Annotated in this window: 42 protein-coding genes (2 of these 42 running past the window's edge); 11 read left to right on the forward strand and 31 right to left on the reverse strand. The window is 73.0% G+C overall.

The features are described 5' to 3' along the window. The 4 genes from infB to rimP form a co-directional block, all read right to left on the reverse strand. Window positions 1-2,725 carry the 5' portion of a translation initiation factor IF-2 gene (gene infB, locus FHX78_RS09115; protein ID WP_145866948.1) on the reverse strand. It extends 362 nt beyond the left edge of the window, so the window shows 2,725 of its 3,087 coding nt (coding positions 1-2,725); the start codon lies at window positions 2,723-2,725; its stop codon lies beyond the left edge, outside the window. Between the two features lie 183 nt (window positions 2,726-2,908). Then, complete coding sequence (locus tag FHX78_RS09120) at window positions 2,909-3,190, reverse strand: YlxR family protein (protein ID WP_145866949.1); 282 nt, start codon at window positions 3,188-3,190, stop codon at window positions 2,909-2,911. A 101-nt stretch (window positions 3,191-3,291) separates the two neighbouring features. After that, entirely contained in the window at window positions 3,292-4,302 is a 1,011-nt protein-coding gene (gene nusA, locus FHX78_RS09125) for a transcription termination factor NusA (protein WP_145866950.1), read from the reverse strand. Window positions 4,303-4,304: 2 nt separating this feature from the next. Beyond that, a complete protein-coding gene (gene rimP / locus FHX78_RS09130; protein ID WP_145866951.1) occupies window positions 4,305-4,826 on the reverse strand; it encodes a ribosome maturation factor RimP in 522 nt (173 codons plus the stop codon). Window positions 4,827-5,033: 207 nt separating this feature from the next. Between rimP and FHX78_RS09135 the strand changes: the two genes are divergently transcribed. The 3 genes from FHX78_RS09135 to FHX78_RS09145 are packed head-to-tail and all read left to right on the forward strand — an operon-like array spanning window position 5,034 to window position 6,985. Next, complete coding sequence (locus FHX78_RS09135) at window positions 5,034-5,561, forward strand: hypothetical protein (RefSeq protein WP_145866952.1); 528 nt, start codon at window positions 5,034-5,036, stop codon at window positions 5,559-5,561. Then, entirely contained in the window at window positions 5,558-6,031 is a 474-nt protein-coding gene (locus FHX78_RS09140) for a ferritin-like domain-containing protein (protein ID WP_145866953.1), read from the forward strand. The genes FHX78_RS09135 and FHX78_RS09140 overlap by 4 nt, the downstream gene beginning before the upstream one ends. 48 nt (window positions 6,032-6,079) lie before the next feature. Next, on the forward strand, window positions 6,080-6,985 hold the full coding sequence (locus tag FHX78_RS09145) for an aminoglycoside phosphotransferase family protein (RefSeq protein WP_145866954.1): 906 nt from the start codon (window positions 6,080-6,082) through the stop codon (window positions 6,983-6,985). Window positions 6,986-7,802: 817 nt separating this feature from the next. Here the strand turns inward: FHX78_RS09145 and FHX78_RS09150 are convergent. From FHX78_RS09150 to FHX78_RS09180, 7 genes are all read right to left on the reverse strand, one after another. After that, window positions 7,803-9,503 carry a proline--tRNA ligase gene (locus FHX78_RS09150; protein WP_145866955.1) on the reverse strand — a complete coding sequence of 567 codons (1,701 nt, stop codon included), beginning with the start codon at window positions 9,501-9,503 and terminating at the stop codon, window positions 7,803-7,805. A gap of 72 nt (window positions 9,504-9,575) precedes the next feature. After that, the gene (locus FHX78_RS09155; RefSeq protein ID WP_145866956.1) at window positions 9,576-10,142 is read right to left on the reverse strand and encodes a GNAT family N-acetyltransferase; all 567 of its coding nucleotides are present in this window, start codon (window positions 10,140-10,142) and stop codon (window positions 9,576-9,578) included. Window positions 10,143-10,169: 27 nt separating this feature from the next. Continuing rightward, window positions 10,170-11,018: a GNAT family N-acetyltransferase gene (locus tag FHX78_RS09160; RefSeq protein WP_145866957.1), complete on the reverse strand. Its 849-nt coding sequence runs from the start codon at window positions 11,016-11,018 to the stop codon at window positions 10,170-10,172. A 145-nt stretch (window positions 11,019-11,163) separates the two neighbouring features. Beyond that, window positions 11,164-12,321, reverse strand: a complete 1,158-nt coding sequence (ispG, locus tag FHX78_RS09165; RefSeq protein ID WP_145866958.1) for a flavodoxin-dependent (E)-4-hydroxy-3-methylbut-2-enyl-diphosphate synthase — start codon at window positions 12,319-12,321, stop codon at window positions 11,164-11,166. A gap of 184 nt (window positions 12,322-12,505) precedes the next feature. Continuing rightward, on the reverse strand, window positions 12,506-13,798 hold the full coding sequence (locus FHX78_RS09170) for a M50 family metallopeptidase (protein ID WP_189908742.1): 1,293 nt from the start codon (window positions 13,796-13,798) through the stop codon (window positions 12,506-12,508). A gap of 8 nt (window positions 13,799-13,806) precedes the next feature. Further along, window positions 13,807-15,069, reverse strand: coding sequence for a 1-deoxy-D-xylulose-5-phosphate reductoisomerase (gene dxr / locus FHX78_RS09175; RefSeq protein WP_145866960.1), 1,263 nt, complete (start codon window positions 15,067-15,069; stop codon window positions 13,807-13,809). A gap of 113 nt (window positions 15,070-15,182) precedes the next feature. Next, entirely contained in the window at window positions 15,183-17,123 is a 1,941-nt protein-coding gene (locus tag FHX78_RS09180) for an acyl-CoA dehydrogenase family protein (protein WP_145866961.1), read from the reverse strand. Between the two features lie 375 nt (window positions 17,124-17,498). Here FHX78_RS09180 and FHX78_RS09185 point away from each other — a divergent pair, with 375 nt between their 5' ends. Then, window positions 17,499-18,512, forward strand: coding sequence for a LacI family DNA-binding transcriptional regulator (locus FHX78_RS09185; protein WP_145866962.1), 1,014 nt, complete (start codon window positions 17,499-17,501; stop codon window positions 18,510-18,512). A gap of 83 nt (window positions 18,513-18,595) precedes the next feature. Here the strand turns inward: FHX78_RS09185 and FHX78_RS09190 are convergent, their stop codons facing one another. From FHX78_RS09190 to FHX78_RS09220, 7 genes are all read right to left on the reverse strand, one after another. Further along, window positions 18,596-19,309: a glycoside hydrolase family 12 protein gene (locus tag FHX78_RS09190; protein ID WP_145866963.1), complete on the reverse strand. Its 714-nt coding sequence runs from the start codon at window positions 19,307-19,309 to the stop codon at window positions 18,596-18,598. Between the two features lie 35 nt (window positions 19,310-19,344). Beyond that, complete coding sequence (locus FHX78_RS09195; RefSeq protein WP_145866964.1) at window positions 19,345-21,576, reverse strand: glycosyl hydrolase family 95 catalytic domain-containing protein; 2,232 nt, start codon at window positions 21,574-21,576, stop codon at window positions 19,345-19,347. Beyond that, window positions 21,573-23,543, reverse strand: coding sequence for a beta-galactosidase (locus FHX78_RS09200; protein WP_145866965.1), 1,971 nt, complete (start codon window positions 23,541-23,543; stop codon window positions 21,573-21,575). The genes FHX78_RS09195 and FHX78_RS09200 overlap by 4 nt, the downstream gene beginning before the upstream one ends. Further along, window positions 23,543-25,723 (reverse strand): sialidase family protein, encoded by a 2,181-nt coding sequence (locus FHX78_RS09205; protein ID WP_145866966.1) that lies wholly within the window; start codon window positions 25,721-25,723, stop codon window positions 23,543-23,545. Before FHX78_RS09205 ends, FHX78_RS09200 begins: the two co-directional genes overlap by 1 nt. 110 nt (window positions 25,724-25,833) lie before the next feature. After that, the gene (locus FHX78_RS09210; protein WP_145866967.1) at window positions 25,834-26,769 is read right to left on the reverse strand and encodes a carbohydrate ABC transporter permease; all 936 of its coding nucleotides are present in this window, start codon (window positions 26,767-26,769) and stop codon (window positions 25,834-25,836) included. Continuing rightward, a complete protein-coding gene (locus FHX78_RS09215; protein WP_145866968.1) occupies window positions 26,766-27,797 on the reverse strand; it encodes an ABC transporter permease in 1,032 nt (343 codons plus the stop codon). Before FHX78_RS09215 ends, FHX78_RS09210 begins: the two co-directional genes overlap by 4 nt. A gap of 27 nt (window positions 27,798-27,824) precedes the next feature. Next, window positions 27,825-29,519: an extracellular solute-binding protein gene (locus FHX78_RS09220; RefSeq protein ID WP_145866969.1), complete on the reverse strand. Its 1,695-nt coding sequence runs from the start codon at window positions 29,517-29,519 to the stop codon at window positions 27,825-27,827. Window positions 29,520-29,875: 356 nt separating this feature from the next. Here FHX78_RS09220 and FHX78_RS09225 point away from each other — a divergent pair, with 356 nt between their 5' ends. Beyond that, complete coding sequence (locus tag FHX78_RS09225) at window positions 29,876-32,719, forward strand: glycoside hydrolase family 3 C-terminal domain-containing protein (protein ID WP_167531723.1); 2,844 nt, start codon at window positions 29,876-29,878, stop codon at window positions 32,717-32,719. Window positions 32,720-32,816: 97 nt separating this feature from the next. On the opposite strand, the gene FHX78_RS09230 is transcribed toward FHX78_RS09225, so the two are convergent. The 3 genes from FHX78_RS09230 to FHX78_RS09240 all read right to left on the reverse strand — a co-directional run bounded on the left by FHX78_RS09230 (window position 32,817) and on the right by FHX78_RS09240 (window position 38,645). Next, the gene (locus tag FHX78_RS09230; protein WP_145866971.1) at window positions 32,817-34,262 is read right to left on the reverse strand and encodes an aldehyde dehydrogenase family protein; all 1,446 of its coding nucleotides are present in this window, start codon (window positions 34,260-34,262) and stop codon (window positions 32,817-32,819) included. Window positions 34,263-34,459: 197 nt separating this feature from the next. Continuing rightward, window positions 34,460-36,019, reverse strand: a complete 1,560-nt coding sequence (locus FHX78_RS09235; RefSeq protein WP_145866972.1) for a PucR family transcriptional regulator — start codon at window positions 36,017-36,019, stop codon at window positions 34,460-34,462. Window positions 36,020-36,230: 211 nt separating this feature from the next. Further along, a complete protein-coding gene (locus FHX78_RS09240) occupies window positions 36,231-38,645 on the reverse strand; it encodes an ATP/GTP-binding protein (protein WP_145866973.1) in 2,415 nt (804 codons plus the stop codon). Between the two features lie 263 nt (window positions 38,646-38,908). Between FHX78_RS09240 and gabT the strand changes: the two genes are divergently transcribed. Both gabT and FHX78_RS09250 read left to right on the forward strand, forming a co-directional pair. Next, window positions 38,909-40,243, forward strand: coding sequence for a 4-aminobutyrate--2-oxoglutarate transaminase (gabT, locus tag FHX78_RS09245; protein WP_145866974.1), 1,335 nt, complete (start codon window positions 38,909-38,911; stop codon window positions 40,241-40,243). A gap of 427 nt (window positions 40,244-40,670) precedes the next feature. Then, window positions 40,671-41,309: a phosphatase PAP2 family protein gene (locus tag FHX78_RS09250; RefSeq protein ID WP_145866975.1), complete on the forward strand. Its 639-nt coding sequence runs from the start codon at window positions 40,671-40,673 to the stop codon at window positions 41,307-41,309. Here the strand turns inward: FHX78_RS09250 and FHX78_RS09255 are convergent. The 7 genes from FHX78_RS09255 to FHX78_RS09285 form a co-directional block, all read right to left on the reverse strand. After that, window positions 41,248-43,062 (reverse strand): chitinase, encoded by a 1,815-nt coding sequence (locus tag FHX78_RS09255; RefSeq protein ID WP_167531724.1) that lies wholly within the window; start codon window positions 43,060-43,062, stop codon window positions 41,248-41,250. The two genes, FHX78_RS09250 and FHX78_RS09255, sit on opposite strands and share 62 nt — an antisense overlap. An 86-nt stretch (window positions 43,063-43,148) precedes the next feature. Next, window positions 43,149-44,567, reverse strand: coding sequence for an NAD(P)/FAD-dependent oxidoreductase (locus FHX78_RS09260; RefSeq protein ID WP_145866977.1), 1,419 nt, complete (start codon window positions 44,565-44,567; stop codon window positions 43,149-43,151). Between the two features lie 39 nt (window positions 44,568-44,606). Then, complete coding sequence (locus tag FHX78_RS09265; protein ID WP_145866978.1) at window positions 44,607-45,407, reverse strand: ABC transporter permease; 801 nt, start codon at window positions 45,405-45,407, stop codon at window positions 44,607-44,609. After that, complete coding sequence (locus tag FHX78_RS09270; protein WP_145866979.1) at window positions 45,408-46,334, reverse strand: ABC transporter permease; 927 nt, start codon at window positions 46,332-46,334, stop codon at window positions 45,408-45,410. Next, complete coding sequence (locus tag FHX78_RS09275; protein WP_145866980.1) at window positions 46,331-47,524, reverse strand: ABC transporter ATP-binding protein; 1,194 nt, start codon at window positions 47,522-47,524, stop codon at window positions 46,331-46,333. Before FHX78_RS09275 ends, FHX78_RS09270 begins: the two co-directional genes overlap by 4 nt. Window positions 47,525-47,528: 4 nt before the next feature. Beyond that, window positions 47,529-48,776, reverse strand: coding sequence for a polyamine ABC transporter substrate-binding protein (locus FHX78_RS09280; RefSeq protein WP_145866981.1), 1,248 nt, complete (start codon window positions 48,774-48,776; stop codon window positions 47,529-47,531). Between the two features lie 50 nt (window positions 48,777-48,826). Continuing rightward, window positions 48,827-50,362 carry a gamma-aminobutyraldehyde dehydrogenase gene (locus tag FHX78_RS09285; protein ID WP_145866982.1) on the reverse strand — a complete coding sequence of 512 codons (1,536 nt, stop codon included), beginning with the start codon at window positions 50,360-50,362 and terminating at the stop codon, window positions 48,827-48,829. 195 nt (window positions 50,363-50,557) lie between these two features. Here FHX78_RS09285 and FHX78_RS09290 point away from each other — a divergent pair, with 195 nt between their 5' ends. Continuing rightward, window positions 50,558-51,187, forward strand: a complete 630-nt coding sequence (locus FHX78_RS09290) for an NADAR family protein (protein ID WP_145866983.1) — start codon at window positions 50,558-50,560, stop codon at window positions 51,185-51,187. 350 nt (window positions 51,188-51,537) lie between these two features. Here the strand turns inward: FHX78_RS09290 and FHX78_RS37380 are convergent, their stop codons facing one another. Further along, on the reverse strand, window positions 51,538-52,401 hold the full coding sequence (locus FHX78_RS37380; RefSeq protein WP_229924181.1) for a DUF4190 domain-containing protein: 864 nt from the start codon (window positions 52,399-52,401) through the stop codon (window positions 51,538-51,540). A gap of 98 nt (window positions 52,402-52,499) precedes the next feature. On the opposite strand from FHX78_RS37380, the gene FHX78_RS09300 reads away from it, so the two are divergent. Both FHX78_RS09300 and FHX78_RS09305 read left to right on the forward strand, forming a co-directional pair. Further along, a complete protein-coding gene (locus FHX78_RS09300; RefSeq protein ID WP_145871804.1) occupies window positions 52,500-53,621 on the forward strand; it encodes an adenosine deaminase in 1,122 nt (373 codons plus the stop codon). A gap of 19 nt (window positions 53,622-53,640) precedes the next feature. Next, complete coding sequence (locus tag FHX78_RS09305; RefSeq protein ID WP_145866984.1) at window positions 53,641-54,345, forward strand: glycerophosphodiester phosphodiesterase; 705 nt, start codon at window positions 53,641-53,643, stop codon at window positions 54,343-54,345. Between the two features lie 43 nt (window positions 54,346-54,388). Here FHX78_RS09305 and FHX78_RS09310 read toward each other — a convergent pair whose 3' ends face one another. Next, window positions 54,389-55,279, reverse strand: a complete 891-nt coding sequence (locus FHX78_RS09310; protein WP_145866985.1) for an alpha/beta fold hydrolase — start codon at window positions 55,277-55,279, stop codon at window positions 54,389-54,391. Window positions 55,280-55,417: 138 nt separating this feature from the next. Between FHX78_RS09310 and FHX78_RS09315 the strand changes: the two genes are divergently transcribed. Then, window positions 55,418-57,421, forward strand: coding sequence for an AfsR/SARP family transcriptional regulator (locus FHX78_RS09315; protein ID WP_145866986.1), 2,004 nt, complete (start codon window positions 55,418-55,420; stop codon window positions 57,419-57,421). Here FHX78_RS09315 and FHX78_RS09320 read toward each other — a convergent pair. Continuing rightward, window positions 57,378-57,671, reverse strand: the 3' portion of a protein-coding gene (locus FHX78_RS09320) for a hypothetical protein (protein WP_145866987.1). It continues 237 nt past the right edge of the window; 294 of the gene's 531 nt are visible here — the last part of the coding sequence; the start codon falls outside the window, past its right edge; it ends in the stop codon at window positions 57,378-57,380. The genes FHX78_RS09315 and FHX78_RS09320 overlap by 44 nt on opposite strands.

A 57,671-nucleotide genomic window follows, 5' to 3' on the forward strand; every position in this document is an offset into this window, starting at 1 on the left:
CCGAGTAGTACCGGACGTCCACGCCCTCGCGCTCGGCCATCTGCTGTGCCCGCCCGGCGGCGCGCACGTTGAAGCCGATCACGATGGCGTCGGAGCCCATCGCCAGGTCGATGTCGGACTCCGTGACCGCACCGACGCCGCGGTGCAGGACGCGGATGTCGACCTCTTCGCCGACGTCCAGCTGGAGCAGCGAGGACTCCAGGGCCTCGACGGATCCGGAAGCGTCACCCTTGATGATCAGGTTCAGCTGCTGGACCTCGCCGGCCTTGAGCACCTTGTCCAGGTCCTCCAGCGACACGCGGCGCGTGCGCTTGGCGAACGCGGCGTTGCGCTCACGGGCGGCGCGCTTCTCGGCGATCTGACGGGCCGTACGGTCCTCGTCCACGACGATGAAGTTGTCGCCCGCACCCGGGACGTTGGTCAGGCCCAGGACCTGGACCGGCGTCGACGGGCCGGCCTCGGCGACGTTGTTGCCGTTGTCGTCGAGCATGGCGCGCACGCGGCCGTAGGCGTCGCCCACCACCATCGTGTCGCCGACCCGCAGCGTGCCTCGCTGGACGAGGACGGTCGCCACGGCACCGCGGCCGCGGTCGAGCCGGGACTCGATCGAGATGCCCTGCGCGTCCTGCGTGGGGTTGGCCCGCAGGTCGAGCGAGGCGTCCGCGGTGAGGATGACGGCCTCGAGGAGGCTGTCGATGTGCAGACCCTGCTTGGCGGAGATGTCGACGAACATGGTGTCGCCGCCGTACTCCTCGGCCACCAGGCCGTACTCGGTCAGCTGACCGCGCACCTTGGTCGGGTCCGCGCCCTCGACGTCGATCTTGTTGACCGCGACGACGATCGGGACGTCGGCCGCCTTGGCGTGGTTGAGCGCCTCGACCGTCTGCGGCATGACGCCGTCGTTGGCCGCGACGACCAGGATCGCGATGTCGGTCGACTTGGCACCACGGGCACGCATGGCGGTGAACGCCTCGTGGCCCGGGGTGTCGATGAAGGTGATCTTGCGATCCTCTTCGTTGACCTCGGTCGTGACCTGGTAGGCACCGATGTGCTGGGTGATGCCGCCGGCCTCGCCCGCGATGACGTTCGTCTTGCGGATGGCGTCGAGGAGGCGGGTCTTTCCGTGGTCGACGTGACCCATGACGGTGACGACCGGCGGACGGACCACCAGGTCCTCCTCGTCGCCCTCGTCCTCGCCGAACTCCAGGTCGAAGGACTCGAGCAGCTCGCGGTCCTCCTCCTCCGGGCTGACGATCTGAACGGTGTAGTTCATCTCGTCCGCGAGGAGCTGGAGCGTCTCGTCGGAGACGGACTGGGTCGCGGTGACCATCTCGCCGAGGTTCATCATGACCGCGACGAGCGACGCCGGGTTGGCGTTGATCTTCTCCGCGAAGTCGGTGAGCGAGGCACCGCGCGACAGGCGAATGGTCTCGCCGTTGCCGCGGGGCAGCATCACACCGCCGACCGACGGGGCCTGCATGGCCTCGTACTCCTGGCGCCTCTGCCGCTTCGACTTGCGACCGCGACGCGCGGGACCGCCGGGACGGCCGAAGGCGCCCTGCGTGCCACCACGGCCACCGGGACCGCCGGGACGGCCACCGAAGCCGGGACGGCCACCGCCGCCGCCGAAGCCGCCACCGCCGCCGCCGGGACGGCCGGCGAAGCCGCCGCCGCCACCGGGACGACCGGCACCGCCACCGCCGCCGCCGGGACGGCCGGCGAAGCCGCCGCCACCGCCGGGACGACCGGCACCGCCGCCGGGACGGCCCGGACCGCCCGGACCGCGGCCGCCGGGGCCGCCGGGGCCGGGACGCGGGCCGGCAGCGGGACGCTGCGGCATCATGCCGGGGTTCGGACGCGGACCGCCGGGGCCACCGCCACCGGGACGGGGACCGCCCTGCGGACGCGGCATCGAGCCCGGGGTCGGGCGCTGCCCGCCCGGAGCCTGCGGACGCGGACCGCCGCCCTGGCCACCGGGGGCCTGGGGACGGGGACCGCCGCCGGGGGCACCGGGACCGCCGGGACGCGCGCCCTGCGGACGCGGCGCCTGCGGGCGGGCCATACCGGTGGAGCCACCGGAGGTGAAGGGGTTGTTACCCGGACGCGGACCGGCCGGGCGGGCACCCGGACGCGGGGCTCCGCCGCCGGGACGCTGACCCTGGCCGGCCGGACGACCCTGACCGCCGCCCTGACCCTGGCCCTGACCGGCGGGACGACCGCCGGGCTTGGGGGCGCCGGGACGCGCGGCGGGCTTGGCACCGGAGGGAGCCGGGGCCGCCGCCGCGGGCGGGGCCTGGAACTCCGGGGCCGCCGGAGCCGGACGCGGCGCGGGGCGCGGGCCCGGCGTCGGACGCTGACCGGAGGCCGCCGGCGCGGGAGCCGACGGAGCCGCCGGCGGCTGGGCCGCGGCGGGCTTGGGCGCGGCCGGCGGCTTGGGGGCAGCCGGACGCTCACCCGCGGCCGGAACGGCGCGGGAGGGACCCCCACCCTGCGCCGGGGACGGCGCGGCGGGCCTCGGGGCGGCCTTCCGGGGCGCACCGGGCTTGGCAGCGGACTTGCCGTTGCCCCCGCCCTGGAACGCGTCGGTCAGCTTGCGTACTACGGGCGCTTCGATGGTCGAAGACGCCGAACGGACGAATTCACCGAGTTCCTGGAGCTTGGCCATGACGACCTTGCTCTCCACACCGAACTCCTTGGCGAGTTCGTAGACCCGGACCTTAGCCACTTCGCTCCTTTGAGGTCCGGGTTGCGTCCGGACCGTCGCTAGTTCATGGGCGTACTCATCGCGTACTCATCGAGTGCTCATCGCAATCTCGACCTGCTTTCGACTCGCGAGGTACCAGACCGCACGGCGGGTTCCGTACGGCATGTTCTTACGTGTTGCCTGCCCAGCGGGCGGAGCCGCTGCTCAGCAACCTTGTGCCTGCTCGACGTAGCGGCGCAACGCCTTTACGTCGAGCGGTCCCGGGACGCGGAGCGCCCGCGGAAACGCCCTGCGGCGCACTGCCTGGTCGAGACAGACCGGGACGGGGTGCACGTAAGCACCCCGGCCGGGCAGCGTACCGCGAGGATCCGGGACGCACGCGTCCTCGATCACCACGATCCGCAGCAGCTCGTTCTTGACCGCTCGCTCCCGGCACCCCACGCAGGTGCGCTCAGGGCATACGCCAGCTCGTGTCCGGCCAGACACTCCTTAGTCTACCTCCCCGGACCGACCTCACCCTTTCGGGGCAAGAATCGAACACTGCCGCGAGCAAACCTGTCGTGATCTCAGCGGCCCACGGCCTGGATCTATTCCCCGGCCCGTTCCCGGTTCTGGTCCCCGGTCGGCTCCGTGTCCGGCCGGATGTCGATCCGCCAGCCGGTCAGACGGGCGGCGAGACGGGCGTTCTGCCCTTCCTTGCCGATCGCCAGGGACAGCTGGTAGTCGGGCACGGTGACCCGGGCGGAGCGGGCCGCCATGTCGACGACCTCCACCTTGGAGACCCGGGCCGGCGACAGGGCGTTGGCCACCATCTCGGCCGGGTCGTCGGACCAGTCGACGATGTCGATCTTCTCGCCGTTCAGCTCGCCCATCACGTTGCGCACCCGGCCGCCCATGGGGCCGATGCAGGCACCCTTGGCGTTCAGGCCGGAGCGGGTGGAACGGACGGCGATCTTCGTGCGGTGACCGGCCTCACGGGCGATCGCGGCGATCTCCACGGAACCGTCGGCGATCTCCGGCACCTCCAGGGCGAACAGCTTCTTCACCAGGTTGGGGTGGGTGCGCGACAGGGTCACGGAGGGGCCGCGCACGCCCTTGGCCACCCGGACGACGTAGCTGCGCAGCCGCAGGCCGTGCGGGTAGGTCTCGCCGGGCACCTGCTCCTGCACCGGCAGGATGGCCTCCAGCTTGCCGATGTCGACCAGGACGTTCTTCGGGTCGCGGCCCTGCTGGACCACGCCGGTGACGATGTCGCCCTCGCGGCCGGCGTACTCGCCGAGCGTCGCGTCGTCCTCGGCGTCGCGCAGGCGCTGCAGGATGACCTGCTTGGCCGTGGTGGCGGCGATACGGCCGAAGCCGGACGGGGTGTCGTCGAACTCGCGGGGGGCCTGGCCCTCCTCGAGGTCCTCGGGGTCCTCCTTCGCCCACACGGTCACATGTCCGGTCTCCCGGTTGAGCTCCACGCGCGCGTGCCGGCGGCTTCCCTCGGTGCGGTGGTAGGCGATGAGGAGGGCCGACTCGATCGCCTCGACCAGCAGGTCGAAGGAGATCTCCTTCTCCCGTACCAAGCCCCGCAGGGCGCTCATGTCGATGTCCACGGCTACGCCTCCTCTTCCTTCTTGTCGTTCTTCTTGTCGGACGCGTCGTCCTTGCGGTTGAACTCGACCTGGACGCGCGCCCTGGTGATGTCGTCGAAGGCGAGTCTGCGCGTGGTGGCCTTGCGGCCCTTCACTCCCGGTACCTCGAGGTCCAGGCCGTCGTCGCCGGCCTCGATGATCCTGGCGACCAGTTCGCCGCCCTCGGCCAGCTGGAACCGCACCAGGCGGCCGGTGGCGCGTACGTAGTGCCGGTGCTCGGTGAGGAGGCGTTCCGCGCCGGGGGTGCCCACCTCCAGGGTGTACTCCCCGCCGCCCATCGCGTCCGTCTCGTCGAGCTTCGCCGAGAGCACGCGGCTCACATCGGCGATCCGGTCCAGGTCGGCACCGGTGTCGGAGTCGACGACGACGCGCAGCACACGCTTGCGGCCGACCGCGTCCACGGCGATCTCCTCGAGATCGAGGCCCTGGGAGCTGACGAGCGGTTCCAGAAGTGTTCGAAGCCTCTCGCTCTGGGTGGTGCTCATCCGGGTGACTCCTCGGCCGCGTGTGCTGTTGTGGATCGGTGCGCGTGTCTGCACAAAGGGTATCCGGTCGCGGAGGGTGTTGCCGTCCACCGGTCACGGAGGGTGCCGCTGACCGCTGCCGGGCGGGCTCCCGGGTACCGTGATCACGGGCCAGCGGGCCCGTTCGCTTCGTCGCCCCGTTCGTTCGAGCCCCCGAGGACGTCTGCCGTGTCGTTCCCCTCGTCTCCGCGCGCCCGTTCGGGGCCGCGCAGAAGGAGTCTGCTCGCCGTCGCTCCGGCGGCCCTGCTGGTGGCGGGCTGTTCCGCCGGCTCCGGCACCTCCGGCGCCTCCGGCGGCAGCCGCCCCTCGGCCGCCGACCGGGAACGGGCGCGCGCGGCCCGGGACAGCAGGGCGCTGGCCGAGCGGTACGACGCGGTCGTCGCCGCGCACCCGAAGCTGGCGGAGCGGCTGCGTCCACTGCGCGCGGAGGTCGTACGGCACGCGCAGGCGTTCGAGGACGAGGGGAAGGAGTCGCCCTCCCCCTCGGCGTCGGTCTCCCCCTCGGCCTCCCCCGCGGCCGTCGTGCCCGCGAAGGAGAAGGACGCCCTCGCCGAACTCGCCGCCGCCGAGCGGGAGATCGCCGACCGGCGGGCGAAGGCGCTGCTGGCCGCGCCGGGCGAGCTGGCCCGGCTGCTGGCCTCGGTGGCCGCGGCCGGTGCCGCACACGTGTATCTGCTGACGGAGGCGGGCCGATGAGCGAGGCGCGGGACAAGCAGGACAAGGAGTTGCGGGCCCTCCAGGCGGCCCTGGCGGCGGAGCACGCGGCGGTGTACGGCTACGGGGTCGTCGGCGGGCGGATCGGCAAAGAGCGGCGCACCGAGGCACGTACGGCGTACGACGCGCACCGGGCGCGCAGGGACGCGCTGGCGCGCGCGGTCGAGGACGCGGGCGGTGAGCCCGTCGCCGCCGCGGCCGGCTACGCGCTGCCGTTCCCGGTGCCGGACGCGGCCGCGGCGGTCCGGCTGGCCGCGGAGCTGGAGGACAGGGTGGCCGGGGTGTACGCCGACCTGGTGCGCGACGGTACGGGTGAGCGGCGCCGGGGCGCCGCCGAGGCGATGCGGGAGGCGGCGGTGCGGTCGGTGCGCTGGACGGGCGGGAGCGTAGCCTTCCCTGGGCTCGCCGAGCGGGGCGGTACGGCTTCGGGGTCCCCGGCGCCGACGGCGTGACGGAGGGCGGCTGGCGCCGCGTACAGCAGGAAGGGAACGGACTCGCGCATGGTTTTCGAACCGCCGCAGCGTCTGGTGAGGGCGCTCGGTGAGACGGCGCCCGAGGGCGACGACTGGCTGGAGAAGCTGCCGGAGGTGGCGCGCGGGGCCGTCGCACAGCGCGAGTTGACCGTGGAGCGGGTGCAGGTGCCGGGCGGGCGCAGCAGCCTGGTCGTGCTGGTGCGCACGGCCGACGGCACGCCCGCCGTGCTGAAGCTGGCGCCGCGCCGGGCCCGCCCGGAGAGCGAGCGGGCCGCGCTGGCGCACTGGGGTGGCCGGGGAACGGTCCAGTCGCTGGAGCCGGCCTCTTCCGGCACCGAGGGCGTCCTGCTGCTGGAGCGGCTGCATCCGGATGTGTCGGTGCGGTCGCTGCCGGAGGCGAAGGCGTTGTTGGAGGCTGCGGGGACGCTGCGCCGGCTCTGGGTGGATCCGCCGGAGGGGCACGCCTTCGAGACGGTGGCCGAGCGGACCGGGCGGCAGGCGCGGGCGATGCGGGCGGGCGCGGCGGCCGACCCGGAGGTCGCGCCGCTGGTGGAGGCGGCGCTGGCCGCGCGCGAGGAGCTGCTGGCCGCGCCGCCGGAGCGGAAGCTGCTGCACGGCACGTTCCGGCAGAGCAAGGTGCTCGCCGGGGAGCGGATGCCGTGGCTGGCGGTGGGGCCGGATCCGGTGGTCGGCGAGTGCGCCTTCGACCTGGCCCGGCTGGTCCGGGACCGGGTGGAGGACCTCATCGCCCAGCCGTCCGGTGCGGCGACGACCCGCCGCCGGGTGAAGCGCCTCGCGGAGTCCCTGGAGGTCGACCGGGAGCGCCTGGCCGGCTGGACCCTGTTCCGCGCGGTGGAATCGGGCGTACGGGCCCGCCGCGTCGGCCGCGCACAGGACGCGGAGTTGTTGCTGGAGTTCGCGGGCTGGCTCTAGGACGGGCCCGCACCTCCGCCGGCCATCGCGGTGGGGCACCAGCCATCCCGGTCGGGTGCCGGCCGTCCCGGTAGGGCGTCGGCTGTCCCGATCCGGCACCAACCGTCCCGGCAGGGAGCCGGTCGCCTGGGTCGGTCACCAGCCATCCCGGTCGCACGCCGGCTGTCCCGGTAGGGAGCCGGTCGCCCCGGTCGGGCACCGCCCGGAACGCTTCCCGACCGGAACAAGCGGCCGCGACGCCGGAGACCGCGTCGGCCCCACCTGTCCGGAAGCCGCGCGGACGCACGTTGCGCCCTACGCAGGAGCGCCGCTGCGGGGCGGGCGCGGGTGCCGAGTGAGCACCGGGTGTCGGCGCGCGGGCCGGCGTGCACGCGGCCCTGAGTGATGGGCGGGTGGTGGGCCCGGGGCGGGTGGTGAGCCCGGAGGGCCACATCCCGGGGCGGGTTGCTGGGTCCGGGGGGGTGCCTCCCGGGGCAGGTGGTGAGCCCGGAGGGCCACATCCCGGGGGCGCGTACTGGGCCCTCAGGGGGCCGCGTCACGGGACAGGTGCTGGGCCCGGGGGGCCACATCCCGAGGCGGGGGCTAACCCCGGGAGCCGCGTCACGGGACAGGTGCTGGGCCCGGGGGGCCACATCCCGAGGCGGGGGCTAACCCCGGGAGCCGCGTCACGGGACAGGTGCTGGCTCCGAGGGCCACATCCCGGGGCTCGGGGGTAGCCCGCGCGTGCGGGGTGCGCCCCAAGGGCGTGCGTGCGGGGTGGGGGCGGAGGGCCGGGCCCGTGCGGTGGCGGGGTGCCGCGCGGGCCCGGTGGGCCCAGTTACGCCGTCAGGCGGGCGATCGCTTCCTCGACCGACAGTTCCTCGCGCTCGCCGGTGCGGCGGTCCTTGAGTTCCACCACGCCCTCGGCCGCGCGGCGCCCGGCGACCAGGATGCGCGGGACGCCGATCAGCTCCGAGTCGGTGAACTTGACGCCCGGGGAGACACCCGGCCGGTCGTCGACCAGGACGCGGACGCCGGCGGCGGACAGCTTTTCGGAGACGTCGAGGGCGAGCTCGGTCTGCAGGGCCTTGCCCGCGGCGACCACGTGGACGTCGGCCGGGGCGACCTCCTGGGGCCAGCACAGGCCCTTGTCGTCGGCGGTCTGCTCGGCGAGGGCCGCCACCGCGCGGGAGACGCCGATGCCGTAGGAGCCCATGGTGACGCGGCCCGGCTTGCCGTTCTGGCCGAGGACGTCGAGCTTGAGGGCGTCGGCGTACTTGCGGCCCAGCTGGAAGATGTGGCCGATCTCGATGGCGCGGTCCAGCTTGAGGCCGGTGCCGCACTTGGGGCAGGGGTCGCCCTCCTGCACCACCACGACGTCCACGTACGCGTCGACCTCGAAGTCGCGCCCGGCGACGACGTTCTTCGCGTGCGTGTCGGCCTTGTTGGCGCCGGTGATCCAGGCGGTGCCCGGCGCGACGCGCGGGTCGGCGATGTAGGTCACCTTGCCCAGGCCCTGCGGGCCGACGTAGCCGCGCACCAGGTCGGGGCGGGCGGCGAAGTCGGCCTCGGTGACCATCTCCACCGTGGCGGGCGCGAAGTGCGCCTCCACCTTGTCCATGTCGACCTCGCGGTCACCGGGCACGCCCACGGCGACGATCTCGCCGTCGACCTTGACCAGCAGGTTCTTCAGCGTGGCCGAGGCGGGGACGCCGAGCTGGGCGGCGAGGGTCTCGATGGTCGGGGTGTCCGGGGTGGGGATGTCCTCGGCAGCCGGGACGCCCGCGGCGTCGACCGGCTTCAGCTCGTAGGCGACCGCCTCGGTGTTCGCGGCGAAGTCGCAGTTCGGGCAGTCCGCGAAGGTGTCCTCGCCGGCCTCGGCGGGCGCGAGGAACTCCTCGGACTTGGAGCCGCCCATCGCGCCGGCGGTCGCGGCGCAGATCCGGTAGTCGAGGCCGAGGCGCTCGAAGATCCGCTGGTAGGCCGCCCGGTGCAGGGCATAGGAGCGGGCGAGGCCCTCGTCCTCCAGGTCGAAGGAGTAGGAGTCCTTCATCAGGAACTCGCGGCCGCGCAGGATGCCGGCCCGGGGGCGGGCCTCGTCGCGGTACTTGCTCTGGATCTGGTAGAGGATGACCGGCAGGTCCTTGTAGGAGGACACCTGGTCCTTCACCATCAGGGTGAAGATCTCCTCGTGGGTGGGGCCGAGGAGGTAGTCGCCGCCCTTGCGGTCCTGGAGGCGGAACAGCTCGGGACCGTACTCCTCCCAGCGGCCGGTGGCCTCGTAGGGCTCACGCGGCAGCAGCGCGGGGAGCAGCACCTCCTGGGCGCCGATGGCGTCCATCTCCTCGCGGACGATGCGCTCCACGTTGGCGAGGACCTTCTTGCCGAGGGGCAGCCAGGTCCAGATGCCGGCGGCGGTGCGCCGTACGTAGCCGGCGCGGACGAGCAGCTTGTGACTGAGGACCTCGGCGTCTGCCGGGTCGTCGCGCAGCGTCTTCGCCATCAACTGGGACATGCGCTGGACCGGTGCGTTCGCCATGGTTCTCGTACTCCTGCTGCGTCTCGGTGATGACAGGAGGTTAGCCGGGCGGCCCGGGGCGGTGGAAATCGGTTATGGGCGCAGGAGCGGCAGGGGGGCGCCCATGACGGCGTAGGGCCTGGAGGCGCTGGGGAAATGGACCTGGCGGGCGAGGTCCTGGTAGCCGAGCGAGCGGTACAGGCGGCGGGCGGGGCTCTCGATGTCGATCGCGGAGAGGATCGAGCGGGGCTGGTCGGCGCCGTCGGTGATGGTGGTGATCAGGGCGCGGCCGATGCCGTGCTTCTGGTGCCGGGGGTGGACGTGCAGCTCGGTGATGACGAAGGAGTCGTCGAGCCAGTCCTCGTGGCCCCCGGCGCGCAGATAGGGCTCCACGACGGTGGACCACCAGTGGGTGCGGTCGTTGGGCATGCCGTAGACGAAGCCGACGAGCCGGCCCCGGGTGGTGGCGCCGAAGGCACGGGCGCCGGGGAAGGTCATGTGGCGCAGCACGATCTGCCGGCGCACGGCCACCTCGTCGGGGCCGAGCCCGAACGCCACCGCCTGTACCGCCAGCGCCTCGTCGACGTGGCCGGGGAGGTCGAGTGGGCCGATCACGATGTCGTCGGGGTGGTGACGGCCGTGACCCGGAAAGCGCAGCATGCGGGGGAGACTACAGGGCTCGCCCGGTCAGAAGAGGACGCTCATGAAGGCGCCGACCTCCTGGAAGCCCACCCTCTCGTACGTTCTGCGGGCGGGGGTGTTGAAGTCGTTGACGTAGAGGCTCACCACGGGGGCGATGTCCGTCAGGGCGTAGCGCAGGACGGCGGCCATGCCGGGGGCGGCGACGCCCTTGCCCCGGTGTTCGGGAGCCACCCAGACGCCCTGGATCTGGCAGGCGCGGCCGGTCGTGGCACCGATCTCGGCCTTGAAGACGACCTTGCCGTCGGCGTCGAAGCGGGCGAAGGAGCGGCCGGAGCCGACGAGTTCGGCGACCCGGGCCTGGTAGAGCAGGCCGCCGTCGCCGGCCAGCGGGGAGACGCCGACCTCCTCGGTGAACATCGCCACGCACGCCGGCATGATCGTCTCCAGCTCGTCCTTGCGGACGCGGCGCACGTACGGGTCCGGGGCGACGGTGTCGGGCATGCGGTCGGTGACCATGAGGGGCTGGTGGGTGCGGACCTCGCGGGCCGGGCCCCACTGGGGTTCGAGCAGTCGCCAGAGCGCCGAGGTGGCCTCGGCGGGGCCGACTATGGAGGAGCAGCGGCGGCCGGCGCGGCGGGCGCGGTCGGCGAAGGCGCGGACGGCCCGGGGGGTGGCGCAGATGGGCACCAGGTTGGCGCCGGCGTAGCACAGGGACGTCAGGACGCCCCCCTCGTACCAGCCCCACATCTCGCCGCCGAGCCGCCACGGGTCCAGGCCGGCGATCTGCACCCGGGCGGTCACGAAGGCGTTCGTGACCGGCTCGCGGTCGAGCACGGCGAGGGCGGCGTCCAGGTCACTCGGTTCGAGGACCCGGGATGTGGTCTGCGTCAACACGTGCGGGGCCTCACACACTGGGGTCTGCTGTTTTCCGCACTGTACCTGCGGAAGCCGGGCAGCGCCGCCCTGCTCCGGCCCGGGACGTGGTGCCTCGTCCGCGGCGCCGGGGGCCTTCGGCCCGGCCGGCGCCCTCGACGGTCCCTCAGCCCGCGACGGAGATCTCCGGCTCGCCCGAGGCCACGCCGTCCTTCTCCATCTGCTCGGCGATCTTCATCGCCTCTTCGATCAGCGTCTCCACGATCCTGGACTCGGGCACGGTCTTGATGACCTCGCCCTTCACGAAGATCTGCCCCTTGCCGTTGCCGGAGGCGACACCCAGGTCGGCCTCGCGGGCCTCACCCGGACCGTTGACGACACAGCCCATGACGGCGACACGGAGCGGGACCTCCATGCCGGTCAGACCGGCGGTGACCTCTTCGGCCAGCTTGTAGACGTCCACCTGCGCACGCCCGCAGGACGGGCAGGACACGATCTCCAGACCGCGCTCCTTCAGGTTCAGCGACTCCAGGATCTGGATGCCGACCTTGACCTCCTCGGCCGGCGGCGCCGACAGCGACACCCGGATCGTGTCCCCGATGCCCTGCGAGAGCAGCGCACCGAACGCCACCGCCGACTTGATCGTGCCCTGGAACGCCGGACCCGCCTCGGTCACACCCAGGTGCAGCGGGTAGTCGCACTGCTCGGCCAGCTGCCGGTACGCCTCGATCATCACGACCGGGTCGTTGTGCTTCACCGAGATCTTGATGTCCCGGAAGTCGTGCTCCTCGAAGAGGGACGCCTCCCACAGGGCGGACTCGACCAGCGCCTCGGGCGTCGCCTTGCCGTACTTCTGCAGCAGCCGCCGGTCCAGCGACCCCGCGTTCACGCCGATCCGGATCGGGGTGCCGTGGTCATTGGCCGCCCGGGCGATCTCCTTGACCTGGTCGTCGAACTTCTTGATGTTCCCCGGGTTCACCCGCACCGCCGCGCAGCCCGCCTCGATCGCCGCGAAGACGTACTTGGGCTGGAAGTGGATGTCCGCGATCACCGGGATCTGCGACTTGCGGGCGATCGTCGCCAGCGCGTCCGCGTCGTCCTGCGTCGGACACGCCACGCGGACGATCTGGCAGCCGGACGCCGTCAGCTCCGCGATCTGCTGGAGGGTGGCGCCGATGTCGGACGTACGCGTCGTCGTCATGGACTGCACGGACACGGGCGCGTCACCGCCCACCGCCACGGAGCCGACCTGGATCTGCCGGCTCTTGCGGCGCTCGGCGAGCTTGGTCGGAATGGACGGCATGCCGAGAGAAATCGCAGTCATCTGCTGTGCAACCCCAAGTCGTGGATCAAGGTCCGGCTCACCCGTGAGCAGCGGGCTCCGGGCTCCGAGATTACGGCAAGGGCCCACGCCCGAGCACATCGCGCCGGTAAACCCGCCCAAAGGACGACGGCCCGGAACGAAAGCGTTCCAGGCCGTCGTGAACGGAAGGTGTCGGCGGCGGGGGCTACGAGATCCGCACCGGGTTCACCACGTCGGCGATGAGGACGAGGAGGGTGAAGCAGACGAAGATCCCGGCCACCACGTAGGCCACCGGCATCAGTTTCGCCACGTCGAACGGGCCCGGGTCGGGCCGGCGCAGCACTTTGGCGGTGTTGCGGCGCAGCGACTCCCACAGCGCGCCCGCGATGTGCCCGCCGTCGAGCGGCAGCAGCGGGAGCATGTTGAACAGGAACAGGGAGAGGTTGAAGCCGGCGAGCAGCATCACGAACATGGCGAGCTGCTGGGACGCCGGGATGTCGAGGGTGGCGATCTCGCCGCCGACCCGGGCGGCGCCGACGACGCCCATCGGGGAGTCGGGTTCGCGGGGGCCGTCGCCGAAGGCCGCGTCCCACAGGGCGGGGATCTTGGAGGGCAGGGCGGCGAGGGAGTCGACGGCGTCGCCGACCCGGTCGGTCATCCACACCACGGACTCGCCGAGGTCCTGTTTGACGACGCCGTTGGCGGCGCTGAAGCCGAGGAAGCCGGCCTTGACGTACTCGCCCTCGACGTAGGCGCCGCTCGCGTCCTTCTTGGCGACCTGGTTGGTGGCGATCTTCGCCTGGAGGGTCACCTCCCGGCCGTCGCGGTCGACGACGATCGGCACGGCCCGGCCGGCGCTGTCGCGGATGAGGTCGGAGAGGGTGCCCCAGTCGTCGGTGCGGACACCGTCGAAGGCGACGATCCTGTCGCCCGCCTTCATGCCGGCGGCCGCGGCCGGGGACCGGGGGTCGGACTTCTCGCACTCGTCGCGGTTCTCGCTCTGCGAGATGACGCAGGGCGAGACCGAGCTGACGGTGGTGGTCTGCTGCTGGACGCCGAAGCCCATCAGCACGGTGAGGAACAGCACGACCGCGAGGATCAGGTTCATGAACGGGCCCGCGAACATCACGACGACCCGTTTCCACGGCTTGCGCGTGTAGAACAGGCGTTTCTCGTCGCCGGGCCTGAGCTCCTCGAACGCGGCCGAGCGGGCGTCCTCGATCATGCCGCGCCAGGGCGAGGTGGAGCGGGCCTCGAGGCGGCCGTCGGGGCCGGGCGGGAACATGCCGATCATGCGGATGTAGCCGCCGAACGGGATGGCCTTGACGCCGTACTCGGTCTCGCCCTTGTGCCGGGACCACAGGGTCGGACCGAAGCCGACCATGTACTGCGGCACGCGGATGCCGAACATCTTGGCGGTGGACAGGTGGCCCAGCTCGTGCCAGGCGATCGAGAACAGCAGGCCTGCCGCGAAGACGACTATGCCGAGGATGAACATCAGGGTCGTCATGCATGCGCCTCCGCGCTCGCCGTCCGGACTGTCAGTTCGCGGGCCCTGGTCCGTGCCCAGGTCTCCGCTTCGAGGACGTCCGACACGGTCAGTGAGGTTCCCGTCGCCGGGGTGCCGTGCTCCTCGACCACCCGGGTGACGGTCTCCATGATGCCGTTGAAGGGCAGCGCGCCGGAGCGGAACGCCTCGACGCACTCCTCGTTCGCGGCATTGAACACCGCCGGGGCCGTGCCCGCGAGCTCGCCGACGTGCCGGGCGAGGTTCACCAAGGGGAACGCCTCGTTGTCGAGCGGGAAGAACTCCCAGGTGGACGCCTTGCTCCAGTCGAAGACCGGGGCCGCGTCGGGGACCCTCTCGGGCCAGCCGAGGCCGATGGCGATGGGCCCGCGCATGTCGGGGGGCGTCGCCTGGGCCAGTGTCGATCCGTCCGTGAACTCAACCATCGAGTGGACATACGACTGCGGGTGCACGACGACCTCAATGCGGTCGAAGGGAATGTCGTAGAGGAGGTGCGCCTCGATGACCTCCAGGCCCTTGTTGACGAGCGTCGCGGAGTTGATCGTGATGACCGGGCCCATGGCCCAGGTGGGGTGGGCGAGGGCGTCCTCGACGCTGACGTCGGCCAGCTGCTCCTTGGTGCGGCCGCGGAAGGGGCCGCCGGAGGCGGTGACGACGAGCCGCTTCACATCGGCTCGGGTGCCGGCGGCCAGCGCCTGGAACAGGGCGGCGTGCTCGGAGTCGACCGGGATGATCTGGCCGGGCTCGGCGAGCGCCTTGACCAGCGGGCCGCCGACGATCAGCGATTCCTTGTTGGCGAGCGCGAGGGTGCGGCCCGCCTCCAGGGCGGCGAGCGTCGGGGCCAGTCCGATGGAGCCGGTGATGCCGTTGAGGACGGTGTGGCAGTCGGAGGCGGCGAGGTCGGTGGCCGCGTCCTTCCCGGCCAGGATCTCGGGCAGCGGCTCCCCCGCCCCGTACTGCGCGGTCAGCGCCTCGCGCAGCGCCGGTACGACGTCCTCGCGGGCGACGGCGACCGTGCGCACCCTCAGCCGGCGGGCCTGCTCGGCGAGGAGGGCGACCCGGCCGCCGTTGGCGGACAGGGCGGTGACCCGGAAGCGGTCGGGGTGGCGCAGCACGAGGTCGATGGCCTGGGTGCCGATCGACCCGGTGGAGCCGAGGATCACCACGTCCTTCGGGCCGTCTCCCACCACGGGGTCGTACACCAGGTGCGGATCGGCGAGGGGGGCTGGAGCGTCGGTCATGGACCCATTGTGTCGGGTCCCGGCCGCCGCGGGAGCGCCGCCCCGTCGGCCCGGGCGGGTGCACTCCCGCCCGGCGGGCACGGGCCCCGGGCGGCGTTCGGGGTCCGTGCGGGTCAGCGGATCGGGCGGTGCACGGTGGCCCCGGTGCTCGGGCCCGGGGAGGCGTCCGCGATCCAGGGGCCGTCGTCGGAGGGGTCGATGATGCCCTGCTCCAGCCACGCGTAGCCGCCGGCCAGGGTGTTCCTGACGACCTTGCGGTCGAGGTCGTCGGTGTTGGCCCACAGCCGGCCGAAGAGCTCGTCGACGCGGATGCGGGCCTGGCGGCAGAAGGCGTCGGCGAGCTGGTAGGCCTCGCGGCCGTGTTCGCCGCGGCTGCGCAGGTGTTCGGCGCGGACGCAGGCGGCGCTCATCGCGAACAGTTCGGCGCCGATGTCGACGATCCGGCCCAGGAAGCCCTGTTTGGTCTCCATCCGGCGCTGCCAGCGGGACATGGCGTAGAAGGTGGAGCGGGCCAGCTTGCGGGAGGTGCGCTCGATGTACCGCAGGTGCGGGGACAGGTCGATGCCGTGCCTGAACTCGCTGTAGGAGCCGGGGAGTTGCCCCGGCCCGGCGACGAGTTTGGGCAGCCACTTGGCGTAGAAGACGCCGGCTCCCGCGCCCGCCCTCGCCTTCTCGGTCAGCGACTTGTCGGGGTCGATGAGGTCGCCGGCGACCGAGAGGTGGGCGTCGACGGCCTCGCGTGCGATCAGCAGGTGCATGATCTCGGTGGAGCCCTCGAAGATGCGGTTGATCCGCAGGTCGCGCAGGATCTGCTCGGCGGGGACCGCGCGTTCGCCGCGGGCCCGCAGGGAGTCGGCGGTCTCGAAGCCGCGTCCGCCGCGGATCTGGACCAGTTCGTCGGCCATCAGCCAGGCCATCTCCGAGCCGTACAGCTTGGCGAGGGCGGCCTCGATGCGGATGTCGTTGCGGTCCTCGTCGGCCATCTGGGAGGACAGGTCGAGCACGGCCTCCAGGGCGAAGGTGGTCGCCGCGATGAACGCGATCTTGGACCCGACGGCCTCGTGCAGCGCCACCGGCTTGCCCCACTGCTCGCGGGCCGCCGACCACTCGCGGGCGATCTTCAGGCACCACTTGCCGGAGCCCACGCACATCGCGGGCAGGGACAGCCGCCCGGTGTTGAGGGTGGTGAGCGCGATCTTCAGGCCCTGGCCCTCCTCGCCGATGCGGTGGGCGGCGGGGACGCGGACCCGGTGGAAGCGGGTGACGCCGTTCTCCAGGCCGCGCAGGCCCATGAAGGCGTTGCGGTTCTCGACGGTGACGCCCTCGGAGGCGGCCTCCACCACGAACGCGGTGATGCCGCCCCGGTGGCCCTCGGACCTCGGCACGCGCGCCATGACGACGAGCAGGTCGGCGACCACACCGTTGGTGGTCCACAGCTTCACGCCGTCCAGGACGTAGTGGTCGCCGTCCGGTACGGCCGTGGTGGCGAGCCGTGCCGGGTCGGAGCCGACGTCGGGCTCGGTGAGCAGGAAGGCGGAGATGTCGGTGCGGGCGCAGCGCGGCAGGAAGGTGTCCCGCTGCTCCTGGGTGCCGAAGAGCTTCAGCGGCTGCGGGACGCCGATCGACTGGTGGGCGGAGAGGAGCGCGCCGAGGGCGGGGTTGGCGGAGCCGACCAGGGCGAGGGCCTTGTTGTAGTAGACCTGGGTGAGTCCGAGGCCGCCGTACTTGGTGTCGATCTTCATGCCGAGGGCGCCGAGCTCCTTGAGCCCGGTGATCACCTCGTCGGGGATGCGTGCCTCGCGTTCGATGCGGGCTCCGTCGATCTTCGTCTCGCAGAAGTCGCGGAGCTTGGCGAGGAACTCCTCGCCCCGCTGGGCCTCCTCGTCGGAGGGGAGCGGGTGGGGGTGGACGAGGTCGAGGCGGAAGCGGCCGAGGAACAGTTCCTTGGCGAAGCTGGGCTTGCGCCAGTCCTGCTCCCGGGCGGCCTCGGCCACCTGGCGGGCCTCGCGTTCCGTGACGGCGGGCCGGGACGGGGACTCGGGTACTGCGGACATGAGGCTCACCTGGCCGCGTATCGGGATGTATGGGGAGAAACGGCCCCCGGAGTGATCGTTTCGGATGATCCCGGGGTTTTCGCCACTGAAGGGTGCTACTCGATCGTATGTACCTGATACGGAGCGGACCCACCACCCTTCGTGCGGCCGTTCGGCCCATACCCTGACGGCGGCCGCCAGTAGGGGAGGTCGCGTCCGGCGCGCGGGTGGGCCACACTCGGCGTCTGCCCACGGGTGCTGGTTCCCCCTGACTGTCGAAGCGCTTCGACAGCCTCTGGACACCCGCCAGGCTCCGGGGATACTGTCGGATCATCCTCGCCCGTCCTGATATAATGGGCATCTTGTCGAAGCGCTTCACACAGCTGGGAGAGCCGGATGGTCACCCTCGCCGAGGTCGCCCAGCACGCCGGAGTCTCGGCGAGCACTGTGAGCTATGTCCTCAGCGGCAAGCGGTCCATCTCCGTGAACACCCGCCAGCGGGTCGAGCGGAGCATCCGCGAGCTCGGCTACCACCCGAACGCCGGGGCCCGCGCCCTGGCCAGCAGCAGGTCCAACATCATCGCGCTGATGGTCCCGCTGCGCCGGGACATCTACGTGCCGGTGATGATGGAGATCGCCATCGCGGTCGCCACCACGGCCCGCACCCACGGGTACGACGTGCTGCTGCTCACCGGCGAGGAGGGCCCCGACGCGGTGCGCCGCGTCGCCGGCAGCGGACTCGCCGACGGCATGATCCTGATGGACGTCGAACTCGACGACGAGCGGCTGCCGCTGCTGCGGGAGACCGATCAGCCGGCGGTGCTGATCGGACTGCCCGCCGACACCTCCGGCCTGACCTGCGTCGACCTCGACTTCAAGGCCACCGGCGCGCTGTGCGTCGACCATCTCGCGCAGCGGGGCCACCACGACATCGCCGTCATCGGCGAGGCGCCGGCCGTCTACGAGCGGCACACCGGCTTCGCCGAACGCACCCTCGACGGAGTGCGCGCCCGTGCCCGGGAGCTGGGGATGCGGCTGCTGCACCGGCCGTGCGAGGGCGGGTACGACGCGATGGCGGTGACCCTCGCCCGGATCCTCGACGAACGCCCCGGCACCACGGGCTTCGTCGTGCAGAACGAGTCGGCGCTCGAACCGCTGCTCGCCCTGCTGCGGCAGCGGGGACGGGCCGTTCCCGAGGACGTCTCGGTGGTCGCGATCTGCCCGGAGCAGGTCGCCGTGCAGGCCTCGGTGCGGCTGACCTCGGTCTCCATCCCCGCGCAGGAAATGGGCCGGCGGGCCGTGGAACAGCTGGTCGCCAAGCTCGACGGGCGGGGCGGCGACGAGGTCGTCCTGCTCGCTCCCGAGCTGACGGTCCGCGCCAGTTCGGGCCCGGCACCGGCCGCGCCCTGACCGCTGCCTCCCCCAGGTGACGGACCGCCCGCACCGGCCCCCGGGAAGCGGGAGCGGCGCGGGCGGCACGACGGCGCCCTCGCCTAGCCGCCCGAGACGGTCAGGTTGTTAGTGCGGAAGTCCAGGCCGCCGGACGACGAGGTGATCTCGTAGCCGAACTGCACGTCACCGATGGTCTCGTTGCCCATCCAGCGCTTGGTGTCCTTGATCCACTTCAGGACCGGGAGGATGTCGACGGTGCCGGAGTTCGAGTCCGAGGTGCGCAGGAACGAGAAGACCTCGTTGGCGCCGTTGTTGCCCTTGTAGACGTTCCAGGTGTGGCCGCCGAGGCTCACCGTGCCCTGGGCGGTGCCGAGCGGGCCCACCGCGCCGTTGTGGTTGACCCAGAGCATGATCTCGTAGTCGTAGTCCGTGTCCCAGATGTCGTACGAGGTGTTGTACGCGCCCGAGGACGGGACGGTGACGTTGTAGCTGCTGGTGAGCGAACCGATGGAGGTGATCGGCTTGTTGATCACCTTCTTGGCGTTCGGGTAGGACTTGATGCCGCCGGTGTCGGGGTGGTCGGCCCACACGCCCCAGTTGGTGCCGGAGTTGGCCCAGACGCACTGGGCGCCCGCGCCGGAACCCCAGATGTTGTTGTAGAGCGTGTAGCCGTTGAGGCTGGTGTTGCCCCACTGCTCGCAGGAGTTCCAGACGGCGGCGTGGGCGGGGGCGGAGGCGAGGCCGACCGTCGCGCCGAGCGCGAGGGCCGGCGCCAGCAGGACCTTGGTGATCCCGCTCAGGGTGCTTGGTGCCATGGCGTTCCTTCCATGGGTGGGGGGAATGGCGTCGGTCACCGCGCCTTCAGGGAGAGGACGCGGTCTTCTCCGGCGGCCAGGTCGAGCGGCTCGGCGCCGGCGGAAGTCCACAGGTCGATGCGGCAGGTGCGGGTCGGGTGGAGGACGGCGGTGGCGCCGTCCGGGGACCAGGTGAGGTCGAGTGCGGCGCCGAAGCGGGTGCGGACACCGGTGAGCCGTCCGCTCGGGTACGCGGCGAGCGGGGCGGGCAGCAGGGCCAGCCGGCCCGGTGTGGACTGCACGAGCGCCTCGATCAGCACGGCGGGCAGGGTGTGCGCGGCGTCGGCGTTGTAGACGTCGCGGCGCGGGTAGTGCGCGCTCATCAGGGAGGCGTGGAAGAAGTCGCCGTCGAGGACCTGGCCGAGCGCGTGGGCGACCCGCTCGCCGTCCCGGAGCCGGGCCGCGATCAGCGCGTGGTGGAGATGGCCGTGCGCGGAGTCGTTCTCGGCGCCGCGCAGTTCCAGGGCGCGGTGGGCGGCCGCGGCCAGGTCCGGGGTGTCGTAGGGGGTGATCTCCTCCAGCGGCCAGACGCCGTAGAGGTGGCTGAGGTGGCGGTGGTCGTAGGAGTCCTCCAGGCCCGGCCAGGCCCATTCGGCGAGGGCACCGTCGGCGTTGGTGCGGTGGGGCGGGAGGCGGTCGGCGAGTGCCCGCCGGCGGTCGGCGTCCCCGGGGTGGTAGGCGGCGGCGGTGAGCAGGGCGTGCCGGGCGGCGGAGAGGTCCATGGCCGCGTTGAGCGCGCCCCAGCTCGCGTTCGCCGGCCGGTTCTCGGGCGAGTAGGAGGGGACCACGACCGGCCGCCCCCGGGCGTCGGTCCGGGTGAGGAAGTCCTCGTAGAACAGGGCGGCTTCGGCGAGCGCTGCGGCGGTGTGCGGGTCGCGTCCGCCGTAGGTCTCGTCGTGGTCGACGAGGGGTTTGAGCAGCCAGTCGGCGCCGGCGGTCCACAGGTGCAGGGGGTACTCGCGGCTGAAGTGGTACGAGTGCCCCGACTCGCCGTCGCTGTGGGCGGGCGCGACCACGCCCCGGGTGCCGAAGACCGCGCGGGCGTTGTCCCGCCAGTCGGGCAGCTGGCGCCGGATCAGGGCGGCCAGTGCCTCGGTGACCTCGGGGAGGGCCGCGGCCGCGGCGGAGGCGGTCTGGAGGTTGAGGTTGGCGTCGTGGGTGAAGGCGCCGGCCCAGGCGGTGTCCCAGTCGCCGGTCCACAGTCCGGTGAGGCGGGGCGGGCACAGGCCGCTGGACGACAGCAGGTGGTAGCGGCCGGCCGCGAAGAGCCGTTCCAGCAGGGCGGCGCTGCGCGGCCGGGTGAGCAGCTCCGAGCCCGGCAGGGCCCGTTCGTCCGGGTCGGCGGCGAGGTCGAGGGTGACGCGCTCGTAGGCGGTGCGGTGCCGGGGCAGATGGCGGCCGAGGAGGTCGTCGTACGGGTGCCGCGGCCCGTGCGGGACGCCGTCGGATGCCGTGTGGAGCAGTTCCCGCAGGGCGCGGCCCTCGGCGGCCACGTCCGCGTCGCCGGTGTGCCGTCGCACCCGGGTGAGCAGCAGCACCGACCGGGCGCCCTCGACACGCACCCCCGGCGGGGCGAGCCGTGTGCGGCCGCCGGTGACGGCGGCCAGGGTGACACCGGTGTAGGCGAGGTCGCTGTCCGGGTAGCGGGCGCGCAGGCTCAGCAGCGCGCCCTCCGGGGTGAGGACGGCACCGTGGCCGACGCCCAGGCCGGTGGGGGCGCCGGGGAGCCGGTGGTCCAGGGTGAGGTCGAGGGTGAGCGCCGGGCCGGTGACGTACTGGACGATCACGTCGTCGGCACGGGAGACGAAGACCCGGCTGGTCCAGCCGGTGACGGCGGCCTGAGCGACGCCGGTGGCGAAGTCGAGGGTGCGGCGGTATCCGTGCCGGTCCCCGTCGGTGTCCGGGCGGCGCAGGCGCACCTGGAAGGCCGGGTGGAAGGGGCGCACCCACTGCAACGGGCGGCCGTCGGTGAAGTCCTCGGCGGCCGTGAGGTCGCCGGACAGCAGCCGGTCCTGGAGGCCGGGCAGCCGGTCGGCCAGCCGGGGCGGCAACCGGTACGCGTCGTCGCCGCCCGGGCGGACGAGCGTGTGATGGGTGACGACGGTCCGTTCGTCGTCCGGATCACCGAACACGAGGGCGCCGTGGTGTCCGTTGCCGCTCAGGAAGGCGTCCTCCCAGCGGGCGGCGGGCCGGGGCTCCCAGGTGCCGTGGACGGGTGCGGAGGTCATGGCGTCAGCACCGCCGCTCCGTAGCGGCCGAGGGTGACCCGGCCGGTCGTGGTCGTGTCCGTCAGCAGGTCGCGGTGGGTGCCCGGAAGCGTGACGGTGACCGGCTCACGGCCGTGGTTGAGCAGGAACAGCAGCTCGCCCCGGCGCACCGCCTCCACACCGTCCGGGAGCCCGTCGAGCACCGGCCGGACCCCTGCGCCGGCGGCGGCGCCGGCCAGCAGGGCGCGCAGCGCCCGCGGTTCGGGGAGCGTGGAGACGTACCAGGCGCGGCCCTTGCGCAGCACGGCGGGCAGTCCGTCGAGTTCCCCGCCCCGGTAGGGGAAGGTCGCGTCGGCGGTGCCGTCCGGTTCGAGTTCCTCCGACCACAGGGTGCCGCGCGGGCCGCCCTCGTACGCGACGGTCTCCCCCGCCTCCAGCGGCCACCACTCGTGCAGGGTGCGGATGCCGAAGAGGTCGCGCAGCCGGGCGTCCATGCCGCCGGGCCGCACCCGGTCGTCCCCGTCGGCGATGCCGGTCAGGAAGCCGCAGACCAGGGTGCCGCCGCCGCGCACGTACGCCAGCAGGTTGTCGACGGCCCGGTCGGTGAGGAGGTACAGCTGCGGGACGACGACCATGCGGTAGGCGGACAGGTCGTGTTCGGGGTGGGCGAAGTCGGTGGTGAGGTGGGCCTGCCAGAGCGCGCGGTGCCAGGCGCTCAGCACCGCCGGGTAGTCGACCTCGCGCGAGGGACGGGCCTCCTGGTCGCCGGCCCACCAGGAGTGCCAGTCGTGCAGCACGGCGACCTCGGCGTGCAGGGGGGTGCCCGCGGTGTGCGGGGACAGCCGGGCCAGGTCCGCGCCGAGTTGCCTGACCTCCTGGTACGTACGCCCCTGCTCCCCCGCGTGGGAGACCATCCCGGAGTGGAACTTCTCCGCGCCCTGCCGGGACTGGCGCCACTGGAAGTAGCAGACGGCGTCCGCGCCGCGGGCCACGGCCTGGAGGGACCACAGGCGGTTCAGGCCGCGCGGCTTGGGGTGGTTCACCCCGCGCCAGTTGACCGGTCCGGCCGCCTGCTCCATGAGCATCCACGGGCCGCGCGCCTGGGAGCGGGTCATGTCCTGGACCAGGGCGCCGTGCTGCGCGCCGAGGGGGTCGCGCGGGTCCGGGTACAGGTCGACGGAGACGACGTCCTCCTCCTCGGCCCAGCGCCAGGCGTCCTGGCCCGCCCACAGCGGCATGAAGTTGGTGGTGACCGGCAGGTGCGGGGAGTGCCGGCGGACGATGTCGCGTTCGGCGGTGTAGCACTCCAGGAGCATGTCGGAGGTGAAGCGCTTGAAGTCCAGCACCTGTGCGGGGTTCCTCAGGTAGTGGGCGTGGCGGGGCGGCAGCACCTCCGCCCAGTCGCCGTAGCCCTGGCTCCAGAAGGCGGTGCCCCAGGCGGTGTTGAGGGCGTCGAGGGTGCCGTAGCGGTGGCGCAGCCAGGCGCGGAAGCGGGCGGCGGCCTCGTCGCCCCAGTCGTAGGTGCAGTACTCGTTGTTGATGTGCCACATCGTGAGGGCCGGGTGAGTGCCGTAGCGGGCGGCGAGGTCCTCGGTGACGGCGGCGGCGTACCGGCGGTAGGTGGCGCTGGAGTGCGAGAAGTGCTGCCGGCCGCCCCACCACTCGGTCCGGCCGTCCGCGTCGCGGGGCAGGGTGTCGGGGTGGAGGTGGCCCATCCAGGGCGGCGGGGACGCGGTCGGGGTGGCGAGGACGACGCCGACGCCGTTGCCGTGCATCAGGTCCATCAGCCGGTCCAGCCAGCCGAAGTCCCGTTCCCCGGGTTGGGGTTCGAGCTTCGACCAGGAGAAGACGCCGAGGGTGACGGAGTTGACGCCGGCCTCCTTCATCAGGCGGACGTCCTCGTGCCAGGTCTCCTCTGGCCACTGCTCGGGGTTGTAGTCGCCGCCGTAGAGGATGCGGCCGCGGGTGGCGTCGCTCAGGTCCGGCATCAGACGGGCTCCCCGTACTGGATGCCGCGCCCGTTGGTGGCGAGGTAGACCCGGCCGTACACGCGGGGGTCGCCGGTGATGGTCTCGCCGGTCCAGCCCCACTGGTGGGCGTCGTCGTTGATCCGGACCCAGGTCCGCGCCTCGTCGTCGGAGCGGTACACGGCGGTGACCGTGCCCGTCGAGCCGACCAGGTAGACCGCGGGGTAGGCGGCGCCGTCGGCGGCCCTGCCGAAGCCGAGGGTGTGGGCGGCGCGGCAGCTGTCCACCCCGGTGAAGGTGACACCGCCGTCGGTGGAGCGGTACAGCCCGTTCCCCTTGGTGCTCAGCCACAGGTCGCCGGTGCGGCCGGGCGCCGCGACCAACTCGAACTGGCTGTCGCCGGAGGGCAGTCCGGTCGCCCGGGCGGTGAAGGAGCGGCCGCCGTCCGTGCTGGCGAGGAGGGTTCCCGTGCCGGTGTCGTACGCGTAGAAGAGCGCCGGGTCGACCGGGTCGGCGACCGGTGTGGCGCCCTTGGGGAAGGAGGGGACCTCGGACCAGGTGGTGCCGTTGTCGGCCGACCGGTGGGCCGGGTGGCGGGTGCCGTCCCAGTGCACGAAGGACCACAGCAGCACGCCGCCGTCGGCGCCGACGGCGATCGGCCCCGGGGCGTCCTTGGCGAGGGCGGGCTGGGCGGCGAAGGGCGCCCAGGTGCGTCCGCCGTCGGTCGAGTACGCGCCGTTGCCGTGCTCGCCCCAGCCCGCCCGGACGATGTACGCCGGTCTGCGCGCCGCCTGCGCGAGTCCCGTGGCCGAACCGGACACGGGGTTCGTCGCCATGCCGCCGGCAGGGGACGCGGTGAGCCGCTCGTGGTACATCACGCCGATGTCCCGCGACCCGCTGATCAGGTGCGCCCTTCCGGCCGGGGGTGAGATCAGCTGGGTCACCGACGCCTCCTCAAGACCGCGGACCTGCGGCGCCCAGTGCCGCAGGTCCCGGGTGCCGTAGAGGGTGGCGCCGGTGCCGTACACGAGGTGCCCGGAGTCGTACGGGTCGAGGGCGAGGGCCTGGATCCACCAGCCGAACTTGGGCGCGTCCTCGCCCCAGGCGAGGTACGGCGTCTCGGTCACGTCGAGCACGGCGGTGTCCTTCAGCGAGCGCCAGGTGCGGCCGCCGTCGGTGGACCGGTACAGCGTGTCGACCGCCGCCCAGCGGTTGTTGGTGGAGACCACGACGGTGCCGGGGCGGCGGGCGTCGACGGCGACACCGCCGTACCCGAAGGTGTCGCCCGCCCCGTCCGGCCGCGCCGGGGTGACGTCGGTCCACTCGCCGCTGCCGGTGCGCAGTCGGTGCACGCTGCCGTCCGACTGGCCGTTGGGGCCGGGCGCGTCGGCGTAGGTGACGTACAGCTCGCGGGTGTGCCGGTCGTACGCGGCGCGGATCGGTACCCGCGCGGAGGGGCCGGACGGCTGACCGGGGACCGCCTCCCAGGTGGTGCCGTCGAGGGTGCGGAACAGGTGCGCGTCGTCGCCGTCGCCCCAGCCGGCGTAGACGGTGCGTCCGGCGGCGACCAGGAGCGTGACGCCCTGGCCGGTGGCGGAGGCGGTGGCCGGGAATCCGCTCACCGGGGCCCAGGTGGCGCCCCGGTCGGCCGATCTGAGCAGTCCGTCGTGCCGGGTGCCCAGCCACAGGGTGTCGCTGTCGCGCGGGTCGACGAGCAGCCGCTCGCCGGTGCCCCGGCCGTCCTCGTTGGCGCCGAGCTTCACGGTGAGGTCGGTGCGCAGCCAGGTGGCCCCGCGGTCCTCCGAGCGCAGCACCGCGCCGTCGCCCGCCCACGCCTGGGCGTAGGTGCCGCAGGCCAGGTAGAGCCGGTCCGGGTGGGCGGGGTCGACCGCCATCGCCTCGACGCCGAGCAGGTTCCAGTCGTCCCAGCCGATGTGGTCGAGCAGCGGGATCCAGCGGCCGGCCCGGTCGTCCCAGCGGTAGGCGCCGCCGATGTCGGTCCGGGCGTAGGCGAGCCCGCGCACGGAGGGGTGGAAGAGCACGCCGGTGATGAACCCGGTGCCGCCGATGACGACGTTGCGCCACCGGTAGGCGGAGGACCCGGCGGCCGACGCCCGGCCGGTGAGGACGGGAACACCGGCGACAGCGGCGACGGCCGCCGCTCCTGCAAGAACGGCACGCCGGCTGGGAGACGCGAACATGACAGAACCTCGCCTCTGCGGGGGGTGAGTGGGGAAAGCTGAAGGGGTGCGGGGAACCACACGGAACGCGCGGCGGACGACCACGCGGGTTTCCCCCGCCGCACGGGGCGTCAGCCCTTCACCGCGCCGGTGAGCATGCCCTTCTTGAAGTGCTTCTGGACGAACGGCGACAGCACGGCCACCGGCAGCAGCGCCATCACCATGACGGCCATCTGCACGGCCAGCCCCGACAGCTCCCCCGTCTTGATCGCCTGGCCGAGCCCGACCGGGGCCTCCTGCTTCTGCACCAGCTGGATCATGACGTTCTGCAGCGGCAGCATGTCCTGGTCGTTCAGGTACAGGGACGCGTTGAACCAGGCGCTCCAGTACCCGACGGCGTAGAAGAGCGTGATCACCGCGATCACCGCGCGGGACAGCGGCATGACGATCTGCCACAGGATCCGCACGTCGCCGGCCCCGTCGATGCGGGCGCTGTCGATCAGTTCCTGCGAGATGTTCATGAAGAACCCGCGCAGGACCAGGATGTTGAAGACGCTGATCGCGCTGGGCAGGATCAGCGCCAGGTAGCTGTCCGTCAGGCCGAGCGACTGCACCAGCAGGTAGGTGGGGATGAGCCCGGCGCTGAAGAACATGGTGGCCAGCAGCAGCATCAGGATCCAGCGGTGGCCGAGGGAGCCGCTGCGGGACAGGCCGTAGGCGCACAGCACGGACACCGCCATGGAGAACAGCGTGCCGACGGCCGTGACCAGGACGCTGATGACCGCGGCGCGGGTGACCTGGCCGCCGCTGAGCAGTTCCTGGTAGGCGACGAAGGTGATGCTCTTGGGGATCACCACCAGCCCGCCGGCCTCGTCGATGGCCCGGCGTGAGGACAGGCTGGTGACGACGACGATCCAGAGCGGGAAGAGGATCGCCAGGCAGGCGAGGAACAGCACCAGTCCCTTGCCGGCCAGTCCGGCCCGGCCGGGCGGTTCCTCCCACGCCGGCCGGGGCGGGGCCGCCCACCGGCCGGAGGTGCGCGCGGGTTCGTCGATGACGGCGGTCACTTCTTGTACACCCCCTGCTCGCCCATGAGATGGGCCACCTTGTTCGCCGCCAGGACCAGGCCGAGGCTGATGACGCCCTTGACCAGTCCCGCCGCGGCGGCGTAACCGAAGTCCTGGTTGCGTACGCCGTTCCACCACACGAAGGTGTCCAGCACCTCGGCGGCGCCCGGTCCCACGGCGTCGCGTTGCAGCAGGATCTGCTCGAAGCCGACGGTGAGCGCGTCGCCGACCCGCAGCACCAGCAGCAGGGCGATCACCGGGCGCAGCGCGGGCAGCGTGACGTGCCACATCCGGCGCCAGCGTCCGGCGCCGTCCATCGCGGCGGCCTCGTACAGGTCGGGGCTGACCGAGGCGAGGGCGGCGAGGAAGACGATGATGCCCCAGCCCGCGTCCTTCCAGACGCTCTCCGCGGTGACCAGGAACTTGAAGGTCCCGGGGTCGGTCATGATGTCGAGGCCGTCGTAGCCGTGCGCGCGCAGCAGCTGCGACAGGATCCCCGCGCCGCCGAAGAGCTGCTGGAAGACGGCGATGACCAGCACCCACGAGAAGAAGTGCGGCAGGTAGAGCACGGCCTGCGCGATCGCCCGCACGCGGGGCCTGACCACGCTGTTGATGAGCAGCGCGAGCAGGATGGGGATCGGGAAGTACAGCACCAGCTGGAGGAAGAACAGCACCAGTGTGTTCCGCACCGCGTTCCAGAACGCGGAGTCCTCGAAGATCCGCTGGAAGTTCTCCAGGCCCACCCAGGGGCTGTGCAGGATGGAGACGACGCCGTTGTCGCTGATGTAGGGGTCGTACTCCTGGAACGCGACGACGTTGCCGAGGATCGGCACGTAGTTGAAGACCAGCACCAGCAGCACGGCCGGCAGCGTCATCAGCAGCAGGACGCGGTCGCGTCGGAACCGCGCCCGCAGGCCGAGTTTCCCGGCGCGTCGTTTCCTCGGGGCCCCGGCGGCGCCGTGCGCGGCCGGGGGGTTCTCCTTCGCTTCGGCCTCGGTGTCGGTCCGAGGCACCGTGCTGTGGGACACGGCCGTTCTCCTTGCCTCGGTGCCCGGTCAGCCGGCCGCCGGACCGTTCTCGTCGAGGATCTTCCGGTACCAGTCGCGCAGTTCGTCGCCGCCCTTGCTCTTCCAGTCGGCGACGGCCTGCTGCATGTCGGCGATCTTCTTGCGGCCCCGGACGATGTCGTCCTCCAGCTGCTCGAAGTCGTTGGAGAGGTTGGTGTAGCGGGCGGGCTCGGTGATCTGCATGCCGTAGAAGGCCGACTTCCTGGTGAAGCCGCCCATCCGCTGCTGCCATTCCACCTGGCCCCGGGCGACCTCGGGGTAGTCGGGGTGGGCGATGGTCGGGGCGGGGCTCGCGACCATCACGTAGGCGTTCATCACGTCGATGTTGCCCTGGTCGGTCTTGGTGGGCACGCCGTCCTCGACGGTGTAGTGGGTGCCCTCCACGCCGTAGTTGGTGGCCATGTACTCCTTGGTGCCGTACGGCGCGGCGGTGACGTTGGCGACGGCCAGCACGTCACGGATGACGGCCTCCGACGCCTTCTTGTTGACGAAGGCGAAGATGCCGGCCGGGTTCTTGGCCCACAGGGTGGGGTCGCCGCCGTCGTGGCCGAAGACGTCCATGCCCCAGATCTTGAACTCCGGGTTCTGGGTGACCTGTTCGGCGGTGCGGCTCCACCACTGCGAGGAGTCCTGGTTGTAGATCAGGAACTCGCCGGCCGCGAACTTGGGGCCGGGGTCGGTGGCGTTGCTCTTGCCCAGTCTGGCGTCGGGGTGCACGACCCCGGCGGCGAACAGCTTGCGCGTCCACTCCAGGGCCTCGAGGTACTCCTCGGTCTCGATGCGGTAGACCAGCTTGCCGTCGACCTCGTTCCAGCCGAGCGACTTCTCCTCGCCGGAGAGCACGCCGAAGGCGTTGAAGGCGGTCCACTTCATGTCGAGGCAGGCCCAGCGCTTGGCCTTGGCGTTGGTGGCGTCCTTGGCCAGCGCCAGGAACTCGTCGCACGAGCGGGGGACTTCGTAGCCCTCCTTCTCGAAGACGTCCTGGCGGTACAGCGGCACGATGCCGGTGACGTAGGAGGACGGCATGGGCAGGCCGCGCAGTTCGCCGCCGAAGATGGACCGCTGCCAGGCGTCGGTGGGGATGGCCGCGAGGTTCGGGTAGTCCTTGACCGCGTCGCCGGACAGGTACGGGCCGAGGTCGGCGAACTTGCCGATGATGGCGCTGGGTATCTTGCCCGTCATGTTCCAGCCGGGCACGACGACCACGTCGGGCACGTTGCTGGAGGCGAGGACCGCGCCGAGCTTCTGGTCGTAGGTGTTGCCGTCCTGGTTCTGCCAGACCACGTCCACGCCGATGAGGTCGTTCATCGCCCTGTAGTAGGCGTTGCCGTCCTTGGGTGGGGAGCCCCAGAACGGCGACATGACGGTGACCTTGCTGCCCTTGCCGAGCTTCTCGGGCACCGACGTCTTCAGGTCCGCCAGGTCGAGCTTGCTCGTGAAGCCGACCGCGGAACCGTTCTTGCTGGGGATGTCGGGCGTGACGACGTTGCTCGCCACGTACGCCGGCAGCAGCTTCTTGGCGTCCTTGCCCGACGTGGTGCCGTCCCGCGAGCCTCCGTCCGACCCACCGCACGCGGCGAGCAGCGGCATCCCTCCCGCCACCGCCGCGGTGGCGACCGCCGTGGAGGCGAGGAAGCTTCTCCGGCTCGGCCCGGAGGAGTGGGAGGCGGCGTTCGGCGTCATTGCGTCAACCCTTCATGGCGCACCAGGACACCCGGCGGTGGCCGTCGGCTGCGGTGTCTTCAGTGGAACTGGCTGAGCCGAAGCGGTGGTTCGGCGGAGGGGGTGCCGCGGGAGCGGGCCTCGCAGTCGAAGCGCTTCGATGTTGCTGCGAGGTTAAGTGAACACCCAGGGGCACACAAGAGTCGGATCCGAGATTCCTCGGATGTCTGCGCGGTCCCGGGCGGGCACGCCACCTGACGTGCGGTCGGCGGTGACCGATCCGATGCGCTCCCCTCCCTTGACACCCACCCCCGCCCCGAATGAGCATCGAAGCGCTTCGAAAGCGCCTCGTCGCTCCATCCCGAGGGGAACCCCACGTGACCGCACAAACGCCGCCTACGCCGCCTTTCCGCGATCCGGACCTGCCGTTCGCGAAGCGCATCGACGACCTTCTGTCGCGGCTCACCCTCGACGAGAAGATCGGATTTCTGCACCAGTTCGCGCCGGCCGTGGAGCGTCTGGGCGTCGCCGCCTTCCGCACCGGCCAGGAGGCCCTGCACGGCGTCGCCTGGATGGGCCCGGCGACGGTGTTCCCCCAGGCCGTCGGCCTCGGCGCGACCTGGAACCCGGAGCTGGTGCGCCGGGTGGGCGAGGCGGTGTCGCGGGAGGCCCGGGCGATGCGCGCCCGGGACGAGCGCGTCGGCCTCAACGTCTGGTCCCCGACCGTGAACCTGCTGCGCCACCCGCTGTGGGGGCGCAACGAGGAGGGCTACTCGGAGGACCCCGGGCTCACCTCGGCGATCGCCACCGCCTACACCCGCGGTCTGCGCGGCGACCACCCCGTGTACTGGCGCACCGCGCCCGTCCTCAAGCACTGGCTGGCGCACAACAACGAGACGGACCGCGACACCTCCTCCAGCTCGGTCCGCCCGCGCGTGCTGCACGAGTACGACCTGCGCGCCTTCCGCGACACCGTCGAGGCGGGCGCCACGGCCGGGGTGATGCCGGCGTACAACCTGGTCAACGGCCGCCCGAACCACGTCTCGCCCCATCTGCGGGAGCAGTTGCGCACCTGGACCGAACAGGACCTGCTGGTCTGCTCGGACGCCGGCGCGCCGTCCAACCTGGTCGACTCCGAGCACTACTTCGCCACGCACGAGGAGGCCACCGCGGCCGCCCTGCGCGCCGGTGTCGACAGCTTCACCGACCACGGCACGGACAGCTCGAAGATCGTCGCCCGCGTCAGGGGGGCCTTCGAGCAGGGGCTGCTGACGGAGGCCGACATCGACACGGCCGTCCGCCGCCAGCTCTCGGTGCGCTTCCGGCTCGGCGAGTTCGACCCGGGCGCGGACCCGTACGCGGGGGAACGGGACTTCGACACCCCGGAGCACCGGGCGCTCGCGCAGGAGGCCGCCGAGCAGGCGGTCGTCCTGCTCAAGAACGACGACCTGCTGCCGCTCGCCCCGGGCACCCGCGTCGCGGTCGTCGGACTGCTCGCCGACGAGTGCAAGCTCGACTGGTACAGCGGCAGCCTCCTCCACCGCTCCACCCCGCTGGAGGGTCTCCGCGAGCGCTTCGGCGCCGAGCGCGTGGAGTTCGCGGAGGGTGTGGACCGCGTGCTGCTCAAGACCTCCGCCGGTACGTTCCTGCACGTGCCGCCCGCGCCCGACACCCCCGGGGCGGCACGCGGCACCGAGGGCGCCCTCGACCCGGCGCTGGTCGCGGGCCGCACCGACCTGCCGCCGCTGACCGCCGGGGCGGCCGGCACCGAACTGGCCCTGGCCGACTGGGGCGAGGGCGTGCTCACCCTGCGGGCTCCCGACGGCCGCTACCTCTCGGTCGCCGAGGACGGCTACGTCCGCGCCTCCGCCGACCAGCCGGGCGGCTGGATCGTGCAGGAGACGTTCCGGCTGGAACCGCACGGGGACGGTCACCTCCTCAGGCACGTGGGAACGGGACGCCATGTGCAGGTAGCCGCCGACGGCGTGAAGGTTGCCGAGGGGGATCCCGAGGTCTTCGAGCTGGTCGTCGCCGAGCGCGGGGAGGACGCGGTGACCCGCGCCGCGGGCCGGGCCGACGTGGTCGTGGTGGTCGCGGGCAACGACCCGCACATCAACGGGCGGGAGACCGAGGACCGTACAACGCTGCGGCTGCCCGCCCAGCAGGAGCTGCTGCTGCGCGCGGCCCGCGCCGCCAACCCGGACACGGTGCTGGTGCTGGTCTCCGCCTATCCCTACGCGGTGGATCCGGCGGACCTGCCGGCGATGCTCTGGACCGCGCACGGCGGACAGGCCACGGGCACCGCCCTGGCCCGGGTGCTCGCCGGCGACGTCTCCCCCGCCGGGCGGCTGCCGCAGACCTGGTACGCCGACGACGCCGACCTGCCCGGCCTCCTCGACTACGACGTGATCGGCGGCCGCCAGACCTACCTGTACTTCGAGGGCACACCACTGTTCCCGTTCGGGCACGGCCGGTCCTACGCGTCCTTCTCCTACGGGGAGCTGACGGCCCGGGTCGCCGGCTCGGCGGTGCGCGTCGCCTTCACCGTCACCAACACCGGCGCGGTCACCGCGGACGAGGTGCCCCAGCTCTACGCCCGGGCCGTCGACCCCTCGGTCCCGCGTCCGCGCCGCGAGCTGCTGGCGCACCGGCGGGTGACGCTGGCGCCCGGGGAGAGCACCGGGCTGTCCTTCGAACTCCCGCTGTCCGCGTTCGCGTTCTGGGACGTCGCGGCCGGCCGGTGGCGCGTGGAGCCGGGACCGTACGAGCTGCTGGCGGGCGCCTCCAGCGAGGACGTACGGCTGCGGGTCACCGTCACGCTGGACGGTGAGCCCACCGTCCCGCGCCCCGTGCTGGAACGCGGCCTGGCCGCCGTCGACTTCGACGAGCAGAGCGGCACCGAGATCGTCGACCTGACCAGGGAGGCGGGTGACGCGGTCACCGCCGTGGCCGGGAAGGACGGCGAACTCCTCTTCCGGCGCTGCGACTTCGGCGGCGGTGTGCGCGAGGTGAGCGTGGCGGTGTCCGGCGGGGGCGCGGTCGAGCTGTCCCTGGACGGCGGCCCGGCGTTCGCCCTGCTGTCGCCGCGGGAACCCACGCCCGGCCCGTACGACTACGTCACGCTCACCGCGCCCGTCACCGCCGCCGTGGCCGGCGTGCACGACGTGCGCCTGCGGCTGCGCGGCCCGCTGCGGGTCGCGCGGGCCGGCTTCTCCGGTTGAGGGTCCGGACGCGGCCGGCACGAGGAAGGGGCCCGGCACCGGAAGGCATCGGTGCCGGACCCCTTCCGGGAGCCTAGATGAAAACGGTTCCCATGAACTAGAGGTCGAGGCCGGTGAGGACCATCACACGCTCGTAGGTGTAGTCCTCCATCGCGAACCGGACGCCCTCGCGGCCCACACCGGACTGCTTGGCACCGCCGTACGGCATCTGGTCGGCGCGGTACGAGGGCACGTCGCCGATGATCACGCCGCCGACCTCCAGGGCGCGGTGGGCCCGGAAGGCGGTCCGCAGGTCGTGCGTGAACACACCCGCCTGGAGGCCGTACTTGGAGTCGTTGACGGCGGCGAAGGCCGCGGCCTCGCCGTCCGCCTTCTGCACCGTCAGCACCGGCCCGAAGACCTCCTCGCGGGAGATCGTCGCATCGGCCGGTACGTCGGTGAGGACGGTCGGCGCGTAGGAGGCGCCGTCGCGCTTGCCGCCGGTGAGCAGGGTGGCACCGGCGTCGACGGCCTCCCGCACCCACGCCTCGACGCGCTGCGCGGCGGCCTCGCTGACCAGCGGGCCGACATCGGTGGCGTCGTCAGCGGGGTCGCCGGTGACCTGCGCCTCGACGGCGGCCACGATGCGCGGCAGCAGCCGGTCGTACACCGAGGCGTCGGCGATCACGCGCTGCACGGAGATGCAGGACTGGCCGCCCTGGTAGTTGGAGAAGGTCGCGATGCGCTGCGCGGCCCGGTCCAGGTCCTCGTCGCTCGCCCAGTCGGCGAGGACGACGGCCGCGCCGTTGCCGCCCAGTTCCAGGGTGCAGTGCTTGCGCGGCACCGAGTCCATGATCGCGTAGCCGACCTGCTCGGAGCCGGTGAAGGAGATCACCGGCAGCCGCTCGTCCTGGACGAGCGCGGGCATGCGGTCGTTGGGGACCGGCAGGACGCTCCAGGCGCCGGCGGGCAGCTCGGTCTCGGCGAGCAGTTCACCGAGGAGCAGCCCGGACAGCGGGGTGGCCGGCGCCGGCTTCAGGATGATCGGGACACCGGCGGCGATCGCGGGGGCGATCTTGTGCGCGCACAGGTTCAGCGGGAAGTTGAACGGCGCGATGCCGAGCACGACGCCCTTCGGAAAGCGGCGGGTGACGGCGAGCCGGCCCTGGCCGCCCGCGTCGGTGTCGAGCCGCTGCGCCTCGCCGCCGTTGAAGCGGCGGGCCTCCTCGGACGCGAAGCGGAACACGGAGACGGCGCGGCCGACCTCGCCGCGGGCCCACTTCACCGGCTTGCCGTTCTCGGCGGAGATCAGCCGGGCGATCTCCTCGGTGCGCTCGGCGAGCCGCCGGCCGACGTGGTCCAGCGCGGCGGCGCGGACGTGGGCGGGGGTGGCGGCGAACTCGTCGCGGACGGCGTGCGCGGCGGAGACGGCCTCTTCGATCTGGGCGTCGGTCGGGACGCTCACGGTGCCGACGACCCGGCCGTCCCAGGGGGAGGTGACGTCGAAGGCGGCCTCGCCGGTGGCCTGGCGGCCGGCGAGCCAGAAGGCGTGGGTGGAAGTCATGTGGAGTCCCGGCCCTTCCGCGTTGGGGTGGGTGTACGTGGGGTGCTGGGGTCCACGGTAGGGCGGGGCGGCGCCGGTGGAGTTTGGCCGAGTCGTAGTGGTGGGGTGGGCCGGTTCGACGGATTGGCGGGGTGGGGGCGGGGCTCTCGCCGACGCCGCCGCCCCTTGGTCCCTGTCGGCCCCGGACGGGCCGGGTGTCACTCCGGTGAGGTCGCCTTCAGGGCCAGCCACAGCTCCATGCGGACGTCCGGGTCGTCCAGGGAGCGGCCGAGGATCTCCTCGACCCGGCGCATGCGGTAGCGCAGGGTGTGGCGGTGGACGCCGAGGTCGGCCGCCGCGGCGTCCCACTGGCCGTGGCGGGAGAGCCAGGCCCGCAGGGAGGCCACGAGGTCGCCGCGGCCGGTCGCGTCGTGATCGTGCAGGGCGCGCAGCAGCCCGTCGGCGAACGCCCGCACCGCGTCGTCGGCGAGCAGCGGCAGGACGGAGCCGGCGGCCATCCGCTCGTGCTCCACCAGCACCCGCCCGCGCCGCCGGGCCACCGACAGGGCCTGCTCGGCCTGCTTGTAGGCGGCGGACGCGGCGATCGGACCGGCCGGGGCGGACAGCCCGACGACCAGGTCGTCCTCGTCGGACTTGCGGACCGCCTCCCGCGCGGCGGCGTGGTCGCGGCACGCGGCCAGGACGGCACCTCCGTCGGCGGCCAGGACGACCAGGCGGTCCTCCCCCTCCGGCACGGCCAGGACGGCCTCGCCGGAGCGGGCGGCGGCGGACTCCGCGACCTCGGCGAGGGCCGCGAGAGCGTCCCCGTGCGCCTCGTCCCCGACGGCGACGATGATCCGGAAGGGCGCGTCGAGGAGGTCCCCGTACAGGTCCCCGGCCACCGCGCGGGCGTGGTCCGGCTCCCCGGCGAGCAGCATGGCCAGCACGGCGGCGCCGATGCGCTGCTCGGCCGCGTGCAGCGAGCGGGAGCGTTCCGTGGTCAGGGTGAGCAGGGCGACGGCGGAGTGGACGGCGTACCGCTCGGCGGTGCCGAGGGTGGCCGCCGTGCCGACGGCGAGCGCCCCGCGGGGGCGCCGGCCGGTGCCCAGCGAGTGCAGTTCGACCCGGTCCTCGTTCTCCGGTCCGGCCACGACCGAGGAGGCGGGCGCGGGCCGGTCCCGCAGCCGGGTCACGTCCGGGGTGAGCCGCGCGGCGCGCCGGACCGCCCACTCCGGTGCCGTGGCGACGACGGCGCCCGAGGCGTCGTAGAGCGCGGCCCACCCGTCGACCTGGGCGGCGAGCGCGGTCAGCAGTCCCTCCGGGCCGTCGCTGAGCGCCTGCCGGGTGAGTTCCCGCTGCGCGGCGAAGCCCGCGGTCACCGCCCGGTACTGGTCGGCGGCGATGGCCGCGGACACGGCCTTGCTGATGGCGAGGAACGGGGTGCGGCGCGGCACCTCCAGCAGGGGCAGCCCCTCCTCGCGGGCGGCGTCGACGAGGGCGTCGGGGATGTCGTCGTAGTGGACGCCGACGGCGAACCCGAGGCCAACGACTCCGGCGCCCGCCAGCCGCTTCACATAGCGGCGCATCGCCTCCCGGTCCTCCGCGTCGAGCTTGAGCGCGGTGATCAGCAGCAGTTCCCCGCCCTCCATGTAGGGCACGGGGTCGGCCAGCTCACTGGCGTGCGCCCAGCGGACGGGCACGTCGAGGCGGTCCTCGCCCGCGCGCACGGTCAGCTTGAGCGCGGAGTGGTGGACGAGCGAGGCGAGCGTCGGGGGCATCGGACCTTCAGGTCGGTGAGCGTCGGGAGGGGGGGTGGGCGTTCCGCGATCATGGTGATCTTTTGGCCGCCGCGTATGAACGACCCGTGTCGATTCTGCCTCACCGTACGGTCACCGCGTCACCGTATGTCCGCGATGCCCGGCCCACCCCCGTCCCGCGGACCCACCCCTCAGTCCCGCAGGTCCGCCGCCCAGTCCCGCAGGTCGCCGCTCAGTCCCGCAGGTCCACCAGCAGCGGCGGCGCGTGCTCGCCCTCGACCGTCGTCAGGGACAGCACCGCGTGCCCCGGCGGCACCTCGTGCGCCAGTTGCGACGCCGACCACCGCTCCCGCTCGACCTGCCGCACGGTGACCGCGTCCGTGGTGACCGCCTTGCCCGTCAGCCGCCTGCGCAGCGCGTGGATGGCCCGGGTCATCGGCTGGTCGGCGAAGACCGTGTGTTTGGCGACCTCCGTCGTCTCCACCCACTCGGTGCCCCAGGTTTGCGCGAACCGGCTGCCGTCCCAGGTCGTGACGCCGCTGAACGCCATCCGGCAGCCCACCGCCCCGTAGAGCGGGCCGTGCAGCGCCTCGGGGACGTCGCCGATGGTGCGCAGGGAGAGCAGCACGCCCGCGTTCTGCGAGCGCAGCCGCTGGACGCGGCGCACCGACTCGGCGGTGACCGTGCCCGTCGCGTCGTCCAGGACCAGACAGGCGAAGTGCGCGCGCCGGCCCTCCCGGACGACGGCGTGGAACTGTGCGAGGACCAGCCGGGTGATCAGCCGGCCGGCCTCCTCGTGGCCGCGCTCGGGCAGGTCGATCCGCACCCGCAGGGGGTGGTGGGCGATCGCTCGCAGGGAGAACGGCCGGCCGGGACCGCCCCCGCCGAAGAAGTCCGCGAACACCGGCCGGTTCAGCAGGGCCAGGCGGTCGGCCAGGGGCCGGCCCGCGTCGCCCGGGGTGCCGGTCTGCCGCAGGCGCGCGTCCAGTTCGCGCCGCATGATTTCGTTGCCGCCCGCGGCGAGCGCCTCCCGCAGCGCGGTCAGCGCCCGCTCCTCGCCCTCCAGCAGCTCCCGCAGCTCCGGCAGGGTGGGGAAGCGGCCGTGCACCGCGCGGAAGGGGCCGAGCAGCTGCGCCAGCGCGGTGGCGGCGCTCTGTGTGCCGACCGTGTCGAGGTCGCCCACCAGGGCTTCGGCGAGGACGGCGGCCGCCTCGTCCGGATCGTCGGACTCGGCGTACGGGTCGAGGTCGTGCACCGAGGACGGATCACCAATGCGCACGATCACGTCGAAGGCGTCGTCCGCGCCGAGCGGGCTGCCGGGGGCGGAGACGGCGACGACGGCACAGTGCCCGGTGAGGGCCCGCAGCGCGAGCGCCTCGGTCACCGGCTCGACGAGGGTGCGGGTCTTGCCGGACCCGGAGGGGCCGATGGCGAGCAGCGAGGTGCCGAGCACGTCCGGGCCGAGGGCCGCCCCGGCGTCGTGGTACGGCTGCGGGGCGCGCTCGGCCGCCACCCAGCGGCCGATGCGCACCTGTCCGGCGAGGAGGTCGTGGCGGGCGGTCCGGCGCGGCAGGTCCCGGGCGCCGGAGGGGTGCGTCCAGGCCGCGCCGCCCTGGCTGAGCACGGTGTCGCGGAAGGCGGCCAGCGCGGCACCGCGCCGGGCGACGGCGAAGGCGCGCTCGACGCGGACGCAGTCGACGTCGTTCACCCGGCCGCCGCGGACCTCGGCGGTGAGCAGCTCGGCGGCCTCGTGCTGGCCGGCGTCGCGCAGGGCGGGCCACTGGGAGCGGGGGCGGTCGGGCACGACGGCCGTGCTCGGGGCGGTGCTCGCGCGGCGCGGGCCGAACAGCTCCCGCGCGTACGGCACCCAGCCGCCGAGGCGGGCGAACGGCCACACCACGAGCAGCGTGATGGCCGTGTACAGCGCGTTCGTGAAGAGGGGGGAGGCCATCGGCTCGTAGCTGTCCGCGAGCAGCACGGTCAGGGAGAGCAGCGGGTCGACGACCGGCACCGCCGGCCATCCGGCGCCCGGGAAGGCCTCGGGGAACACGAGGGCGAGGGTGACGAGGGCGAGGCCGGCGGCGGCCAGTGCCTGCACCGGCCGGGGCATGCGGTTCATGTAGTGGCGGACGATGGCGCGCCAGCTGCCCAGCACGCCGACCGCGACGACTAGTGCGGCGAAGAAGACGCCGTCGGCGAGCAGCAGGGCGTGCTGTCCGGGGCGCCCCACCTCCCAGCCGTCCACCGGCCTGGGCACCAGCGAGAGCTGGAACCACCAGTCGCTCGGCGTGAACAGCCGGATGAGGGACATCTTGTACGGGAAGACGCCGCTCCTCCAGAGCGACCACGCCCCGAGCGCCAGGAGCAGCGGGATCAGCATGCCGGCGACCGTCACCGGGGCGAGGCGCTCCGGGATCTCCTTGGGGCGGTGGCCGTACCGCCAGATCCCGGGGCGGGCGTCCGGCCGCTCGGCGTCGAGCCAGGCGGCGACGTCGGACGGGGAGCCGGGGGCCCGTTGCGGCACCGGTGGTACTCCCGGGGCCCTGCTCGGCCGCGGCGGCACCGCCGGCACCTCCGGTGGTCCCGCCGGGCGCGGCACCGGGTTCGCCCGCGTGCCCCGCGCGTCCTGGGTCCCGTCGCTGTCCATCGCCCTTGCCCCCTGAGCAGCCGCTCCATCCGCCATCAGCGAGTCAATCTAACGCCCCGGCAGGCGGAGTCCACCGCTTACGCGGCCGGGACGGGCCACCGCGCGGTTGGCGCCCCGGCGTCGAGGCGTCACCGCCGCTATGTCCATCACGGACAACCGGGGCCCCCGGACAACGCCCACATGGAGCATGCCCAGCCTCCGCTCGCCGCCCTAGCCTGCGAGAAAAGAACGCACGTGTCCGAAACACCCCCCAGGAGCCCCGCATGACCGCACTTCCGCAGGAGCGCCGCGTCGTCACCGCCATCCCCGGCCCGAAGTCGCAGGAGCTGCAGGCCCGCCGCACCGCCGCGGTGGCGCGGGGCGTGGGCTCCGTGCTGCCGGTGTTCACCGCCCGCGCGGGCGGCGGGATCATCGAGGACGTCGACGGCAACCGGCTGATCGACTTCGGCTCGGGCATCGCCGTGACCTCCGTCGGCGCCTCCGCCGAGGCCGTCGTCCGCCGGACCACCGCCCAGCTCGCCGACTTCACCCACACCTGCTTCATGGTCACGCCGTACGAGGGGTACGTGGCCGTCGCCGAGGCGCTCGCCGAGCTGACGCCGGGCGACCACGCCAAGAAGTCGGCGCTGTTCAACAGCGGTGCCGAGGCCGTCGAGAACGCCGTCAAGATCGCGCGTGCGTACACCGGGCGGCAGGCGGTCGTCGTCTTCGACCACGGCTACCACGGCCGCACCAACCTGACGATGGCGCTGACCGCGAAGAACATGCCGTACAAGCACGGCTTCGGTCCGTTCGCGCCCGAGGTGTACCGCGTGCCGGTCGCCTACGGCTACCGCTGGCCGACGGGTGCGGAGAACGCCGGCCCGGAGGCCGCCGCGCAGGCCATCGACCAGATCTCCAAGCAGGTCGGGGCGGAGAACGTGGCCGCGATCATCATCGAGCCGGTGCTCGGCGAGGGCGGCTTCATCGAGCCGGCCAAGGGCTTCCTGCCCGCGATCAGCGAGTTCGCCTCGGACAACGGCATCGTGTTCGTCGCCGACGAGATCCAGTCCGGCTTCTGCCGCACCGGCCAGTGGTTCGCCTGCGAGGACGAGGGCATCGTCCCGGACCTGATCACCACCGCGAAGGGCATCGCGGGCGGTCTGCCGCTGGCCGCCGTCACCGGCCGCGCGGAGATCATGGACGCCGCGCACGCGGGCGGTCTGGGCGGCACCTACGGCGGCAACCCGGTGGCCTGCGCCGGCGCGCTCGGCGCCATCGAGACGATGAAGGAGCTCGACCTCAACGCCAGGGCGAAGAACATCGAGGCGGTCATGAAGGCCCGGCTCACCGCCATGGCCGAGAAGTTCGACATCATCGGCGACATCCGCGGCCGTGGCGCGATGATCGCCATCGAGCTGGTCAAGGACCGCGCGACCAAGGAGCCGCACCCGGAGGCGACCGCCGCCCTGGCGAAGGCCTGCCACCAGGAGGGCCTGCTGGTCCTGACCTGTGGCACGTACGGCAACGTGCTGCGCTTCCTGCCGCCGCTGGTCATCGGCGACGACCTGCTGAACGAGGGTCTGGACCTCATCGAGCAGGCGTTCGCGCGCATCTGAGCCGGCATCGGGGCAGGTGAGCCGCCCGCCGGGGCCCCGGAACCGGCGAGCGGCAGAGCGTGTGAAGAACGTGTGCGAGGTGGATGGCAGGAGTCCGTTGCCCCTGTCGCGGGGCCACCCCCTGTCGTAGGTTTCTTCCCGGATGAGAGATACACCCCGTCCGCGGGAAACCGCGGGCGGTTCAGGACGGGGCCTCCCCAGCTTCGACCTGGTCGTGCCTCGCGCACACAAACCGGGGCCTGATGGCTTCGGGTCTCCTCACGATCGGACGGTCGCCCGCCCCAAACCCCCCGGGGCGCGCGACGTTCCGGTCGGGACGGCCGCCCAGGCACCTCGACGGCAAGCCGTTCCCCGAAGGGCCGACGCACACCCCCCCTTGCGCCGGCCCTTCGGTGTGCCGGGCCCCCCACCTGCGAAGCTGGGCACCATGCTGCTGCTCGCACCGCCCGTCCTGCTCTTCGCGCTGATCACCTGGCAGGTCGTCGCCGACGGTCCGCTGGTGGACCTCGACGAGCGGCTGAGCCGGGCCCTGGTCCACCCGGACCGGGCCTCCGAACTCCTCGCCGACCTGGGCAACGTCCAGGTGGCCCTACCCGTCCTGGCGGCGGCGCTGGCCGGTGCCGCGTGGCACGGCCGCGCCGGGGGACTGGACCGCTGGTGGCTGCCGCCGCTCGCCGGGGCCGGGGCGATGGTCCTGGTGCCGGTGCTGGTCGCTCCGCTGAAGGAGTGGACCGACCGGCCCGGCACCCCGGCCGTGCCGCCGGCGGTCGGCTACTACCCCTCCGGGCACACCGCCACCGCCGTGGTGGCGTACGGCGCGGCGGCGCTGCTCCTCCTTCCGCTGCTGCGTTCGCCCGCGGTCCGCCGCGCGCTCGTCGGGGTCTGTGCCGTCCTGGTCGCCGGCGCCTCGTACGGGCTGGTGCGCCGGGGCTACCACTGGCCGCTGGACGTGGCGGCCAGCTGGTGCCTCGGCGCGGTGCTGCTGACCGGTCTGTGGCTGCTGGTCAGCCGAAGTAGCCGTCGAAGGTCCGCTGGAACTCCCAGCCGCCGAACCGGTCCCAGTTGATCGACCAGGTCATCAGCCCGCGCAGCGCGGGCCAGGTCCCGTGGGTCGCGTACGAGCCGCAGTTCGTGCGCTTCGTCAGGCAGTCGAGGGCCTTGGTGACCTCGGCCGGGGGCACGTGGCCGTTGCCCGCGTGGGTCGTGGCCGGCATGCCGATGGCGATCTGGTCGGCGCGCAGCGGCGGGAAGACGTTGTTCGCGTCGCCCGCGACCGGGAAGCCGGTGAGCAGCATGTCGGTCATGGCGATGTGGAAGTCGGCGCCGCCCATGGAGTGGTACTGGTTGTCCAGGCCCATGATCGGGCCGGAGTTGTAGTCCTGGACGTGCAGCAGGGTCAGGTCGTCGCGCAGGGCGTGGATCACGGGGAGGTACGCGCCCGCCCTCGGGTCCTGGCCGCCCCACTTGCCGGTGCCGTAGTACTGGTAACCGAGCTGGACGAAGAAGGTCTCCGGGGCCATGGTCAGCACGAAGTCGTCGCCGTACTTGGCCTTGAGGGTCTTCAGCGCGGAGATCAGGTGGACGATCACCGGGGTCTTCGGGTTCCTGAAGTCGGTGTCGTCGGCGTTCAGGGAGAGCGAGTGGCCCTCGAAGTCGACGTCCAGGCCGTCGAGTCCGTACTCGTCGATGATCTTCGAGACGGAGGAGACGAAGGTGTCCCGGGCCGCCGCGGTGGTCAGCTGCACCTGGCCGTTGGCGCCGCCGATGGAGATCAGCACCTTCTTCCCGGCCGCCTGCTTGGCCTTGATCGCCGCCTTGAACTCAACGTCGCTCTCCACGCCCGGGCACTCGGACGCGGGGCAGCGGTCGAAGCGGATGTCGCCGGAGGTGGCCGTGGTGGGCTCGCCGAAGGCCAGGTCGATGACGTCCCAGCTGTCGGGGACGTCGGCGAGGCGGGTGTAGCCGGAGCCGTTGGCGAAGGTCGCGTGGAGGTAGCCGACCAGGGCGTGCGGCGGCAGTCCGGAGTCGCCGCCGCCGGAGTCGGGGGCGGTGGTCGTCGCGGTCACCGTGGCCGAACGGGCCGACTCCCCCGCGTCGTTCACGGCGGCGACCTGGAAGGCGTACGCCGTCGAGGGCGACAGTCCGGTGAGGGTGGCCGAGGTGCCGGTCACCGTCCTGACCCTGATGCCGTCGCGGTAGACGGCGTAGCCGGTGGCGCCCGCGACCGGTGACCAGGACAGGGCCACGCTCGTGGAGGTGACGGTGCCGGCCGTGAGCCCGGTGGGCGGCGCGGGCGGCTGACCGGTCTCGCCGCCCGGACCGGTGAGGGAGATGTCGTCGGCGTGGTAGGCGCCGGTGCCGTACCAGCCGTGGGTGTGGATCGTGACGCGGGTGGTGGCGGGGCCGGTGCGGAAGGTGGTGGTGAGCTGCTGCCAGTCGGGGGCGGACTGGGTCCAGGTGGAGACGTCGGTGGTGCCGGTGCCGCTCGCACCGAGGTGGACGTAGGCGCCGCGTACATGGCCGGAGAGCGTGTACTGGGAGTCCGGTTTCACGGTGACGGTCTGCGAGCAGCGGGCGTTGTCGGCTCCGGAGGGGGTGGCCTTCAGCGCCGAAGTGCCGCTGTGGACCGGTGCGTTCACGATCGCGCCGGCCGTGCAGCTCCAGCCGTCGAGGCCGGCTTCGAAGCCGCCGTTGCGGGCGAGGTCGGCGTCGGCCGCGCGGGCGGCCGGCGCCAGCGCCGTCGTGCCGGTCGCGGCGAGGGCGGTGGCGGTGAGCAGCGCGGCGAGGGGCCTGCGCGCGAAGGGTCTGGGGCGGTCCACAAGGGCCTCCGGGCATGGGGGGATTGGAGGGGTGGAGCGCGCTCAATTTGGTCCAGACCAATTCGGTTGTCAAGCCCCCGCGCGGCTCAGCTGTCGAAGCCCAGGCCCAGCCTGTCCATCGTCCGCAGCCACAGGTTGCGCCGCCCGCCGTGGGCGTCCGCCCTGGCCAGCGACCACTTGGTGAGGGCGATGCCGGTCCAGGCGAACGGCTCCGGCGGGAAGGGCAGCGGCTTCCTGCGCACCATTTCCAGCTCCGTGCGCTCGGTCCGCTCCCCCGCCAGCAGGTCGAGCATCACCTCGGCCCCGAAGCGGGTGGCGCCGACGCCCAGCCCGGTGTAGCCGGCGGCGTACGCCACCCGGCCCGCGTGGGCCGTGCCGAAGAACGCCGAGAAGCGGGAGCAGGTGTCGATCGCGCCGCCCCAGGCGTGCGTGAAGCGCACGCCCTCCAGCTGCGGGAAGCAGGTGAAGAAGTGCCCGGCGAGCTTGGCGTAGGTCTCCGGCCGGTCGTCGTACTCGGCGCGCACCCGGCCGCCGTACGGGTAGACCGCGTCGTAGCCGCCCCACAGGATGCGGTGGTCGGCGGAGAGCCGGAAGTAGTGGAACTGGTTGGCGCTGTCGCCCAGGCCCTGGCGGTTCCGCCAGCCGACGGACGCCAGCTGGGCGGCGGTGAGCGGCTCGGTCATCAGGGCGTAGTCGTACACCGGGACGGTGTAGGAGCGGACCCGTCTGACCAGGCTGGGGAAGACGTTGGTGCCGAGCGCCACCTGGCGGGCGCGGATCCGTCCGTAGGGGGTGTCCACGGCCATGCCGGTGCCGTACGGCTTGAGGGTGAGGGCGGGGGTGTGCTCGTACACGCGCACACCGAGCGCGCGGCAGGCCCGCTTCAGTCCCCAGGCCAGCTTGGCCGGGTGGAGCATCGCCACGCCCCGGCGGTCCCAGAGCCCGGCCCGGAAGGTCGGGGAGTCCACCTGCTCCCGTACCGCGTCGGCGTCCAGGAAGTCGACGCCCTCGGCGAGGCCCGCACGCTCGATCTCCTGGTACCAGTCGCGCAGTTCCCGGGCCTGGTAGGCCTCGGTGGCGACGTCGATCTCGCCGGTGCGTTCGAAGTCGCAGTCGAGGGAGTGGCGGGCGACCGCCTCCTCGATGGCGTCGAGGTTGCGGGCGCCCAGCCGCTGGAGGGTGTGGATCTCGTCCGGCCAGCGGGCGAGCCCGTTGGGCAGTCCGTGGGTGAGGGAGGCGGCGCAGAAGCCGCCGTTGCGGCCGGAGGCGGCCCAGCCCACCTCTCGGCCCTCCACCAGCACCACGTCCCGCGCGGGGTCGCGTTCCTTGGCGACCAGCGCGGTCCACAGTCCGCTGTAGCCGCCGCCGACCACCAGCAGGTCGCAGGTCTCGGCGCCGGTGAGGGCGGGTTCGGGATCCGGCTTGCCGGGGTCGTCCAGCCAGTAGGCGACCGGCCGGGCTTCGGAGAGGGATCTCGTCCAACGGCTCATGGCGCTCGGGGCCATGATTTCAACTCCCTACGGGGGACTGCGGTGTGTGGTGGGCTATGCCTTCTGCCGGTTTCGGCGGTTTCCCACGGCCATGGAGACCAGCACCAGCGCGACGGCGACGACGAACATGGCCGTGCCGATGACGTTGATCTGCACGGGAGTTCCGCGCTGTGCGGAGCCCCAGACGAACATCGGGAAGGTGACGGTCGAGCCGGCGTTGAAGTTGGTGATGATGAAGTCGTCGAAGGAGAGCGCGAAGGCGAGCAACGCGCCCGCCGCGATGCCCGGCGCCGCGATCGGCAGGGTGACCCGCAGGAACGTCTGGACGGGACCGGCGTACAGGTCCTGCGCGGCCTGCTCCAGCCGGGGGTCCATCGACATCACGCGTGCCTTGACGGCGACCACGACGAAGCTGAGGCAGAACATGACGTGGGCGATCAGGATCGTCCAGAAGCCGAGCCGGGCGCCCATGTTGAGGAACAGGGTGAGCAGCGAGGCCGCCATGACCACCTCGGGCATCGCCATCGGCAGGAAGATCAGCGAGTTCACCGCGCCGCGGGCCCGGAAGCGGTAGCGGACCAGCGCGAAGGCGATCAACGTGCCGAGCAGGGTGGCGCCGAGCGTCGCCCACAGGGCGATCCGGAGGCTGAGCGTCAGCGATCCGCAGAGCCCGGAGACCCCGCAGGGGTCGCGCCACGCCTCCGTGGAGAATGCCTGCCACTCGTAGTTGAAGCGCCCCTTCGGGTCGTTGAAGGAGAACACGGTGACGACGACGTTCGGCAGGAGGAGGTACGCGAGCGTCAGGAGTCCCGCGACGACGACGAGACGGCGTTTGAGCCATGTGACGAAGGCCATTTAGACCAGGTCCTCCGTTCCCGACTTGCGGATGTAGAACGTGACCATGAAGAGGATCGCGGCCATCAGGATGAACGAGAGCGCCGCCGCCGTCGGATAGTCGAGGATCCGCAGGAACTGCGACTGGATGACGTTGCCGACCATGCGGGTGTCGGTGGAGCCGAGCAGGTCCGCGTTGACGTAGTCGCCGGTGGCCGGGATGAAGGTGAGCAGCGTGCCGGAGACCACGCCGGGCATCGACAGCGGGAAGGTGACCTTGCGGAAGGTCGTCGAGGGGCTGGCGTACAGGTCGTTCGCCGCCTCGTGCAGCCGGGGGTCGATGCGCTCCAGCGAGGTGTAGAGCGGCAGGACCATGAACGGCAGGAAGTTGTACGTCAGACCGCAGACCACCGCGAGCGGGGTGGCGAGCACCCGGTCGCCGGCGGTCCAGCCGAGCCAGGCGGTGACGTCGAGGACGTGCAGGGCGTCCAGGGCGCCGACCACGGGTCCGCCGTCGGCGAGGATCGTCTTCCAGGCGAGGGTGCGGATCAGGAAGCTGGTGAAGAACGGCGCGATCACCAGGATCATGATCAGGTTGCGCCAGCGTCCCGCGCGGAACGCGATCAGATACGCCAGCGGGTAGCCGAGCAGCAGGCACAGCACGGTCGCGGAGGCCGCGTAGAGCACCGAGCGGACGAACTGCGGCCAGTACTCGGACAGCGCGTCCCAGTAGGTGGCGAAGTGCCAGGTGACCTCGTAGCCCTCCTCCAGGGAGCCCGTCTGCACGGACGTGGAGGCCTGGTAGATCACCGGCAGCGCGAAGAAGACCAGCAGCCACAGCAGTCCGGGCAGCAGGAGCAGGTACGGCGTCCAGCGGCCCCTCCTGCGCGGCGCCTTCGGCTCCGGCGGGGCGGGCGCCAGGGGCGGCGCCTCGGTGACCGTCGTCATCGGGCGGCCTCTTCCCCGACGGTCCCGACGCCCGCCGAGCCCACCGTCCCGGCAAGCGGGGACTGGGCCGCGTCCAGTCCGAAGGTGTGCGCCGGGTTCCAGTGCAGGACGACCTCCGCGCCGGGCACCAGCCGGGGGTCGCGGTCGATGTTCTGCACGTAGACCTCGACGTCGGAGCAGACCGGGCTGTCGACGACGAACTGCGTGGAGACGCCGATGAAACTGGAGTCGGCGATCCGGCCGGTGATCCGGTTGCGGCCCTCGGGTATCGCGTCCGCGTCGTCGGCGTGGGTGAGGGAGATCTTCTCCGGCCGCACACCGACCAGGACCCTGCCGCCGGCCGTGGCGGCCGCGCTGTTGCGGGCCCCGGGCAGGACGAGCCTGCCGCCGCCCGCCTTCAGTACGACGTCGTCCCCGGACCTGGTGTCGACCTCGGCCTCGATGAGGTTGGAGGTGCCGAGGAAGTTGGCGACGAAGGTGGTGCGCGGGTTCTCGTACAGGTCGGCGGGCGAGCCCAGCTGCTCGACCCGGCCGGCGTTCATCACGGCGACCGTGTCGGCCATGGTCATGGCCTCCTCCTGGTCGTGGGTGACGTGCACGAAGGTGATGCCGACCTCGGTCTGGATGCGCTTGAGCTCCAGCTGCATCCGGCGGCGCAGCTTCAGGTCGAGGGCGCCGAGCGGCTCGTCGAGGAGCAGCACCTTCGGGTGGTTGATGAGCGCGCGGGCCACCGCGACGCGCTGCTGCTGGCCGCCGGAGAGCTGGTGCGGCTTCTTGCGCGCCTGCTCGCCGAGCTGGACCAGCTCCAGCATCTCCTCGACCTGCTTCTTCACGGACTTGATGCCACGCCGGCGCAGACCGAAGGCGACGTTCTCGAAGATGTCGAGGTGCGGGAAGAGGGCGTAGGACTGGAAGACGGTGTTCACCGGCCGCTTGTACGGCGGGAGCGCGGTGACGTCCTGGTCGCCGAGGTGGACGGTGCCGGAGGTGGGCTCCTCCAGGCCGGCGATCATGCGCAGGGTGGTGGTCTTGCCGCAGCCGGACGCGCCGAGCAGCGCGAAGAAGGAGCCCTGCGGCACGGTCAGGTCGAGCGGGTGCACGGCGGTGAAGGAGCCGTACGTCTTGCCGATCCCGGTGAGGCGGACGTCGCCGCCGTTGCCGGACGCGGTGGTGTCGTTGGTCGTCGTCATCTGGTCACGCCCCCGTGAGCTTCGCGAACTTCTCTTCGAATGCCGTCTCTTCCTCGGAGCTCAGGGAGCGGAAGGCACGGGACTTGGCCTGCATGGCCTGGTCGGGGAGGATCAGCGGGTTGTTCGCCGCGTCCTCGTCGATCTTCGCCAGTTCGTCCTTGACGCCGTCGACCGGGCAGACGAAGTTGATGTAGGCGGCGAGCCGGGCGGCCGGCTCCGGCTCGAAGTAGTAGTCGATGAGCCGTTCGGCGTTCGTCTTGTGCCGGGCCTTGTTGGGGATGAGCAGGGCGTCGGTGGACGTCATGTAGCCGCTGTCCGGGATCAGGAACTCGATGTCCGGGTTGTCGGCCTTGAGCTGGACGACGTCACCGGCCCAGGCGAGACACGCGGCGAAGTCGCCCTTGGTGAGGTCGGCGGTGTAGTCGTTGCCGGTGAAGCGGCGGATCTGCCCCTTGTCGACGGCCCTTTGCAGCCGGGCGATGGCCGCGTCGTAGTCGTCGGCGGCGAACCTCGCCGGGTCCTTGTCCATGTCGAGCAGCGTCATGCCGACGGTGTCGCGCATCTCGGTGAGCAGGCCGACGCGGCCCTTGAGCTTCGCGTTGTCCAGCAGGTCGGAGAGGGTCCTCACCTCGACGCCGTCGAGCGCCTTCTTGTTGTAGGCGATGACCGTGGAGATGCCCTGCCAGGGGTAGGAGTAGGCGCGGCCCGGGTCCCAGTCGGGGTTGCGGAACTGGGCGGACAGGTTGGTGAAGGCGTTCGGCAGGTTGGACGGGTCGAGCTTCTGCACCCAGCCGAGGCGAATGAGCCGGGCGGCCAGCCAGTCGGTGAGGACGACGATGTCACGGCCGGTGTCCTGACCGGCGGCGAGCTGCGGCTTGATCTTGCCGAAGAACTCGGTGTTGTCGTTGATGTCCTCGGTGTACGTGACCTTGATGCCGGTGCGCCGCGTGAACGCGTCCAGCGTGGGGTGCTTCCGCCCGCTCTCGTCGACGTCCATGTACTCGGTCCAGTTGGAGAAGGCGACGGTCTTCTCCTTCTCCGAGTGGTCCTCGGCCGAGACGCCGCCCCGGGTGGTGCCGGCCGCGGGGATGCCGCAGCCGCTCAGCGCACCGGCCGCGCCGGCCGCGAGCACCCCGCCCGCGGAGGCGCGCAGCAGGGAGCGGCGGGTCAGCGCCGCCCTGCCGTCGCGGAAGCTGCGCCGTATCGCGGCCAGTCGGGCCGCGGAGAGGCGGTCGGGCTCGTACTGCTCCATACGCGTGGTGCCCTTTCGGGAGGTCGGCCGCTGGTCGGACGGCCTGGCTGCTATCGGTCCCCGAAGACGGTGCGGTGCCAGTCCTTGCGCACCACCGCGGTGTTGTCGTACATCACGTGCTTGATCTGCGTGTACTCCTCGAACGAGTACGCGGACATGTCCTTGCCGAAGCCGGACGCCTTGGAGCCGCCGTGCGGCATCTCGCTGATGATCGGGATGTGGTCGTTGATCCACACGCAGCCGGCCCTGATCTCGCGGGTGGCGCGGCCCGTGCGGTACACGTCCCGGCTCCACGCGGAGGCGGCGAGCCCGTACGGGGTGTCGTTGGCGAGCGCGATGCCCTCGTCGTCGGTGTCGAAGGGCAGGACGACCAGGACCGGGCCGAAGATCTCGGCCTGCACGACCTCGCTGTCCTGCGGCGCGTCGGCGATGAGGGTGGGGCGGTAGTAGGCGCCCTTCTCCAGCTCCCCCCGCGGGGCCTCGCCGCCGGTCACCACGCGCGCGTAGGCGCGGGCCCGGTCGACGAAGCCGGCCACCCGGTCGCGCTGGGCGTGCGAGACCATCGGGCCGAGGTCGGTGCCGGGGGCGAAGGGGTCGCCGAGCCGGACGGTCTCCATCAGGGCGGCGGTCCGCTCGACGAACGCCTCGTACAGCGGGCGCTGCACATAGGCGCGGGTGGCGGCCGTGCAGTCCTGCCCGGTGTTGATGAGGGCGCCCGCGACCGCGCCGTGGACGGCGGCGTCGAGGTCGGCGTCGTCGAAGACGACGAAGGGCGCCTTGCCGCCGAGTTCGAGGTGGAGGCGCTTGACGGTGGCGGTGGCGATCTCGGCGACGCGCCGGCCGACGGGGGTGGAGCCGGTGAAGGAGGTCATTGCCACGTCGGGGTGGCCGACCAGGTGCTCGCCGGCCTCCCTGCCGGTGCCGGTGACGATGTTGACCACACCGTCCGGGAGACCGGCGTCGGTGGCGGCCCGCGCGAAGAGCAGCGAGGTGAGGGGGGTGAGTTCGGCGGGCTTGAGCACGATGGTGTTGCCCGCGGCGATCGCCGGGAGGATCTTCCAGGCGGCCATCTGGAGCGGGTAGTTCCAGGGGGCGATGGAGCCGATCACCCCGATCGGCTCGCGGCGCACGTAGGAGGTGTGGTCGCCGGAGTACTCGCCGGCCGACAGGCCCTGGAGGTGTCGGGCGGCTCCGGCGAAGAAGGCGATGTTGTCGACCGTGCCCGGCACGTCGAACTCGCGGCTCAGCTTGAGGGGTTTGCCGCACTGCGACGACTCGGCGCGGGCGAAGTCCTCCGCGCGCTCCGCGACGACGGCGGCGAACCGGTGCAGCGCGTCGGACCGCTCGCCCGGCGTGGCCCCGGCCCACGCCGGGAACGCCTCCCGCGCGGCGGCGACGGCCGCGTCGACGTCGTCGGCGCCGGCGAGGTCGTAGGTGAGGACGCCCTCGCCGGTGGCCGGGTCGACCACCGTGTGCGTACGTCCCGAGGTGCCCCGCGCCGGACGGCCCGCGATGAACTGCGCCCCGTCCGCGAAGTGGTCCCCGGCGGGGAATCGTTCCGGGGTGGCGTTGCCCGGGTTGTGCATGTCGCTCTCCTCCGTTCGCCGAGGGGGCGGCGTGGCTCCGGCTCGATTTGAGTGCCGATCCTGACAGAGCAAAGGCACTCCAACAAGGGATTCCGTTGTTGCCTTTTGGTTACGCGACGGAATCTGTCGACCAGGTGTCGAGTGGCGACGGAAAAGGCAGGACGGAGTGTCGGTGGTCGCTGTCAGACTCGGGGCATGGAGGAGATCACGGGGGTGGCGGTGGGCGGGACGACGGGGGCGATCGGTTCCAGGGAGGCGCTGACCGAGGCGGTGCGGGCCGGGGCGCGGGTCAAGTACCTGCGCTTCTGGGGGCACCGGCCGCTGCCCGACGGCCGGATCGGGGCGAGCTGTCTGAGCCAGTGGTGGCCGTCGCCGTTCACGGTGGCGGGCGTGGAGTACGCGACCGCGGAGCACTGGATGATGGCCGCCAAGGCCCGGCTGTTCGGGGACGCGGAGGCGGAGCGGCTGGCGCTGGACGCCGGGCACCCCTCGGAGGCGAAGAAGGCGGGGCGGCTGGTGCGGGGCTTCGACGAGGCGGTATGGCGCCGGGAGCGGTTCGGCATCGTCGTCGAGGGCAGCGTGCACAAGTTCACGGCACACCGGGACCTGGGAGCCTTTCTGCTGAACACGGGCGAGCGTGTGCTGGTGGAGGCGAGCCCCGTGGACCGGGTCTGGGGCATCGGCCTCGCGGCGGACGACGAGCGGGCGGCGGACCCGGAGCGGTGGCGGGGCCCGAACCTGCTGGGCTTCGCGTTGATGGAGGCACGGACACGGCTCCGGGCGGGCGGACCGGGGCGGGCGGGCGACGGCGCGACCGGCGGCTGAGGACGCGGACACCGCGCCGGGCCGGCGACGCGGCGGCTGGGGCTCGGCGGTGACGGGTGAGGGCTGACCCAGGGGCGGGCCCCGCCCCGCCCGGGTTCCGGCCCGGCTTCGACCGGTTCCGGTCAGGTTCGGACCCCCGTCCGGCCGGGGACCGGCCCGGGGACCGGCCGGGGACCGGCCCGGTTCCAGCACGATGTCGAGCGGGTCCCGGCCGGACATGGGCAGACCCCGCGGCCAGGGGTGGACGGCCTACGTGACCTGGCGCTCGCCCGGCGGGCAGGCGCACGGGGCCGTGGAGTGCGTGGCCGCCGGAACCGCCCCCGCTTCCGCCCCCGCTCCCGTCTGCCGCGCTAGGTGACGAGGATCAGGATGCCGAAGCCGACCCCCAGCGCGCTGCCCACCGCTCCGCAGATGATCCCGGCCAGGGCCTGGCCGGCGTTCGTGGCCTCGCCCCGGGCGGCCTTGCCCCGGCCGATCCCGCCGAAGATCACGGCCAGCACGCCCAGCAGGATGGCCACCGGCCAGATGCAGAAGACAACGGCCGAGATGATGCCGAGCACGAGGCCGGTGACGCCCATTCCGTTGCTCGGCGGAGCGGCCATGCCGGACCAGCCGTAGGGCGCGGGCCCGGGCGTGCCGCCGTACCCGCCGGGATAGCCGTACGGCATCCGGCCGGGCCCCTCGGGGCCGACGGGCGGCGGCGGGACGGGCTCACCCCCGGCCGGGGGTGCGAAGGGATTGACCGCCGGGGTGGGGGCGGAGGAGTGTGCGGGAGCCTGCGGGACGGACGGACCGGCCCACGGCTGCGCGGTGTACGGGGCGGGGGCGGGCTCACCCATCGCCGGGAACGACGTCACCGTCTGCTGGTCATGGACGGAAGGGCTCGTGGGCGCGGACGGCACGGACGGCGCGGACCACGGCTGCGGGTTGTCCCCGGCGGCAAGCGTCTCGCTGCGGTCCACGGCCCGCCCGCCACCGGCCGACCGGCCGTCGGCGGGAGTGCGGTGCCTCGGCGGCGCCCAGGGATCGGGCGTGCCCGCGGCATCCGGGGTCTCCGCGGTCCCCACGTCCACCAGCGAACCGTCCTGCGGCACCACGTTCTCCGCACCGCCGTCGGCCGGTGCCGGCCACACGTCACCGGTGTGCGGAGCACCGGTCTGCGAACCGCCCGCGGAGTGCTCCCGCGCCTCCGGCGTCTGTGCGTCGTCGGACATGCGCTGGGCCCCCTCCGTCGGACGTTCCGTCATGCTACGACCCGTCCGCACTCCGCGCGCGCCCGGCCTACGATGATCCCCGAACCACCGATCAGCCGATCACCCGCGTCCCGCCGCACACCGGCCGCGGACGCCGTTCCCGGGGAGGGACCTTGACCGACCACCTCGACGCAGCCGCCGGCGGCACGGGCCGCGACCTGCACGCCTTCATCGCCGGGCTGCCCAAGGCCGAACTGCATGTGCACCACGTCGGCTCCGCCTCCCCCCGCATCGTCGCGGAACTCGCCGCCCGCCACCCCGACTCCAAGGTGCCCACCGACCCCGAGGCGCTGGCCGACTACTTCACCTTCACGGACTTCGCGCACTTCATCGAGCTGTACCTGTCCGTCGTCGACCTCGTGCGCACCCCCGAGGACGTCCGGCTGCTGACGTACGAGGTGGGGCGCGAGCTGGCCCGGCAGCAGGTGCGGTACGCCGAGCTGACCGTCACCCCGTTCTCCTCCACCCGACGCGGGATCGACGAGCGTGCCTTCATGGACGCGATCGAGGACGCCCGCAAGGCGGCCGAGTCCGAGTTCGGGACCGTGCTGCGCTGGTGCTTCGACATTCCCGGCGAGGCCGGGCTGGAGTCCGCCGAGGAGACGTTGCGGCTCGCCACCGACGACCGGCTGCGCCCGGAGGGCCTGGTCTCCTTCGGCCTCGGCGGCCCGGAGATCGGCGTGCCGCGCCCGCAGTTCAAGCCGTACTTCGACCGCGCCATCGCCGCCGGCCTGCACTCCGTGCCGCACGCCGGCGAGACCACCGGCCCGCAGACGGTGTGGGACGCGCTGAACGACCTCGGCGCCGAGCGCATCGGGCACGGCACCAGCTCCGCCCGGGACCCCGAGCTGCTCCGGCACCTGGCCGAGCGGCGCATCCCGCTGGAGGTGTGCCCCACCTCCAACATCGCCACCCGCGCGGTCACCACCCTCGACGAGCACCCCCTGAAGGACTTCGTCCGGGCCGGGGTGCTGGTGACGATCAACTCCGACGACCCGCCGATGTTCGGCACCGACCTCAACAACGAGTACGCGGTCGCCGCGCGGCTGCTGGAGCTCGACGAGCGGGGCCTGGCCGACCTGGCGCGGAACGCGGTCGAGGCGTCCTTCATGGACGCGGCCGGCAAGGCGCGGCTGGCCGCCGAGATCGACGCCCACACCACGTCCTGGCTCGCCTCCTGACCACTCCCGAAGGGCCGCCATGCCGAACGTGACCGCCGTGGCCCACCGCGGCGACCCCTACCGCGTCCGTGAGAACACGATCGCCTCGCTGCGGTCCGCGCTCCGCCGGGGCGCGGACGCGGTGGAGATCGACGTACGCCTCACCCGGGACGGCGTTCCCGTGCTGCTGCACGACGACACGCTGAAGCGGCTGTGGGAGCACGACCGTCCGGTGCGGTCGCTGTCCTGGGAGGAGGTGCGCGGGATGACGGACGACGGGGTGCCGTCCCTCGCCGACGCGCTGGCGGCGACCGACGGCGGCCGGGTGATGATCGACCTGCCCGGCGAGCCGGACGTCCGGGCCGCGCGCCGGGTGGTGGACACCGTGCGCGCGCAGGGCGCCCAGGACCGCGTCCACTACTGCGCGGGCGCCCCCGCCATGCTCGCCGTCCGCGCGGCGGACCCGTCCGCCGAGATCGCGCTCACCCGGACGACCCTGGCCCCGCCGCGCCCCGGACTGCTGGACGCGATCCGCCCCCGCTGGCTCAACTACCGCTTCGGGCTGGTCGACCGCGCCCTCGCCGACCGCGTCCACCGCGACGGCTACCTGCTGTCGGTCTGGACCCCGGACACCCGCCGCTCCATGCGCCGCCTGCTGGCGCTCGGCGTCGACTCGGTCACCACCAACCGCATCGACGTCCTGTGCGCACTGCGCGACGGCGGAACCCCGTCCGGCGCTTCATGAGGCCCGGCGCTTCGTGAGGCCCGGCCTTATGAGGCCCGGCACTTCATGAGGCCCGGCGCTTCATGAGGTCCCGCAGGGCCGCGGCGACGTCCCCCGGCGCCTCCTCGGCCATGAAGTGCCCGCAGTCCACGGTGGAGTGGCGCAGGTCGGTGGCCCAGGCGCCCCACAGGGCGGCCGCCTCGTAGCCGAGGGCGGCCCCCCAGTCCTGCTGGAGCACGGAGACGGGCATGGTGAGCCGGTTCCCGGCCGCCCGGTCGGCCCGGTCGTGCTCCACGTCGGCCCCGGCGGAGGCGCGGTAGTCGGCGACGATCGACGCGACGGCGTCCCGGCAGGCCGCGAGGTAGGCCGCGCGGACCTCGGCGGGCACGGCGGCGGGGTCCTTCGCCCAGACGTCCAGGAAGTGGCCGAAGAACGCGTCGGCGCTCGCCGCGATCATCCGCTCGGGCAGGCCGGGCGGCTGCGCCATCAGGTAGAGGTGGAAGCCGACGGTGGCCGAGGTGCCGTGCAGCGCCTCCCACATGTCCAGGGTGGGCAGCACGTCCAGGCAGGCCAGGTGGCTGATCGCGGCCGGGTGGTCCAGCCCGGCCCGGAAGGCGACGAGGGCGCCCCGGTCGTGGCCGGCCAGGGCGAACCGCTCGTGGCCCAGGGCGGCGGCCAGCGCGACGGCGTCGGCGGCCATGGTCCGCTTGGCGTAGGTGTCCGGTCCGGCCTCGGCGGGCTTGTCGCTGTCGCCGTAGCCGCGCAGGTCGGGGCAGATGACGGTGTGGTCGGCGGCCAGGTCGGCGGCGACGTGCCGCCACATCAGGTGGGTCTGCGGGAAGCCGTGCAGCAGGACGACCGGGGAGCCGGAGCCGCCGACGGCGACGTTCAGCGCGACGTCCCGGGCGACGGGGACGCGGCGGTAGGTGAAGCCGGGGATGGTGGGATGGGTCATGGCGGGTCTCTTCTCCTCGGGAGCGGCGCCCGGCGTACGGGTGCGGGCGGTGGTCCCCACCCTCGGGGGCGTGGATCAGCAACCGATGAACAGCGGCGTCGGACCCGCCGGGACCGCACTGGAGGGACGGGTGGCGTCGTGCACGTGACGATCGGAGTGCTGGGCGCGGTGGCCGCCTGGGACGAGGCCGGGGAGGTGCTGGCGCTGCGCGGGCCGAAGCACCGCGCGGTGCTGGCCCGGCTGGTGGTCGCGCGCCGCCGGGTGGTGCCGGTGGCGCGGCTGGTGGCGGATCTGTGGGAGGAGCCGCCGGACAACGCCGTGGGCACGGTGCGGACGTTCGTCGGCGGACTGCGCCGGGCGCTGGAACCGGACCGGCCGCCCCGGACCCCGCCCCGCCTGCTGGTCACGGAGGGCCCCGGCTACGCGCTGCGCGCCGCCACCGAGGACGTCGACGCGTGGCGCTTCGAGCAGGCGGTGTCCGCGCCGGCGGACCCCTCCCGGCCGGCGGCGCGGCTCACCGAGACGCTGGACCTGTGGCGCGGCCCGGCCTTCGCGGACTTCGGCGACGAGCCGTGGCTGCGCGCGGAGCGGGCCCGGCTGACGGAGCTGCGGCTGCTGGCGGTGGAGCGGCTGGCCGAGGCCCACCTCGCGTCGGGCGCGGCCGCGCGGGCGGTGCCCGACCTGGACGCGCACGTCACCGAGCACCCCTGGCGGGAGGAGGGCTGGCGGCTGCTCGCGCTGGCGCTGTACCGGTCCGGCCGGCAGGCCGACGCGCTGGCGGTGCTGCGGCGGGCGCGCGGCACGCTCGGGGAGCACCTGGGCGTGGACCCGGGGCCGCGGCTGCGCCGCCTGGAGGAGGACATCCTGCGGCAGGCGGCCCGGCTCGACCCCGACCCCGGCCCGGATGCGACGGCCGGGCTGGTGTGGGAGCGGGCGACCGCCGCCTACGAGCGCGCGGTGCCGTCGCGGGCCGGGACCCGGCTGGAGTCGGCGGCGGGCCTGATGCGCGACCTGGCCGTGACGGGCGGCGGCGGACTGGAGGCGGCGCGGCACCACCGGGCGGCCGCCGTCGCCGCCGCGGAGCAGCTCGGTGACGCGGAACTGACGGCACGTGTGATCGGCGTCTACGACGTGCCGGCCGTCTGGACCCGCTCCGACGACCCGGAACAGGCCCGCCGGCTGGTGGCCGCCGCGGAGCGCACCCTGCGCCGGCTGCCGCCCGAGGGGCACGACGCGGCCCGCTGCCGCCTGCTGGCGACGATCGCCGTGGAGTCGCGCGGCACCCTCCCCACCGACCGGCCCGCCGCGGGCGAGTCGGCACGCCCGCTCCAGGCGGCGCGCCAGGCCGAGGAGATCGCCCGCCGGCTCGACGACGCCCCGCTCCTCGCGTTCGCCCTGAACGGCACGTTCATGCAGACGTTCCACCGCACGGGGCTGGCCGCCCGGCGGGACGCGATCGGCGCGGAGACCGTGGCCCTGGCGGCACGCCACGGCCTGCCCCGGTACGAGGTGCTCGGCCACCTCGTCCGCGTCCAGTCGCGCTGCGCCCTGGGCGATCTCGCGGGAGCCGACCGGCACGCGACGGCGGCGGACGACCTGGCGGCCCGTCACGAGCTGCCGCTGGTCGGGGTGTTCACCACCTGGTACCGCGCCCTGCGGACCTCGCGGGCCGCTCCCCCGGCCACCGCCCTGGCCGCCTACGAACGGGCCGCGGAACTCCTCGACGGCTCCGGCATGGCCGGCCTGCGGGACGGCCTGCTGCCCCTGGCCCGGCTGAGCGTGGCGGTGCGGCACGGCGCACCGCCGCCGGACGGCCGCGACACCGGCTGGGGGCCCTACGAGCCCTGGGTGCGCCCGCTCCTCCTGGCCGCCGGGGGCCGGCGGGCCGAGGCCCGCGCGGCGCTGCGCGGCCTCCCGTCGCCGCCGCGCGACCTGATGTCCGAGGCCCTGTGGTGTCTGGTGGCCCGCGCCGCCGTGGCGGTGGACGACCGGGCGGCGATGCTCCGTGCCCGCGCCCAGCTCCTGCCGGCGGCCGGGGAACAGGCCGCCGGGAGCGGTTTGGTGAGCCTCGGCCCGGTGGCCGGGCACCTGGAGGACCTCACCGCGGCACTGGAACGGGGCGGCTCCCGGCGTACGGGGTGAGCGCCTCCAACTGCTTGATCCTCCTGCGGACGATGTACAGCGGGATCACGCCGAACACCCCGAACGCCATGTCGATGACGGTCCACCAGAAGGGGATCCCGCGGATCGGGCCGCAGACGAGGGCGAGCGGGATGATGCCGGCGCAGGCGATCATGCCGAACTCGATGACCCAGATGTTGCGGACGGGGTCGCGGTAGGGGCCGTAGAAGGCGACCGCGATCACGAGGTGGGCGAAGGCGAGCCAGTCGGT

It is taken from the genome of Streptomyces capillispiralis, assembly GCF_007829875.1.
Lineage (GTDB): Bacteria > Actinomycetota > Actinomycetes > Streptomycetales > Streptomycetaceae > Streptomyces > Streptomyces capillispiralis.

Bases quoted from the DNA above. Each gene is read 5' to 3' on its own strand.
- rimP (WP_145866951.1), bottom strand. From the start codon at position 4,826: ATGAGCACCACCCAGAGCGAGAGGCTTCGAACACTTCTGGAACCGCTC.
- FHX78_RS09140 (WP_145866953.1), top strand. From the start codon at position 5,558: ATGAGCGAGGCGCGGGACAAGCAGGACAAGGAGTTGCGGGCCCTCCAG.
- FHX78_RS09145 (WP_145866954.1), top strand. From the start codon at position 6,080: ATGGTTTTCGAACCGCCGCAGCGTCTGGTGAGGGCGCTCGGTGAGACG.
- FHX78_RS09150 (WP_145866955.1), bottom strand. From the start codon at position 9,503: ATGGCGAACGCACCGGTCCAGCGCATGTCCCAGTTGATGGCGAAGACG.
- FHX78_RS09155 (WP_145866956.1), bottom strand. From the start codon at position 10,142: ATGCTGCGCTTTCCGGGTCACGGCCGTCACCACCCCGACGACATCGTG.
- ispG (WP_145866958.1), bottom strand. From the start codon at position 12,321: ATGACTGCGATTTCTCTCGGCATGCCGTCCATTCCGACCAAGCTCGCC.
- FHX78_RS09170 (WP_189908742.1), bottom strand. From the start codon at position 13,798: ATGTTCATCCTCGGCATAGTCGTCTTCGCGGCAGGCCTGCTGTTCTCG.
- dxr (WP_145866960.1), bottom strand. From the start codon at position 15,069: ATGACCGACGCTCCAGCCCCCCTCGCCGATCCGCACCTGGTGTACGAC.
- FHX78_RS09180 (WP_145866961.1), bottom strand. From the start codon at position 17,123: ATGTCCGCAGTACCCGAGTCCCCGTCCCGGCCCGCCGTCACGGAACGC.
- FHX78_RS09185 (WP_145866962.1), top strand. From the start codon at position 17,499: ATGGTCACCCTCGCCGAGGTCGCCCAGCACGCCGGAGTCTCGGCGAGC.
- FHX78_RS09190 (WP_145866963.1), bottom strand. From the start codon at position 19,309: ATGGCACCAAGCACCCTGAGCGGGATCACCAAGGTCCTGCTGGCGCCG.
- FHX78_RS09195 (WP_145866964.1), bottom strand. From the start codon at position 21,576: ATGACCTCCGCACCCGTCCACGGCACCTGGGAGCCCCGGCCCGCCGCC.
- FHX78_RS09200 (WP_145866965.1), bottom strand. From the start codon at position 23,543: ATGCCGGACCTGAGCGACGCCACCCGCGGCCGCATCCTCTACGGCGGC.
- FHX78_RS09205 (WP_145866966.1), bottom strand. From the start codon at position 25,723: ATGTTCGCGTCTCCCAGCCGGCGTGCCGTTCTTGCAGGAGCGGCGGCC.
- FHX78_RS09220 (WP_145866969.1), bottom strand. From the start codon at position 29,519: ATGACGCCGAACGCCGCCTCCCACTCCTCCGGGCCGAGCCGGAGAAGC.
- FHX78_RS09230 (WP_145866971.1), bottom strand. From the start codon at position 34,262: ATGACTTCCACCCACGCCTTCTGGCTCGCCGGCCGCCAGGCCACCGGC.
- FHX78_RS09235 (WP_145866972.1), bottom strand. From the start codon at position 36,019: ATGCCCCCGACGCTCGCCTCGCTCGTCCACCACTCCGCGCTCAAGCTG.
- FHX78_RS09240 (WP_145866973.1), bottom strand. From the start codon at position 38,645: ATGGACAGCGACGGGACCCAGGACGCGCGGGGCACGCGGGCGAACCCG.
- gabT (WP_145866974.1), top strand. From the start codon at position 38,909: ATGACCGCACTTCCGCAGGAGCGCCGCGTCGTCACCGCCATCCCCGGC.
- FHX78_RS09250 (WP_145866975.1), top strand. From the start codon at position 40,671: ATGCTGCTGCTCGCACCGCCCGTCCTGCTCTTCGCGCTGATCACCTGG.
- FHX78_RS09260 (WP_145866977.1), bottom strand. From the start codon at position 44,567: ATGGCCCCGAGCGCCATGAGCCGTTGGACGAGATCCCTCTCCGAAGCC.
- FHX78_RS09265 (WP_145866978.1), bottom strand. From the start codon at position 45,407: ATGGCCTTCGTCACATGGCTCAAACGCCGTCTCGTCGTCGTCGCGGGA.
- FHX78_RS09270 (WP_145866979.1), bottom strand. From the start codon at position 46,334: ATGACGACGGTCACCGAGGCGCCGCCCCTGGCGCCCGCCCCGCCGGAG.
- FHX78_RS09275 (WP_145866980.1), bottom strand. From the start codon at position 47,524: ATGACGACGACCAACGACACCACCGCGTCCGGCAACGGCGGCGACGTC.
- FHX78_RS09280 (WP_145866981.1), bottom strand. From the start codon at position 48,776: ATGGAGCAGTACGAGCCCGACCGCCTCTCCGCGGCCCGACTGGCCGCG.
- FHX78_RS09285 (WP_145866982.1), bottom strand. From the start codon at position 50,362: ATGCACAACCCGGGCAACGCCACCCCGGAACGATTCCCCGCCGGGGAC.
- FHX78_RS09290 (WP_145866983.1), top strand. From the start codon at position 50,558: ATGGAGGAGATCACGGGGGTGGCGGTGGGCGGGACGACGGGGGCGATC.
- FHX78_RS37380 (WP_229924181.1), bottom strand. From the start codon at position 52,401: ATGTCCGACGACGCACAGACGCCGGAGGCGCGGGAGCACTCCGCGGGC.
- FHX78_RS09305 (WP_145866984.1), top strand. From the start codon at position 53,641: ATGCCGAACGTGACCGCCGTGGCCCACCGCGGCGACCCCTACCGCGTC.
- FHX78_RS09310 (WP_145866985.1), bottom strand. From the start codon at position 55,279: ATGACCCATCCCACCATCCCCGGCTTCACCTACCGCCGCGTCCCCGTC.